This window comes from Granulicella aggregans (assembly GCF_025685565.1).
GTDB lineage: Bacteria > Acidobacteriota > Terriglobia > Terriglobales > Acidobacteriaceae > Edaphobacter > Edaphobacter aggregans_B.
Window position 1 is genome coordinate 1,150,232 of record NZ_JAGSYE010000001.1, and the last position, 57,671, is coordinate 1,207,902.

Genomic DNA, 57,671 nt, shown 5'->3' on the forward strand with positions numbered 1-57,671 from the left:
CAGGCTCATGGGAGGAACGGTATCTACGGTGTAGACGGTGTGCGTGACGCCCCAGGCGCGTGTGACCATCTCCCCGACGAAGGCAGCGACAACGCAGGGCACGATCGCCTCGTAGGAGAGAGCGCCCAGGGCGAGGACTTCGAGCCCGAAGACGGTGCCTGCCAGCGGAGTTCCGAAGACCGAAGCGAAGCCTGCGCTGATGCCCATCATCAGCACGATTCGGCGCTGCTCGCCGTTCAGACGGAGAGGCCGGCATAGCTGGTCGGCAAGCGAAGCTCCAGTCTGGATCGCCGTGCCTTCACGGCCTGCAGAACCGCCGAAGAGGTGCGTGACGAAGGTCCCAAGAAGGATCAGGGGCGTCATGCGGAAGGGGATGACCGCTTCCGGGTTCTGCACCTCCGCGTGGATCTCATCGAGGATCAGGTTGTTCCCCGCCTCGACCGACCTGCCCGTGTACCAGTAGAGAGCCCCAACGGCCAGTCCGGCCAGCGGAAGCAGGGCGACGAGCCAGATGTGGCCCTCACGGATCTCCGTCGCCTTCGTAAGCGAGACGAGCAAGAGCGCGGAGGCGGACCCTGCGAGGATGCCGACCGCCGAGGCAATCGGAAGCCATTGCAGCAGATACAAGAGCAGCTGAAGAGGTTCGAAGAGGGTTCCCGGGGTTCGGGACGTCTCTGGCGTGCGGAACGAGAACTTCGGCATTTTGGGCGAACGTCTCCTACAGGATTGTAGGAGTCATCAGCGCTGCAGCGGGAGCAGGCGGTTTTGGCGGAACCCCATCGCCAAATCTATTGCTGAAAGGTATCAGCTGCGGCGCCGTGGGTCAATGTGTCCAAAGGTTTACGGCCCCATCGAAGAACTGCCCGACCGCGCGGTCCGTTCTGTGACCTTTGGTCGCACTGCAAGATTAAATTCTCGCAAAGCGATTTGGAATCAGTTATTGTCTGATGTGAGCCAGTCATTCAAGAGATCTTCATCCGCCGCCACGCTGCTGCGGAGGGTTTTCTATTCTGCATAGTTGCCGAACATGATCCACGTTCCGAGCTCCCAGACTTGTAAGTGAGTGGTCCCACCGATAACGACACGTATTGATTGTCAGCCTTGTACCTAACTTCAGGAGACACGCCGAATGTCCACGCGTAGCCGCATCTTCCTTTCCCAGTCCTTGCTCTTTCTGCTTCTATTGGCAGGTCCAGCGATCGGCTTCGCCCAGCAGACTCTCGGAGGCATCACGGGAGTTGTGACGGATGCGGCAGGAGCCATCCTTCCAGGGACGACGGTCACAGCCGTGGGTGAACAGACCGGCTTGAAGCGCGAACAGACCGCAGGTGCGAACGGCGTCTATGACCTTTCCAACCTGCCTGTCGGCACGTACACCATCACCTTTACGCACGACGGCTTCCAGACGGCGAAGTTCCCAGGCGTTCAGGTGCAAGGCGACCGTACAGCGACGCTCCCGGCGAGCCTCGCTGTCGGTTCCACCACCGAATCGGTGACGGTTGAGGCGACGCCGCTGCTGAACGCTGTCGATACGACGAACGGCTACGTTCTCGATGCACAGCAAATTGAGTCGATTCCTCTGCCCACTGGCAGTGTTCTCGGTGCGGCTATCCTTTCGCCGGGCGTCAACGCGGAGCTTCCTGGAGGCACGGGCGCGAACGCTGGTCTTGGTAACCCGCCGATCTGGGCAAACGGTCAGCGCGATACTTCCAATAGTTTCTCAATTAACGGCGTCGATGGCAGTACGCTCTTCAACGGCAAGAGCACCAGCAGCGTCGGTTCGGCGCGTGTAGTGAACAGCACCGGTGTTGGCAACAGCGGCGGTGGCGGTGTCATCCAGTCGAGCGCTTCGGTCTATCTCTCGATCGGTAACTCAATTCCGACCCCCGCTCCCGAGACCATCCAGGAACTTCGGGTCAATGCCTCCATGTATGACGCACAGCAGGGTGCGACCTCCGGAGCGCACATCGACATCAGCACGGCATCGGGCACGAACGTTTATCACGGTACGCTCTATGGTCACCGTGGCACGAACGCTCTCAATGCGGCACCGTTCTTCTTCAAAACCGATGACGACATTCCGGCGAATTTGAAGAACCCCATGCTGCACCGCTATATCGCTGGCGGTACCTTCGGCGGTCCGATCATCAAGGATAAGCTCTTTGGGTTTGTGTCGTACCAGCACCTTCATGTGTCCGACTCGGAGATTGGCTACTCGTTTCTCGATGTTCCTGCGGGCTTGACGGATGACCGCAGCGCGACGGCACTGGCGGCAATTACGGCGGCCAACTTCAGTTCCAATGTGACTGCGGACTCCACTGGCGCTGCCCTTATCGATCCGACCGCTCTTGCGCTCTTCAATTCGCCCTCGCTTCCAGGTGAGCCGGGCAAATGGCTAATCCCGAATGCAACGACGACGAATTTGACCTCGACGCATCCGTTCAATTCGTTCCTGCCCGGCACGGGCCGCTTCAACGCCGATATGGCTGTCGCCGACCTCGACTACAACGCGACCTCGAAGGATACGATTGCGCTGAAGTACTACTACCAACACGATCCGACTACCGCACCTTACGCGTACTCGAATGTCCCCGGATTCACACAGCATCTTGATGCGGGCGCCCACGTCTTTGCTATTAACAACACCTATATTGTTCGCTCGAACCTAAGCACGCAGGAAACACTCGGCTACGTGCGCGAGAAGATTTACAGCACAAACGAACAGCCCTTCGCACCGCAGAGCATTCCGAGCGCAACGGGCACCGCTTCGATCAACGCCTTCGGATCAACCTACTTCCCTGGTGTTTCTATCGTCAACGTCCTCGGCAACGCGGGCTATAACGCAGGCGTCTCTACCGGAGTTTTAAGCGTTGGTCCAAACGCGGAGGCGCAAGGTTCGAACACCGGCGTCTTCCAGAACCGGCTCCAACCTTCCGCGAACGCAATTCTTACACTTGGTCGGCACACGATCACATTTGGAAGCAGCTACAGCTATACGCAACTTAATACGATCGACAAGCGCACCGGCACGGGCACCATTGCGACCGATGATTTCAGCGCCTTCGTTCAAGGCTACGTCACGCCGGGTGGTTCCAGCACCGGCTTCTACGTGACCTCATTCCTACAAGGCAATGCGAGCCGCTACTACCGGGCCAACCAGCTTGGGACATATGTCCAGGATAAGTTCCAAGTGACGCCGCATCTTTCGTTGACCGCTGGTCTGCGCTACGACTGGGACGGTGGTCTCACGGAGAAGGAAGGCCGCATCTTCAACTTCGATCCGAGCCTCTACAGCTACAATGTTGCCGCCGACACCATCGACAACCCTGGCTTTATCATTGCAGGGAACAACGCGAATGGAACGAAGGGTGTCAGCAACACGACGCTGACAGGGCGTCAGTGGGGCATCGGGCCGCGACTTGGCGCAGCCTGGCAGCCGTCGATGTTTGAGAGCAAGGTCGTGGTCCGCGCCGGTATGGGGATGTACTACGACCGGGGCGAACTCTTCAGCTACTTCTCGCCCGGCTATGCCATCGGCACGGTCACCGGCGGGCCGTTCGGCGTGAACCAGCAGCTTCCCTTTGTTACGGCCTCGAGCTGCCCCTCAACCTCGCTGTACAGCTATTACATTCCGACCTGCGCAACGAATGCTGCGGGCGACCCATTCTCTCCGCCGGATCAGAAGCCCACCGCTGCTGGCGGCAACCTTGCCAACCCGTACACAACAACTCTGCAAAACCCGGTCTCGGCTAGCCCGAAGTCCTCGGATCTAAGTAAGTATTTGCCGAATGCGGCAAGCATCGTCAATGGCGGCCAACCGATCTCGCTAGGCGTCTACGACCGCGCCAACAAGCTGCCCTACACCTACAACTACACTCTTGATATTCAGTGGCAGCCGCGCAACGATCTGTCAGTCGAACTTGGCTACGTCGGCAACCTGGGACGCCATCAGGTCATCCCGGTACCGTTCAACCAGGCCCAGATCGCCAGCCCGTCCAATCCCACGCTCAAAGGCGGGGCCAACCAGCAGAACTACTCCTATGGCTACACGGTCGGCAATGCCGTGCTCAACGATGGCACGTCTTATATGGCCAACTATGAGGGTGGCAACGTTGACCTGCGCGTACCCTACACGGGGTACGCAGCAGAATCGATCGACTACAAGGCCGCCGGCGTAGACCAGTACAACGCGCTGCAGGCCCATGTGGAGAAGCGTATGACCCACGGTGTGCAAGTGGGCTTCTCCTACACTTACTCGCACGCGCTCGACGAGCAGAGCGGTCTGGGTTTGTTCTACAACGGCAACAATCCGCTGAATCTGCGTGACGGCTACGCCTCGGCAGACTTCGACAGGACTCATGTCTTCAACTTCAACTACGTCTACCGTCTGCCGGACTTCGCGCCCAAGTACACGATCAAAGGTGATGTGGCGAATGGCTGGTCTGTTGTCGGCCTGACTGTACTACAGAGTGGCCAGCCTTACAGCATCATCGACTTCACGGGCGCGGTGGGTGGCATCTACTACAGCACCAACAACGGCATCACCAACCCCATCGTTCCGTTGGCCGCGGGCTGCACCGCAAAGTCGGCACTGACCGGTCACTCGGGAGCGTTTGCGGGTCTCCCGGCGTTGAAGTCAAACTGCTTTACTGTGCCTCTCATCCCTGCGGGAGGGCTCAACGGTGCGGTTCCCAACTCCGACCCCTTTGAGACCAACTTCACCACCGGGCAGCGCAACATCTTCCGTCAGCCATTCCAGAAGCGCGCCGATATGTCCATCGTGAAGCTTACCAACTTCACGGAACGCTATGCCCTCAAGTACACGTTTGACATCTACAACCTGACCAACACCAGCAGCTTCGATGTACCCGGGAATGAGGTGTCGCAAAATCAGAATTACAACAGCTTCCCCTCAGCTCTCAACTCAGGTCCTAACACTCCGACTCAAGTGCTGCCAACATCCTGCGACGCCAGCAACACCGGCTTCTATAACTGTGCAAACGGTCTTGGAGTTGTGACGCACACCATTGGCAGCCCGCGTCAGATTCAGATGTCGCTGGGGCTGACCTTCTAATTGCTAATTGCAAGTCAGATCCTTGCTTTACCTGAAAGGCTCCGGGAAACCGGGGCTTTTCTCTTTTAAATCGTCTTCCTGCCCGCCAAGATGACAGGTTTTTCACCGTTCGTTAACTCCTCGGTTACCGTGCAGACATAGATTCGCCATGTACCCGCCTTATCTCTTGGAGGAATTCTTGCAATCACCAATTTTCTGGGTGCGCCGTCGTGCGCTTGCTCTCTCGCTCGCCCTTTTCGGATCTGCCTGTCTCTTTGTCACGCCGGCTGCCCACGGGCAACAGTCGACGATTACCGGTACGGTGGTCGACCCACGTGGCGGCAATCTTCCCAATGCCGTGGTGGAGATCAAAAACGAAGCGAGCGACGTATCGATTACCGTGAAGGCCGACGGTCTTGGGCACTTCACCACTCCGGTTCTGGCAGCAGGTAAGTACGATGTGCAGGTAACCGTAAGCGGCTTCGCGCCGGCGGTGCAGAAGGCGGTGAGCCTCGACGGCTCGCACTCCCAGGATCTTACGGTCAAGATGAATCTCGCGGACGCGGCGGACCAGGTGACGGTCGAGGCTGCGGCGTCCGGCTCGATTGCAGCGGCCTATGCGCCTGTGGGGGCGCTGCTCGAGGCGCGGTCGGCAAGGTCGGAGATCAACGCGAATTACATCGACGAGTTCACCTCGCCGGTGGCCGACTACGGCGACATCCTGAACATCGCGCCGGGAACCTATACGCTCTCCTCGAATGGCGTGGGCCAGGGCCAGAGCAAGACAACGTTCCGTGGCTTCCCGGACGGCGACTACGACATTACGCTCGACGGCATTCCGTTTGAGGACACCAACACACCGACGCACCACTCGTGGGCCTTTGCGCCGTCGCAGTGGATCGGGAACATCGACTTCGACCGCAGCCCGGGGACAGCCTCGACGATCGGCCCCGCCCCATTCGGCGGATCGATCAACATCATCACCAAGGACATATCACCGGTGCCTTCGTTCCGCGGCTCGGTAAGTTATGGCTCGTTCAACACGCAGTTGTTCGACTTCCAGTTCGATAGCGGTAGCTTGCTTCACAGCAGCAAACTAGCAATGACCGGAGACGTCCATCGCATGCTCTCGGACGGCTTCCAGACCTTCAACTATCAGGAGCGGAACGCGGGCGACCTGAAGGTGCAGTACAAGTTCAGCGACAAGACGATTCTTACCGGCTATAGCGGCGTGATCTGGCTCGACGCGAACACGCCGAACAACACTGCGCCGCTGCGCTCGCAGGCACAACCCGGATACACGCCGACGGGAACGCTCAAGAACGATCCCAGCGCCTACTACCAGGGATACAAGTTCCTGCTGCAGAATACCGACCCGACCAGCAGCTTCTACTTCAAGTACAACACCTATCATGTGCCGACCGACTTCGAGTACGTCGGCATCAAATCGGCGCTCGGCAAAGGCTGGCTGATCGACTTCAAGCCCTATACCTACAGCTATTACAACGCGCAATACTACGCCAACCAGCCGTCCGGAACGGCCACTGGACTAATCGACGCGAGCTGTAATGTCGAGACGCAGAAGAAGGTCACGAACTCTGCCGGCCAGAGCGTCACCATTGGGGTATTTCCGTGCGCCGTGGATAAGCTTAACAGCTACCGAAAGTATGGTGAGGTCTCGACGATCAGCCAGACGAGCAAGTACGGCGTCTTTCGCACCGGGCTCTGGTTCGAATGGGCGACGACGAACCGCTACCAGATTCCGTCCGACCCGCTATCGCTTCACCTGGCTGGCGCCGGGAACCCTGCTTATCAGCCTGGCGGGAAGCTGGACTCGGACCTGCCAAACTTTCATGAGCGCTTCTACACCTACTCCTACCAGCCGTATGCGGAGTTTGAGTGGCACGTTCTGCCGAAGCTCCAGATCACCGGCGGCACCAAGTATGCGTATTACAAGATGGACCTAACGCAGTATGCCGACAACAGCAAGACGATCGGCTACCTGACCGGACCCGGGTCGTTCGTTTCGAACTCGGCCGACTACCGGTCCTGGCTGCCGTCGTTCGATATCAGCTACCGGATCAAACCGAACTGGTCGACCTACTTCGAGTTCGGCAAGGGAAGCATCATTCCTCCCAGCAGCGTCTTTGACATCAACCAGACACCAAACGGCGCGACTCCTGGCGGCTCTGTAAAGACGCTGCCCAAGCCCTCTGGGACTTCGACCTACCAGGCGGGAACGGTGGCGAAGCTGAAGCGTCTGACCATCGATGGAGACTTCTATTACATCAAGTTCCAGAACTCCTATATCTCGATTCCCGACCCGGTGGTTACAACCGCGCAGGACTATTACCTCGGTCCGGATTCGATCACTAAAGGGTTTGAGGCGGAAGCAAACTTCTATATCGGACACGGTTTCAGCTTCTACGGAAACGGTGCCGTCACGAACGCTACCTATACAGGGACAGGAGTACCCTCGGGGCTGTGGGTTGCGGGAACACCGGCTAATATTGAAAGCTTCGGTCTGCTCTACCAAGCGAAGAACATAGACGCCGGCTTCTTTGAGAAGCGTGTTGGACCGCAGTTCGACGACGCTGGTGTTTACCACAACCAGAACTACGATCAGGCATTCAACATCGACAACCTGGACTTTGGTTATACCGTGCGCAACAACTCGGTCTTCGACCGCACTAAGTTCGCGGTAACCTTCAACAACCTGTTGGACACGCGCAACGTCACCAGCATCAAATTTGCGGGCAAGCCGGTTGCGACTAACGGCTCCGCTTACTACGCGACGACAGCGATCGGACCTCTGGACCTGCTGACACAGACGCCGGGCCGCAGCGTGATGTTCTCACTGACCTTCGGGTATGCTCCGAAGCGGTAATTCGTACGCAGCACGGATAGAGAAGCCGCGCGGTGAGAGTGATCTCCCCACGCGGCTTTTTTTTGCGCTAGGCGAGGCGGTTAGAATCGGGTCACGATGATTGCTCACCTGCGCGGCGTCCTTCTCAGCAAGTCACCAAACCTGATCGTTGTGGAATGCTCGGGCGTTGGATACGAGGTGGCGATCTCGGTCGCCACGTTCTCTGCGCTGCCGGATGAGGGTGCGACTGCGGCGCTGCATATCTACACAAATGTTCGTGAAGACCAGATCGCGCTCTTCGGCTTTGCGGAGCTGACGGAGAAGCGCCTCTTCGAGAAGCTGTTGACCATCACCGGCATTGGGCCGAAGCTGGCGATCACGGTGCTCAGCGGCATCTCTGCGGAGCGGCTCGTTGCTGCGATCCGGTCCGGCGATCACGCCACTCTGACGCGCATCCCTGGAATCGGCAAGAAGACCGCCGAGCGAGTCGTGCTGGAGCTGAAGGACAAGCTAGAGGCGCTGGCCGTCCCGGCTTCCTCCGATGAAGTAACGCCCCACGGACCCGCAGGTGACGATGCGATCTCTGCGCTGGTCAACCTGGGCTATCAGCGGCCTGTGGCGCAGAAGGCTGTTGAGGCGGCGTTGAAGCGGGAGCCTGAGTTGTCGAACGACTTTGAGGCGCTCTTCAGGGCGGCCATGTCGGCCATCCGGTAGAAGTTAGCCGCGGCGCTTGTAGCGGATGGCAAACTCATATCCCGAGTTCGGCGGGAAGAGCTTTGCGACCATGCGCAGCCGGTCCGCGAGGGCCTTTGGTGCGAGCAGCGGGTAGTCGCGTTCGCGAAGTTCGGCGTACTCGAAGTCGATCGCCAGAGAGAGCTGATAGATGGCTATGGCGTCAGAGAAGGCGGCCTCGATGTACTCGTTGCGGGCCTTCTCGTCGATCGGTGTGCGCGCATCTGCTTTGACGTTCCTGGCCTTTGAGAGTTCGCGGCTCTCCCAGGCATCACGGCTGGTCTCGCCACGGACATCCGCGACGGCTTGCTCCCACACAAGGTCGGAGAAAGGCTTTGGGATGCCGGCGATGTCGACGAAGGCGTGGCTGACATTGATGAAAAACTCGAAGGCGAGCGCGAAACGGTCGCCCAGCAGACGAGTCGAGATGAAGACTCCGTCGATGCCTGCCTCGTGTGCCGTGCCGGCCCGGCCAGCCAGGCGGACGTCGCGGTGGCAGATGGCGCGATCACTCAGCTCCGCCGTGTAGGTCGTGGCGATCATCGGGTCGTCGCTGTCTTCACTCCGAGGGGAGATGGGCAGAGGCGCGTCCAGGTCGAGAGGCTTGTCCATCAGCGTAAGCGGCACAAAGTAATAGGCTTTCCGTCCCAAGGAGGAGGCGATGCTTGCCGGAACGGCCTGAACGATGCGCGCGAGATCGGCGCTCTCAAGGTTGTTCTCGCCAAATGCCGTGTAGTGCACACCATTCGAGGACTGGCGCAGATCGCTCTGGCGCGCGATCTCTGTTGCCTGCATCAATCCGCTTTTTACCGGTTCAGCCATAAGGCAGTATTCTATCTTGTATGGGCATCCAGACGAACGGCGCGGCGCAAACAACTCACGGTACGGCTGGGGCACACGCGGGTTCGGCGAAGTTGTTTGGCGTTCCGATCGGCGACCTCGGCTGGTTTGCCAGCCTGTTGATGGGGACGGCTACTGCATTCGCGGCCTTCTTCGCGGCGACGTTTGTGGGCATCGTGTTCATCATGATCTGGAACTCGACGGGCCACGGGATGCTCGATTACTCCTTCAGCTACACGAGGCTGGGACTTCCAGTCGGCATCCTTGTGCTGGTGGTGTCGCTGGGCTATCTGGGCAGCTTGTGGGTCCGCAGGATGACTCGGAGCGCGTAGCCTTCAAAGTCAGGTTCGGCGCCTACGCAGGATGACAGGCGAGAACGTCGCCACGCCGGCGACTGCGAGCAGGATGATCAGCGTCGTCACTGTGTGCGCGATCGAAAAGATCGACCAGGACAAGAGAATCCAGAACGCCATGTTGGCCGATGCGGCTAGGTAGACCCAGTCGGAGAACTTGTGCTGGTCCTGAACGAAGTCCATCTCGCCGAGCTTCCGGTAGACGGTGTCGGGTTTGAGAGAGAGTCGCAGCAGGACGACGGGCAATAGATTGACGCAGAGAACGACCGCAATCCATGCGGCCGGTGCGTAGGCCTGCGGATAGCGCGGCACGAGCGCCCAGGTAAGGCAGATCGTCAGCATCACGTTCGCCGTGGCTCCGGCGTTTACAAGAGCGGGGAAGTGGGTCATATCACCCAGCCTGTTCATCTCATTCAACTTTTTATCTGCTGGATGCATGGGTGCAATGGCCTCGCTCGACACGCGCTTCGGTTGCCGTGAGAGAAGTCTACAGTGGAGAAATGAGCGGTTTGAAGCAGGATCAAATTGAGTCGGTCTGGGATTACCCGCGTCCTCCGAGGCTGGAGTCGAGCGCTCGGCGACTCACGATAGTGCATGGCGGTGTGACCATCGCTGAGACATCGCGGTCACAGCGAATTCTCGAGACCAGCCACCCTCCGGTCTACTACATTCCCCGGGAAGATATCGCGATGGAGTTCCTGCAGGTGTCTCCGCGTCGCGGTACGTTTTGCGAGTACAAGGGAGTGGCCACGTATTGGGACTTGCAGGTGCCGGGGGCAAAGTTGGTTGAGGATGTTGCGTGGAGCTACGCGAGGCCGTCGAACAGCTATGCTGCGCTGAAAGATCACCTCGCGTTCTATGCCAGCCGCGTGGATGAGTGCACCGTCGATGGCGAACGCGTGCAGCCTCAGCCGGGCGACTTTTACGGCGGGTGGATCACCTCGCACGTGACGGGGCCGTTCAAAGGCGCGCCCGGAACCATGGGATGGTAGACGGTCTCTCTAAGTCCCCTGCTATTCTTCCTTCATTCACCTTTTCCAAAGCTCAACCTATTCCAGTACGGAGATCCATTCGTTATGACTTTTGCAGCAAAGATGCTTTCCCTTGGCCTTGGCGCAGCAGCGCTCGCATCGCTTACAGGCGTGGCAGTCGCCGCCGACAAGACGCCTTCGTACTACGGGCCGCAGCCGGCGGTTGAGTCGATCGACCTGACGATGTATGCGCGGATTCGCGAGGAGGGATTCAAGCACTCGCATGTAATGCAGTTTGGCGATGCCCTGGCGAATGGCATTGGGCCTCGGCTCACCGGTTCGCCGAACATGGCGAAGGCCAATGCCTGGACGCGGGACACGCTGACGACGATTGGGCTTTCGAACGCGCATCTCGAAGACTGGGGCGAGTTCGGGATGGGATGGCAGCAGATCAACACCTGGGTGAGGATGGTCGGCCCCGATCCGGAGCCGCTATGGGCGCAGGCAGCGCCCTGGTCGCCCGCAACGAAGGGACCGGTAACGGGCGAGATCGTCTACGTCAACATATCCGACGAGAAGGAACTCGATGCTTTCAAGGGCAAGCTGGCCGGAAAGATTGTGCTGTTCGGAGCGATGCGTCCGACGCCCGATATCACCGAGCCGCTGTTCAAGCGCTACACGGACGCAGAGCTGAAGGAGATGGAGACGTATGAAGCGGGCGGCGGAGCCTCTGCTCCGGGGTCGCCTGCACTGATGCGGCGCCTCGCCGAACGGGCGAAGATGAATGCGTTGCGCAAGGCGGCACTGAAGCTGATGTCGGATGAGGGCGTGCTGGCGATTCTGACGCCAAGCCGCGATGGTGGCAGCGGCGGTGGAACCGGCATCATCTTCGACGACAATGGAGCCGATCTCGCTCGCGATGCGCAGAAGAAGGAGAACGCCGTCACCATTCCCAACGCGGTGATGATGATCGAGCACTACAACCGGCTCGCCCGGATGTGCGAGGCGCACGTTCCGGTGACGGTCGAGGTGAACATCGAAGCGAAGTTTACCGGCGACCATGAGCACGGCTTCAATACCGTGGCCGAGATTCCGGGTACCGATCCGAAGCTGAAAAACGAAGTGGTGATGGTGGGCGGACATCTCGATAGCTGGATCTCCGGGACTGGCGCGACGGACAACGGTGCGGGCTCGATCGTGGCGATGGAGGCGGTGCGAATTCTGAAGGCGCTGGACATCAAGCCGAAGCGGACGATCCGGATCGCTTTGTGGTCAGGCGAAGAGCAGGGGCTATTTGGCTCGGCTGGCTATGTGAAGCAGCACTTTGGCACCTTCGCGGAGCCGAAAGAGAAGGAACCGGAAAGCGTGCCGAGCTTCATGCGGCAGAAGGGTGCGTTGACGACGACCAAGGAGTGGGAGACGCTGGATGCCTACTACAACCTGGACAACGGGACGGGTAAGGTTCGCGGTGTTTACACGCAGGAGAACTACGCTATCGGGCCGATCTTCAAGCAGTGGATTGCTCCGCTGGCCGACCTGGGCGTAACGACGATCAGCTATCGCAACACTGGCGGAACAGACCATCTTTCGTATGACGCAGTCGGTCTGCCGGGCTTCCAGTTCATTCAGGACGAGATGGACTACGAGACGCGGACGCACCACTCGGACATGGACACGTATGACCGGCTGCATCCGCTCGATCTCGAGCAGGCAGCGGTGGTGGAGGCGATCTTCCTCTACAACACGAGCGAGCGCGAGGCCATGATGCCGCGGAAGCCGTTCCCGCATCCAGAGCTGGAGAAGGGCGCGAAGGCACCGATTCCGGGGATCTATCCGAACGCTGTCGAGCCGAAGTGATTTTTCTTCGTTGCAGAAGACGGCGAGGCCCCAGGGTCTCGCCGTTTTGCTTTTTTAGAGCCAGGCGGTGAGGAAACGTCCGCCGGAGCCGCGGAGTTGCAGTTGGTCGCGGCGGTTCTGGAAGTAGCGCTCGTTGATTTCGACGGAACCGATGTCTTCGATGGCGCGGAACTCTTCGAGTTCATAGGCCACTTCAGGCGGCGTGAACCAGAGTTGGAACGGTTCGCCGGCAAGTGCGACGCGGGAGGCAAGGGAATCGTGTGCGAGCTGTTCGTGCGGAGGCAATACGCGCCGTGGCTGCGCGTAATCGAAGACTACGCCTGAACCGGCGGGGCTCTGGGCGATAAAGCCGATGGTAGCGCGAAAGGCCTCGAGGGTCAGATACGGGATGACGCCGAGCCAGGCAAAGAAGGTCTTTTGGCGAGGATCGAAGCCGGCGGCCTGCAGCTTCTTAAGCGCGGTCTCGTGTTCGAAGTCGACAGGAATGAAACAAAGGCGTGGAGGCGCAGCAAGGCCGGATTCGGCGAGCAGATTCTGCTTCCATGCCTGGGTTGCGGGATGATCGACCTCGAAGACTTGGAGTTTCGGGTAGGGGTTACGGTGGGCGAAGGTGTCGAGGCCCGCGCCAAGCAGGACGTATTGCGTTGCGCCTGCAGCGACGGCTTGCGCCAGCTGGTCTTCGGCGTACCGGCTGCGAGCAACGAGGTGGGCCCGCAAGGCGATAGAAAAAGGACGCTGTTTCTGGCCCGGTGCCGGGTCTGGTGTGCGGCGGAGTTCGACCTGGCCTTCAGCACCGAGAATTCGAATCGCGAAGGGGTCGTCGAAGACGATGGGCGTGTCGTAGATCTGGTGTGCGGCCCGACGCAAAGCGACGCGCATGGCGGTGCGGGATGGGACGGCTTCCTGCATGAGACAAGACTACTTGAGCGTGATCATGGCTGGGATGCGGGTCGTGTTCAAACCGCTCTGGCAGTCAGCGACTGGTCCTGGGCCCAATCGTCGAGCCGGTTCACGAGGGGTACTAGTTCCGCTGCGGGAACAGGACGGCTGAGGTAGTAACCTTGCGCGGTGTCGCAGCCTTCGAGTCCGAGGAAGTGGAACTCTTCGGCGGTCTCGACGCCCTCCGCGACGACGGCCATGGAGAGGCCGTGGGCCATGGCGACCATGGCGCGGACGACGGCGAGGCTGGTCTCCTCCTGCATGCACTTCATCACGAAGGAGCGGTCGATCTTGATGCGGTCGATGGAGAAGCGGGTGATGTAGGAGAGGCTGGAGAAGCCGACGCCGAAGTCGTCGATGGCAAGCCGGATACCCATTCCGCGCATCTCGATGAGCGAGTTCTGGGTGGATGCGGAGTCATTCATCAGAATGCTTTCGGTGATCTCGAGCTCGATCGTTTCGGGATCGCGACCGGACTCATCGAGGCAGCGGCTCACCATATCGGGCAGGCCGAACTGCTGAATCTGGCGCGGAGAGAGATTAACGGCAAGTAGGAAGCGGCGGCCAAGCTGGGCCTCGAGCAGGCCGATCTCATGGCAGGCCCGGCGGAGGACCCACTCGCCGATGGAGACGATGAGGCCAGACTCCTCGGCGACGGGAATGAAGTCTGTGGGCATGACCAAGCCCAGCTCCTGGCTGCGCCAGCGAAGGAGGGCCTCGAAGCCGGTGAGTTCGCGGGTCTTGAAATCGACCAGGGGCTGATAGTGGATCTCGAACTCGTTCGCGGCGAGGGCGCGCTCAAGACCGCTGCGCAGGCGCTGATAGACCTTCGTCGCCTTGTCCATGTCGTCGCTGTAGACCTGGAAGCAGTTCCGGCCTCTCGCCTTGGCGTGGTACATGGCGGTGTCGGCCATCTTCATCAGGGAGTCGGCTTCGAGGGCGTCGCCGAATGCGATACAGACCCCGACGCTGGCAGAAAGAGGAACCTCGCGGTTGCCGACGCGAAAAGGCGCGGAGAGCGCGGAGACGATCTTGGCGGCGACAAGCTCTACTTCCTTGGGATCGTTGAGGTCCGTGATGAGCACGATGAACTCGTCGCCGCTGATGCGTGCCACCGTGTCGCTGCCGCGGACGGACTGGCAGATGCGGCGCGCGGAGACCTTCAGCGCCTGATCCCCCGAGTGGTGTCCCAGCGAATCGTTGATCTGCTTGAAGCGGTCCAGGTCGAGCATAAGCAGGCCAATGCCTGTCTGGGAGCGTTTGGCGCGCTCGATGGCGATGGACAGCCGGTCGCGGAGGAGGCTGCGGGTGGGCAGGCCGGTGAGAGAGTCGTGCTCTGCCTGGTGGCGGAACTTCTCCTCGCTGTCCTGGATGAGGCCCTTCTGACGCCTCAGCTTGCCGGAAAGGACGATGACCCAGCCAAGAACGATCAGGGTAGCGGTCAGGGCTGCTGTCAGCACAATTACTGTATGGGTCGGCGTCCACCATGACGGAGCCTTCAACAGCAGCACGTCCCTTGGCGATCGCATGAAGATGCGGAATGATTTCCGAGAGGCTGGGCCTCCATAGCGGGCGCTGCGCTGATCGTCGATCTGGATGGAACAGATGCCGGTTACGCGGAGGAGGCTGCCGATTCGCAGTGCTTTGGAGGCAGCGCCGTCCATGCCTTTGGGAAGGATCGCCTCAAAGACGAAGCCGTCGGAGGACAGGATCAGCGTGGTGTCGGATGCGGCGGGATTGCGACCGATCAGCTCCGCCTCGATCTCGACCAACTCCGAGCCGAACGATCCTAGCAGAGCACTTTGCGCATTCACCTTTGACGGCATGGCGAGCTTGGAACTCTCTGCCGGTATCGAGGGTGCCTCACGGTAAGCCGCTTCGGTAAGCGATGGCACACTGCCGGAGGTCTCGACGTACCCGACTACATCCGCAACGTCTCCCAGAGCAATGGATTTTGTATCCGTGATCTGAGCGCAGACTCCATGGGTGGCGTCCTGGAGGCAGAGCAGGCTCCCAGGCCACATCAGAGTCACTCGCCCTCGCACGTGGGCGCGTTTTGGAAGTGAGGAGATTGGAGAGTAGCGCGCGAGATCTTCGATGGAACTCAGAGGGGCGCTGAATGGGTCGGCGGGCCCCGCTTCGAGGACCTCGATTCTTGAAGTATCCGGCGTGAGAAGACGAACGCCAATCATTTGCCGATTGCCATTGAAGATAGGCGCAGCGTTTCCACGGGCCTTAACTTGCGAATCTATCAGCATCCTGTAATCGCGGCCCGGTTCGCGGGGCAGTGTGACTGGGAGCAGGCCATCCCTCATCGCCAACTGGAGCACGATATTGAACTCAGTCTCGAAGACCGAACGGATCACGCCTTCAGCCTCGACCCACTGGCCGTCCTCTTTTCCGCTAAGCAGCCGTGTGTAGCTCACTGCGGGAGCTTCCGAGGGAAGAGGTACCCTGCCAAGTACCTTAACGCCGGGGTTGGCGATGATGGGCGCGTAGTCACCTAGACCGCTCCTCCCCGTTACTTCGACCAACGTTCCCGGAGAGATAGACTTGGTCCCCTTCGGGAGATCGACGAAGATACTTCCGCTGGCGTCATGGAGGAAGAGGAAGGATCGCCGGGGATCGACGTGCTCGTCTGAGTAAGTCACCACTCCGCGCAACCTGATTGGGTGGCCCAGGGCCGCTTCGGTGGTCGTCAGATCGTGGGCCTCCCTTGCCGTAGTGATCGGCCGGAGGGCATAGGAACGGGGTGGGGCCGGAGTTGGCTTCTCGCGGGCCCATGAGGTTTGCGGCAGGAGACTCACCGCGCAAACGAAGGGGGTAAGCAGGATCAGGCTATGGTCGAGCCCTCGGTTTCGTCGCCTGCTCATCTGCTCATCCGCTCCATTTCCATATCTCCCCAGAACGCGAATCGCCCTGGGCATCAGTGAAGCCATCGTTCGAGCGACACGGATCAAGAACCCAGCGAGGCTAAAGCGTCCTATCGGCAAAAAAAACGCTTTGTTCAGCTTGAAGCGTTCTTGCGCCGACGTGCGACTGACAGACCCGATGAAGAATGGGAGAATTTGAGGGGGGAGTGGGATGAAACAGGAGGAGAGCTTACGAGCTGGCGCTCGATCTCTAGGATACGATCCCCAGTAGATCACCGCTCTGACTTGCCGCAAATGTACACCCCGACCCGGGGTTCCACAAGAGGGAATTCCAGCAGATTAGTTCTGGTGCATCTATCGCACGGAGGCCCTGGTGGAATCTCCGGTCAGGGATACCGTAGCCGACGGAGTGATCCAGCTCAACGTCTGCGCCAGATAAGCCTTCATCTCTTTGCGGGTTACGATGGCGTCGAGGAAGCCGTGCTCTAGCAGAAATTCCGAGCGCTGAAAGCCTTCAGGCAGCTTCTGGCGAATTGTCTGTTCAATGACGCGAGGGCCAGCGAATCCGATCAGCGCCCCAGGCTCAGCGATGTTCAGGTCGCCAAGCATGGCAAAGCTAGCGGTGACGCCTCCCGTGGTCGGGTCGGTCATCACCGAGATGTAGGGAATCTTTGCATCGTCTAATCGCGCCAGGGCGGAGGAGATTTTAGCCAGTTGCATCAGGCTGGCAATGCCCTCCATCATGCGGGCTCCGCCGGATGCGGCGACGATGATCAGGGGATGTCCTGTGGCCAGCGAGCGGTCGATCGCCCGGGTGATGGTCTCGCCCACGACAGCGCCCATGCTGCCGCCGATGAAGGCGTACTCCATGACGCTCAGCACGACAGGATGCGGGCCAAGGTTGCCGATGGCGTTGACGATCGCGTCGTTGAGCCCGGTCTTCTTCTGGGCTTCGAGGAGGCGGCGTTTGTAGGGTTTGAGGTCGGTGAACTGGAGAGGGTCCGTTGACTTCAGTTCCAGGTCGACAAGCTGGTAGCCGGGTTCGAGCAGGTTCTCGACGCGGCTGCGGGCGTCGAAGCGGAAGTGGTAACCGCACTTGGTGCAGACCTGCAGATTGTCGGCAAGCTCCTGTTTGAAGAGGATCGCGCCGCAGTTACCGCACTTGGTCCACAGACCTTCGGTGCGGACGGTCTTCTCGGCGTCGTTGACTATCTGGTGATCTTCGCGCTTGAACCAGCTCATCTGCGGTGATGCCCCTTTTGAGTGCCTTGGTTATTGTACTAAGAAGCATGGAGGGGAGGTTGCGGCAGTGTGGTCGCGGAGACGAGCAGAGCTGTAGTGGCCGCTTATTGAGTTCTCAAAAGAGCGTGCATAAAGCCACGTCCTGGGAACATCTGAGCAAGCACTGAGCGCGTCAATCGCGGATTCGAAGGGTGTCGATGAGAGCCGCAAGAGCGGCGGGTTGGTTTCGGCGGCTCGGGTAGTAGAGAAAGTATCCCGGAAACGATGGGCACCAATCCTTCAAGATCGGAACGAGGCGTCGCTTTGCGATCAACTTGGCAAGAGTATCTTCGATCGAAGTTCCAATTCCGACGCCGTCAAGAACAGCTCTTATAACCAGGTCAGGATCATCGAAGGAAGCGGGTCCCTGGGGGCTTACGGTGAGAACCTTCCGGCCCTTTTCGAACTCCCATCGATAGAGGCCGTTGCTGAAGCGAAAACCGATGCAGGCGTGGTCTCTCAGGTCCTGTGGGTGTTTCGGGATGGGGTTCGATTCGAAGTATTCCGGAGAGCCAACGACGGCGAGACGCATCTCTCTGGTTACTCGGACGGCGATCATATCGCGTTGAATGAACTCGCCGAGTTGAACGCCCGCGTCATACCCTCCGGCTACGAGATCGACGGGATCGTTGGAAGAGGTAATCTCAAGAATGATCTCGGGGTAGGTGCGAGCGAACTGCGCGAGCTTCGGGAGAATCACCATCTGAGTCGCTGTGCGGGGGGCGATGATCCGTATCCGGCCGGATGGGGAGTTCTTTTGCTTCAGGGTGTCGGAGAGCGCCCGGTCGATTCTCTCTAACGCGGGAGCGAGTTCCTGAAGAAGGGCGGTGCCCGCGGTTGTGGGAGCGACACTTCGCGTGGTTCGGGCGAGAAGCTGAAGGCCGAGCCGTTTCTCCAGGCCTCGCATGGAGTGACTTAAAGCGGATTGCGAGATGCCGAGGCGAGCGGCGGCGCGGGTGAAATTGCGTTCCTCTGCGACCGTGGCGAAGGCGGAGAGCTCTGCCAAATTATTCCTGATCATCCATGAATATTACTCATGAAGCTTTGCATATTGAAACCCACTCTGCTCATGAATGAGTGACATCCTATATCTCGTGCGGCGATAGCGATCTCCGCGCAGATGAGGAGACTCGATATGAATATTTCGTTTGAGGGGAAGGTCGCTCTGGTAACAGGCGCAGCGTCAGGACTTGGGCTGGCAACCGCAAAAGCATTTGCTGAGGCCGGAGCCTCGGTTGTGCTGGCTGACTGGAACGAGAAGGAAGTGGGGTCGGCAGCGAAGCAGCTTGTCGATGGCGGCTACAAGGCGATTGCCGTGACGTGCGATGTCTCCGACGATGCGCAAGTGGAGGCGATGGTGAAGAAGACGGTCGCGGAGTTTGGGCGGCTGGATGCGGCCTATAACAATGCGGGCATTCAGAATGTGCTGGCTGAGACAGCCGATTCCCCGCGCGACGACTACGACCGGGTGATGAGTATCAATCTTCGCGGCGTGTGGAGCTGCATGAAGTTCGAGCTGCAGGTGATGCGAGAACAAGGCAGTGGAGCGATTGTGAACTGCTCTTCGCTGGGCGGGTTGGTGGGCGGCAATCAGCGAGGTACGTATCACGCAGCGAAGCATGGGGTGATCGGCTTTACCAAGAGTGCGGCGCTTGAGTATGCGACGCGCGGCATTCGCGTGAACGATGTTTGTCCAGGCATGATCCGTACACCGATGAGCGACAAGATGGAAGCCGAAGGCCAGGGCGAGCTCCTGAAGGCGATGCTTGAGAACTACGTTCCGATGAAGCGAGAAGGTCGCCCCGAGGAGATCGCGAATACGGTTCTCTTCTTATGCAGTGATGCGGCAAGCTACATTACGGGACAGTCGATCTCAGTCGATGGCGGATTCGTGATGCGTTAGTGGGAAGTGATTCGCGGATGACCGAGGCGGATGAGCGGTTAGGCGCGGGACTTGACTTCGGGGTAGCGTGCGTAGATGCGATGCTGGTCCTCTGAACTCAACTGCGAGAGGCGAACGGGCTTGTCCTGGCGACGTGTCCCCTTCTGGTTGAGAACGTTCATCAGGCTCCACTCGCGCTGTAGGCCTACGGGCTCCGTGGCAGGAAGGTCGTAGCGGGTGAAGTCGATGGCCAAGGGTTGGCTGTTCGTCGTCCAGTCATGCAGCAGGCCGAGGCGGAAGTCGCGGTTCATGAACCACTCGATCTCTAGGTTCTTCTCGGAGCCGGGAGCGCCGGTGCCCTTCATGTCGAAGCGATAGTTGAGCGCTGCGTTGCTGGCGTTGTGCTTGCGCCAATCCAGGCCAAATGCGCCCTCGGTGATGACCTGCGTGTCGGGCCAGCGGTCGTGCAAGGCCTGCAGCCACCACGTAAGGTCTTCGTCGTGGCCGACCGAGACCTCCCATATTCCTGTGACCCAGCCGAAACCGTTAAGGGCGTGGCCGCGGTCGAAGTGCGCGGCGGTGGTCTCGATCATCTCCCTGCGGCCAACTTCCTTGCCGAGATTGCCGACGGCCTCGATGGGGCCAACGCCGAGACGGCTGTTGAAGCCGCCTTCAAAGCCTTCTCGGCGAGCCGAGAGGAAGTCGCAGGTCCAGCCGTCGAGGCAGACAGAATCGATGAAGTCAGCTTTACCCTGGGCGGGCTTCAGGTAGTGCTCGCGGCTGGGGTAGTAGGGGTAGCATATGCCGCCGTCACCGTCGCCGTGGTCGATGCCATGTTGGCTCCAGATCTGGCCCTGGCAGACGTGGATGCCTTCGTCTTCTGCGAGGTGGCGCTGATTTTCCGCGTCCATGAAGCCGGCGACGAGGCACTCCGGGCGGTACTTGCCGCCAACCATCTCGGAGATCATATTGAGCGACTTGTGGATGGTCTGGCGATTGTTTTCCCGGGTGTCGTACATGGGGGCGAAGTAGCCGCCGGGGATGAAGGTGATCTCGTCGCCGTACTTGTCGTGGTAGGAGGCGAGCAGGCGTCTGCCCTCCTGGTACTCCTTGCGCTGGTCGATGAGGGCAAGCCAGCTTATGGCCCAGGTCATCTTTCCGTTGGGGCAGCCGCGGGCGAAGGCTTCACGGCGGGAGCGGAGGCGGGCTGGGCTGTTGTCGGGCGATTCATCCTGCCCGATAGAACGGGCGGGAGTTACTTCAATCTGGTTTACGCGGAAGACGGAAACGTGGGTGAGGAAGCGTCCTGTTAGAGGCGTATGGGAGGCAGCGAAGAGTTGCGGCTGCAGCACGAGCGAGGTCGCTCCGCCGAGGAATCGTCTTCTTGTCCAGATGTCGCTCATTTGATCTCTCGTGTCTCCGAGGTGTTCGAGGCTTCATGCTAGCAGCCGCTATGAGAAGTGAATAGAGAGTGCGGTTCGTGCTTTGCACGGAAGTCCCACCCTTCACGGGAAGCAAAAACGCGATGGATGGGGCAACCTGCCATAGGCTGTATGGCTGGCGCATCTTCGGCGCCAGGAGTTGATCGCGTTCGAAGGCTGATAGTAGATTTACGATGTCCGGTTGATGCCTCCTTGTGGGTCGGGGGAGATTGAATATGCATCGCGTTACCTTGAACCTGTTGTTGCTGGGGACACTCGTCATAAGCAGTGCATTGCCGAGCCAGACTTCGAAGCATCTTCGCTCCAGTGCCGGGGCGGAGATCGCTTATGACGAGTTCGGCAATCCGCTGTCGGCGAGATGTCTCGTCCTTCTACATGGAGCGAGTGGTCCCGTTCCGTTCTACCGAGATGAGGCGAAGTTCTTTGGAGACGAAGGCTTTCGCGTACTGATGCCGCACTACTTCGAAGCGACGCGAGGGCAGTCGCCTAGTTCTGAGAACTATCAGAAGTGGGCGAGCCTTACGGCCGACTTTGTCTCTGAGTGCCGCAAGCAGGCCGCTACGAAATCCGTGTTCCTCATAGGATTTTCATTGGGCTCGTCGGTCGCCTTGGCGGCCGGATCGCAAATTGTTTCAGTGGATGCTATCGCGGACTGGTATGGGAGCCTGCCGGACGAGTTCTTCTATCAGATGAAGGGTATGCCGCCGCTTCTGATTCTTCATGGCGAGGCGGATTCGAATATCCCGCTTATGAACGCACAACAGCTAGTGAAGCTTTGTGAGTTGAAGCACCTCGAGTGCGAGCATCACTTTTATGCGGACCAGGGACATGGCTTTGGTGGCTCAGCGTTGAAAGATGCGCGCCAGAGGACGCTTGCATTCTTTGTGGGTCATGCCAGGTGAGGATAGTTCGCCCACATCTTAGAAGCGAGATGTGGGCGAAACAGGGTTGTGGCGGCTGGTCAGGCGAGAGTGATGGAGAGGGTAGTCACGTTTGCGGCGGGGAAGGTGTGCATCAGCCTTCCGGATTTAATCTCACCGATCGCGGCTGGGGCGGGTCGGACCACGCATGGCGACCTTCTTCGCATGGCAGGGGAAGATGTTGTGCGTGACGCCGCTGAGCAGAGCGTCGCGCATGGTCGATTGCTGCGAGAGGTTGTAGTGCGTGTTGAGTTCCGTGCCCTTGCCGTAGCGTGCTCCCCGCTCGTTGACGAACCTCCGGTCTAAAAATGACGCTGGGTCGCAGACCGTTCGTGCGGTTGCGCGATGCGGAAGTTGCAGAGGTTAAGTGGTGTGGCGGACCTAGCTTGGCACGCTTTCGTGTCTAAGATGAAACTGCTGGCGACGCGTCCGGACTTCTTTTCTTGCTCTTATCCCATTTTTCCCATAGAGACGAGCTACGACCTGTCACTGCGACCGACAGCGGTCAATTTTACTGCTTGCTCAAATTCCGATTTGGCGCAGACAGAGTCCCGATTCATTTTGCGACGTTAAGGGGAAAGCATGACCATCAGCAAGAAACTTTATGCTTCATTCGCAGCTGTACTCGCCTCCACCATCATCCTGACGGCTGTGGGCATGGTTCAGGTAAACAAGATCAGCGACGCTCTAACCCTCATCAACGACGTCAACGGGGTGAAAGAGCGATATGCGATCAACTTCCGCGGGAGCACTCATGATCGCTCGATCGCAGTGCGTGATGTAACACTGGTGCCCGCCGCTGAGCTGCCGGACATCATTGAACATATCAAGCACCTCGAAGATGCATACAGCAAGTCTGCGCTTCCTATGGATGACCTCTTTGCCGCAGGTACCAACGTGTCCGACGAAGAGCGGAGCCAATTGGGAAAGATCAAGGATGCGGAGCAAAAAGCTACTGCGCTTCTGTATGACGTCATCCAAAAACAGAAGGCCGGAAGCAACGCACTAGCACAAAAAGAAGTCCTGGATGAGGCACGTCCCGCGTTTGTGGCGTGGCTGGCGGCTGAAAATGGCTTCATCGATATGGAAGAGACGTCCAACAAGAAGCAAGCGATCATGGCGCGAGAGATCGGGCTAGAGTTTCAACACCTAATGCTGATGCTCGCGTTTATCGCGACGGCGGTCGGCATTGCACTTGCAATCTACATCGTAAAGGGAATCAACTCCGCTCTCAAGCAAACAGCCGTCGAGCTCCAAGAAGGGGCTGATCAGATCGCATCGGCATCATCCCAGGTCACCGAATCGAGCCAGTCGCTGGCTCAGGGAGCGTCGGAGCAGGCCGCCTCTCTTGAAGAGACCTCTGCTGCCGCGGAGCAGATCAACTCGATGGCCCACAAAAATACAGTAAACGCCACGACCATGTCGCAGTTGGTCATCGATTCCAAGGCGGAGTTCGTCAACACGAATGAACAACTTGGCGAGATGATGGCGGCGATGGATGATATCAACGTCTCCAGCGGAAAGATCTCGAAGATCATCAAGATCATCGATGAAATTGCATTTCAGACGAATATCCTGGCGCTGAATGCGGCGGTAGAAGCAGCTCGCGCCGGCGAAGCCGGAATGGGCTTCGCGGTCGTGGCCGATGAAGTTCGCAGCCTGGCGCAACGGAGCGCACAGGCGGCAAAAGATACTGCCCTCCTGATCGAAGACTCAGTGTCCAAGGCGGTAGCGGGAAAGACGAAGCTCAGCGACGTCGCGACTTCCATCGAGCGGATATCAGGTGAATTTACAAGCATTGGCACCCTTGTCGACGAAGTGAGTCATGGGAGCAAGGAGCAGTCTATTGGCATTGAGCAGATCAGCAGGGCTCTGTCGCAGATGGAAAAGGTGACCCAGAGGACAGCTGCCAGCGCGGAAGAGACTGCGTCTGCGGCTGAGGAATTGACTGCCCAGTCCGTATACATGAAGGAGCGGGTGAATGAGATGGCCGGTGCCTCTGAAGCGTCCAGTTAGTCTTCGAAGCTTTACCACGGCTGACCGCGCTCCCCGCACACACCTGCTCGAGGGATTCCTGCCGTGGATAGAAGATAAGTCGGAGGATCGCCTACCGCGAAGTCAGCGCCGGGAACGTCAACGCCGAACAGCTTCAGCAGCTTCTAGTGGCTTATCGCAAAGACTTCGTTACCGCCCTTGAGCAGCAGAGTCCGCTATTTCTGTGAACGGGCGCAAAGGTTCTCAATTGCGGCATAGACCTAGTGGCCGGAGTGGTACGGGTGGCCCGCGAGGATGGTCAGGGCGCGATACACCTGCTCGGCAAGCACTACGCGGGCGAGCTGATGCGGAAGCGTAATCCTGCCCAAGCCGAGCAGCGAGCCCGCTTGGCTTCTCGCCTTCTCTGACCAGCCATCCGCAGGCCCGATGGCCAGGACCAGGCGTTGCGTCCCTTGATCGCGAAGACCTCCGAGTGTGGTCGCGATCTCTTCCGACAAGAGCTGCTTCCCCCGGCTGTCCAGAAGGATCGTGTATGGGGTGACGCGCCCCGGCTGGGCGGGGAGCCACGCAAGAAACTCAGGCTCCGACTCAAAGAGTTGAGAGTCCGTGGGCGTGTAGCGCGCGGCGCGCTTGGTGTACTCCGCGATCAACGTTTCGAACGCATCGGCCTTGGAACGGCTTCGCCTCGGAACGATGGCCGCGAGAGTGATCTTCATTGCCCGGTTACTTCGACTTCTTCGCAGCCTTCTTCACGACGGCTTTGGTGGCAACTTTCTTCGCAGTCGCCTTCTTTGGAGCAACCTTCTTGGGCGCTGCTTTCACGGCCGCAACCTTCTTAGCAACGGTCTTCTTAGCTGCCGCCTTCTTTGGGAGTGATGCTGGCTCGACTTTGGCTGTGGACTTTTTGGTCCGAGAGGCGGCAATCAGGGTCTTTAGCTCGGAGCTGAGCGTCTCGACGCTGATGGTGACAGCGGACTTGCGAAGCCGCTCCAGACCATAGAACGCACGCTTCTCCGGAGAGAAGACGTGGACGATGAAATCGGTGTAGTCCATCAAGATCCACTCGGCCTGGCGGCGCCCTTCGACCGAGGTGGGATAGACGCCGAACTCGCGCTTCAGACGGATCTCGATCTCGTCAGTGATGGCGACGTTTTGCCGCTCGTTGGTGCCGTTGCAGATCAGGAAGTAGTCGGTGAGGCTGCTCTCGGTGGGGTCGAGGGCGAGGATGCGGATGTCTTCCGCTTTTTTGTCTTCGCAGGCTGCGGCTGCGGCGAGGACGAGTTGATAGCTTTCGATTGATGCCATGGATTAAGTGTATCGCTGTCGTAGAGCTTCGGAGAAAAGGAAAACGCCTGCCGCGATGATATCTGCGGCAGGCGTAGGTTAATCCGGCAAGGGTGTACAGCGGAGGCTAGAACTCCAGACGCAGGGAGAACTGTCCGATGCGGCCGGTTACGGAGTCTCCGGAATGGGAGGGCAGTGTGTTGGTGATCTGGCCGAACTGTGAGGCGTTGGTCACGATGTTTAGAGCGGGGGTCGAGAAGACCGGGTGATTGAGGACGTTGAAGAAGTCAGCCCTGAACCTAAGGTTGAGTTTGTCGTCGGCCAGGATGGGGAAGTTCTTCGCGAGACCGGCGTCGAAGTAGGCTCCGCCGGCGCTTCGAATGATGTTGCGGGAACCGTACTGCAGACCGACGGGACCGCTAAACTTCGCCAGGGCTGCATTGGCCCCTGCCTGACCTCCGGCGAAAGCGTAGACAACACCGTTGCTCTGGTTCACTTTGGTCTTAAGGCTGCCTTTGGTGCCGGTGAAGATCGCCGGATCCTGATTGTCGAACGAAGCGAGGTAGGCGTCGGAATAAGGAGTTACGCCCAAGCCGGTGCGATATTGAGGAATACCCGAGAGACTCCATCCGCCGATCGCCTCGTCCAGCAGACGTGAGGAGCCGCTGGCGAAGGTTTTCCCGCGACCGACGGGAAGGTCGTATTCAAAGTTCGAAACGAACTCCTGAGTAACGTCGAAGTCGGAGGTGCCGCGGCACGCTCGGGGCTTCAGGACGTCGCAGATGAAGCCACTATTGCTGAACAATGAGTTATTGTTGGCGCTGAGCGAGGCGTTGTCGATGGAGTGCTGCCAGGTATAGTTGAAGTCGAACTTGAGGCCGTGCGACCTGTTCTTGTTCAATGTGAGGAGTAGGGCGTTATAGCTCGAGCTTCCCTGATTGGTAAGGTAGGCGTTCGAACCGAACTGCGACGGGATACCCACGTTCTGCGGTAGGAAATTGGTGAAGCCGTAGAACTCGGTGTAGGCCGCCATTGTGTAGAGCATGTCCGAGATGTCGCCACGGTTGCCGAGCTGCCCGACCATTGCCGCTACTAGGTTGGTGTTATTGCCGAGCCCCGCAGAGGCTCCGAGAGGCGCAAGAACATTTTCGAACCAGGGCTGGGGAGTGAGTGGGACGCCGGCGCGCAACTGGGTGGTCAATTGCGCGAAGGCCTGGACCATTGTCTGAGTGGACTTGCCGGTGGTATCGGGTACATCAATCACCTGGCCGGCGTCCGCATCGGCCAGAAGCCGACGACCGAGACGTCCGACGTAGTTGAGACGCATGATGGTGTGGAAGCCGAGATCCTGTTGGATGCCGGCGTTGAACGCGATGGAGTAGGGGTCTTTGAGGTTCGGGCTGATGACAAAGTTGGTCTCACCGGCGCCTAGGCCGTATAGGTTACCGCCGGCGTCGTAAGGCGTGTAGGGGACCGAGAGCGGTGCGGGAGGAGGAATGAGGCTCGAAGGATAGGAAAGATTGGTCCCAACCCGAGCGGTATTCGCGGTAGAGAGTGAAGCGGCAGCAGTTGCCCCGCCGAAGTTGTTGGTTTGGGTGTTGGAAAACAGATAGGAGATCTGATCCTGGAGGAAGTTGATCGCATTGATGACGGTGCGGTCGTAGACGATGCCGACGCCGCCATTCACAACGGTCTTTTCGTTTGCGAAGGGGCTGTAGGAAAAGGCGAAGCGCGGGGCGAAGTCCTTGTAGGAGGGAGCGTAGAGGCTGGGTCCGTTGTTGGCCTTTCCACCCAGCTTCACGCTATAGATGGGGAGAACCGGATTGGTACTGGAGGCGGCCTGCAAGCGCGCCTTGACGTAGGAGTCGAGCGTAGATTGCTGCTGGGTCGTCTGGTCGGTGAACTCGACCGACTCCGAACCGTGGGTCTCGTAGGGCACGGTGTAGAACTGGTAGCGGACGCCGTAGGCGAGCGTCAGATTCTTCGTGATCTTCCAGTTGTCGCCCGCATACGCTTCTGTCTGATAGTAGCGATAGGCGCGCGGACCGCCGCTGCCGGCGGGCACGGCCGCGCCGGTGTTTGTGTAGTTGTAGTTGGTGTTGATGGATCCAATGACGCCGAGCGCAGTCGTAAACAGCTGGTCGTAATCGTTCAAAGCGGTGGAGCTGCTATTGATGTCGCTAGGACGAACAGTTGGGTCAAGACCGCCTGATAGTGCAGCGCCGGAGAGTCCGACCCCGACGAAGTTGTAATCGTTGATCAGATTACTGTTAGTTTTGATGAACTTGAATGTGCCACCGAAGGAGACACTGTGCGAGCCGATCTGCCAGTTGAAGTCGTCGCGAACCACCGGGATGGGTACACGCCGTTTCTGGCCGTCATTGCCAGAGTAGGGATTGCTCAGGCCGGTAAACGAGTATTGGTTGGCTCCGGTCGGGTTGTAGGCGTTGGGAAAGCTGTACTTCGAGACGACATCGCCATAGTAAAACTGGTTGACCTTGTTATTGCCGATGGTCCAAACGTCGCTCACGACATAGGCGTAGCTGCGGTCGATGAAGGGGTGGCTGACCGGGTCGGTAGGGAATTGAGGCAGACTGGAGGTCGCATTCTGCCGGTTGATCGTGAAGCGGCCGAAGAGCTTGTGATTAGTGGAGAGGTTATAGTCGATGCGGGTGACGTAAGTGGTGTCGATATTTGGTGTCGGCACGTTGAAAGGAAGTCCGCCGGTGTTGACGCCGTCGCCGTAGGCAAGGTCGGTTGCGGCAGGATAGCGGGATTTCAAGAACGTAAGTTCATCCTGGTCGAAGCCTATGCCTGAGGGATCGAGCGATGTTATCGACTGACCGGTCGTCGCGGTGTTGGGAAGCGTGGAGATGCAGTTTGGGGTCGTGGTGATACGGCTGCTTCCAGTGCAGCCTGGGTTGCTGTTGATGTAGTTCACGTTTCCGGCAAGATAGCTTGCAAGAGGCACGGTCCGCTCAGCGAAGGAAGACTGGATGATGCGCGAGTCCGCGAAGTCGAAGAAGAAGAAGAGCTTGTCCTTCTTGATTGGGCCGCCGATGTTGCCGCCAAACTGGTTCTGAATAAGCGGCGTGCGGGGAAGAGCGTTCAGGTTGTTGAAGTAGGTGTTCGCGCTGGTGACCGTGTCGCGATGGTATTCGTTGATGTTGCCGTGAAACTGGTTGGTTCCGCTTTTCGTGACCAACTGGAACTGCGCACCGCTGCCGGTTCCGATGTTCGAGACCAGGCCGGCGATGGTTCCTTTGAACTCCTCGACGGAGTCAACCGGCGCGGTTGCGACGACTGCGAAGGTGGTTCCGGCGGCGATATCGTTGACGTCAAGGCCGTCAAGGGTCACCGACGTCTGGTCGATGCGGGCCCCAGCCACCGCGCCGCTATAGGAATCGACTCCGGGCTGCAGATAAAAGAGGGCCGAGATGCCATTGGTGCGGTCCTGCACCGGCAGTTCGTTTAGTTCGCGCAGACTGAGGTTGTTGCCGATCGAGGCGTCCGTGGTATTCAGCGTGGCTTCATCGCTAGCTGCGGAGACGGCCACCTTTTCGCTTGCACCCACTGTCAATTGGATGTTCTGGGTGCGGGTGGTTCCCACCTCGAGCGCCAGCTTTTCGATCTTTACCGAGGAAAAACCGTCGTGGGTAAAGACCGCCGTGTATCCGGGCGCGGCCGGAATTGAGTTGAACCGATAAACGCCTTTGGAATCGGTAACCTGGGTGAAGGTCGATCCGTTGTTACTGTTCGACAAAATGACTGTTGTCTTGGGAATCACCGCGCCTGAGGCATCGGTAACAAGACCGGTCATCGAGGAGGAGTCCTGAGCCTTTGCAAAGATCGCAAATGCGAAGACGACGAGCAGGAGAGCAGAACGGAAAAACCACTTCAACATGGGGCTCCTTTGATAATAACTACCGGTCAAGAAAAGTAGAAAGGGTGTCCCAAAGGCGGTTGCCCTCATGGGCAACTACAAGCGTCATATGGGCGGTTGCTTACCTGCTAAGCAATTTGATCGCCATACGTCACTTGCGGCTAGAAGTTTTCACGGAGCGTAAACGTCAGTCAAGAATGTTTCTCGGCCAAAAAAATCGCGACCGCGACGCGTCACTAAATCAAGGAACAGTCTCCGGAAATCTGTAGAAAACTAGAGATAATCGGATATTTGCTGTCTGGGTCGACGGCCCTGTCCTGGCGATCTTGGCTCAGCGGTAGAGGCTGTGGCGCTGGGTATACTCTGCAACCTTTTCTGGCAGGAGGTCGAGACAGGGGTCGCCTTGGTGGAGACGTGCGCGCAGCACGGTGGCGGAGATGTCTTCCTCGACTCCGCCGAGCAGGTGGACTTGATCGCGTTGCCACTTGCTCAGCCTCAGCGGGGCGAGATCTCCATCGTTCAACGCATATCCGGGGCGGGAGGCGACGATCCACTCGGCGAGTTCGAGGAGGCGATCGGGCTCGCGCCAGTTACGCAGGTTGAGGAAGGAGTCTGCCCCGACAAGGTTGAAGAGCGTATCAGCGGGGTAGAGCCTGGCGAGTTCGGTGAGCGTGTCCACAGTATAGTTCGGCAAGCCGTCCGGATGAGGAGCGTCGATATCGGTCACCTCAAAGCGAGGATCTTCTTCGCATGCCGCTTCAGCCAGCGCCAGACGGGTTGCGAACGGTAACGGAGCTGTCTCAAGCTTCAAGGGCTGCAGCGCGGTAGGCGCGAAAAGCACCCGGTCGAGTGCGAAGGCATCGGCCGCAGCCTTCGCTATCGCAATGTGGCCGCGATGGGGAGGGTCGAAGGTGCCGCCAAAGAGGGCTATGCGCATGGGCTATGAAACGCAGACTCCCTTCGAGAACGGCAAACAGAACGAAAAACTATGCGCGGCCTTTGGCGGAGTTCGGTGGAGGCGGGTAGCTGGGCCGTAGCTTGATGTCCGGGAGTGGCTCGACGTCGACGGGGATGGGGCGATGCGTCGCTACCATGTCGGCGAGGGCGAACTTCAGCTTGTCGATGCCTTCGCCGCTGACGGCGGATATCAAGAAGAAGGGCAACTTGCGGCGCTTCGCCATTGCGGTCAGCTTCTTGAGCTTGTCGGGATTGGCGACGTCAGCTTTGGCTGCAACCAGGATCGTCGGTTTGGCGGCGAGTGCAGGGTCGAAGGACTTCAGCTCTGCCGTAATCACCTTGAAGTCTTCGACAGGGTCGAGGCGGCCGCTGCCGTCGGAGACATCGACCAGGTGCACAATGACCGAGGTGCGCTCGATGTGCTTCAGGAACTGGATGCCGAGGCCGTGACCGAGGTGTGCGCCTTCGATGAGGCCAGGAAGGTCGGCGACGGTGAAGGAGAGCTCGTGGGGCCAGTCTCCGACGGAGACGACGCCGAGGTTGGGCTCGAGCGTGGTGAAGGCGTAGTTGGCGACCTTGGGCTTGGCGGCGGAGATGCGCGAGATCAGCGTGGATTTGCCGACGTTCGGGTAGCCGACCAGGCCGGCATCGGCGAGCAGGCGGAGTTCGAGGCGGTAGTTGCGGGCCTCACCGGCGCGGCCGAGTTCGTGCTCGCGCGGGGCCTGGTGGGTGCTGGTGGCGAAGTGCTGATTGCCGCGTCCGCCGCGTCCGCCGCGGGCGATGACGATGGTCTCGTTGGGGCGGGCGAAGTCGTGGACCAGCTCGCCGGTCTCGTCGTCGTAGAGCAGCGTGCCGACGGGAACTTTGAGGGTGGTGGACTCGCCCTGGGAGCCGGAGCAGTTGGAGCCGAGGCCGTGGCCGCCGCGCTGCGCCTTATGCTCGGGGTTGAAACGGAAGTGGACGAGGGTGTTGTGGCTCAGCGAGGAGGACATAAGGATGTCGCCGCCGTGGCCGCCATCGCCACCCGACGGGCCGCCCTTGGGGACGAACTTTTCCCGGCGGAAGGCCATACAGCCGTTGCCGCCGTCGCCGGCCTTGATACGAATTCTTGCTTCATCGATAAACATTGCAATCTTCAGTGTAAATGGAAGCGGGGCAAGTAGAGTCCATGACCCCCAGCTTCACCTGGTGCCCGAGTGGACACTCTGTCCATGGGAAGTCCTAATGACCAGTTGGCGTAACCGTCTATTAACAAAATTATGCGAGCGTTAAGCCTACAAACTGATCAGCGAAGAAGAGTCCACCGAAAGCCTCGAGAGTGCGTCTCGCAACGAGGCTTTGGAGTGCCACCGACTTTCAGAACCAACCTCTCAGGAGATCCAATGATGCAGAAGAAGATTGCCATGAACCTGGTCCTGTCCGCGGCGCTCGCGCTGGCGGTCACGGGCGCGGGACGGTCCCAGACCTCTACGCAGGGAGCGATCGGCGGGACCGTGTTCGATACCACGGGCGCGATTGTCAGCAACGCCAGCGTGACGATCCACAATGATGGCACCAACGCAGAGATCCACCTGACCTCGGACGACAGCGGCTACTTCAAGGCTCCGCTGCTTGAGCCGGGCTCGTACACCGTCACCGTTTCGGCCCCCAGTTTTGGCGAAGTGCGCGTCTCGAAGGTGACTGTGCAGGTTGGACAACTGACCGAGGTCGCCCCTAAATTGGCCAGTGGCTCGACGACCTCCGTGGTGGATGTAACGGCGGAGGCACCCGTGCTGAACTTCGAATCGCCGGACTTTGCCGCCAACCTGAACAAGCGCGCGCTGGAGGACATTCCGGTCAACAATCTTCGTTGGTCGAGCCTCGCGTTGACCACGCCCGGCGTGGTGTCGGACTCGAACGGTTTCGGTCTGGTCAGCATCCGCGGTATCAGCCCGATCCTGAACAACGTTCTCATCGACGGCGCGGACGACAATCAGGCGTACTACTCCGAGGAGCGTGGCCGTACCCGTGAGGCCTACTCCACACCCCCGACGGCGATCCGCGAGTTCCAGGTGAATGCTGGCGTTTACTCCGCGCAGTATGGGCGTGCGGCCGGCGGTGTCATCAACTCGGTCACCGAGAGCGGCACCAACAAGATTCATGGCCAGGCTTACTTCTCCGACCGCGAGAGCAACTGGGGCACCTTCAACCCCTTTACGACCAACACGACCGGTGTGCAGAATCCCTCGACCGGCGCGTACACCTTTACCAGCTCGCCGTACAAGCCAAAGGACTCCCGTAAAATTTGGGGCTTCTCTGCTGGCGGTCCGCTCATCAAGGACAAGCTCTTCTGGTACTACACCTACGACCAACATCACCGCGTCTTCCCCGGCACCGCCAAGGCGAACGTACCGGGCACGTTCTTCTCACAGCCCGACGCAGCGTTGGCCAGCATCGCCGGCGCGCCTACCTGCAGCCTGACGACCGGTTACCTCTCGGGCAGCACGACGACGAATAAGAACTACGCGCTGGACAGCCAGGCCTGCACGCTGGCCGCGCGCGAGGGTCTGATCAGCTACGACGCAGGTGCCGCTGCGTACGGTGCTGGTCTCGCCAGCCTGTTGCCGGACCTCGGCTCGGTACCGCGCACCGGTGACCAGGTCGTGAACATGCCGAAGCTAGACTACACGATCAACAGCAAGAACACGCTCAGTGCGGTGTATAACCGCCTGCGCTGGGACTCGCCGGGCGGCGTTCAAACCCAGGCGACGAATAACTATGCCATCGACACCTTCGGCACCGACTTTGTGAAGCTGGACTACGGCGTGGCGAAGCTGACGACCGCGGTGACGTCGAGCATCAGCAACGAACTGCTTTATCAGTATGGTCGCGAGTTGAACGACGAGGGACAGCAGCCCTTCAGCGCTTACACCAAGCAGTACCTGGTGGGCGCGGGCGGCAATGTCCCCGAGGTGGCGCTTGCGACCTCGACCGGCTTCTATCTTGGTTCGCCTTACTACTCCTATCGCAAGGCGCTGCCGGATGAGCACAAGTGGCAAGTCGGCGACACGCTCTTCTACTCGCATGGAAACCACAGCCTGAAGTTCGGCGTGGACACCGTCCACAACGACGATCTGATCAACAACACCTACGAGAGCAACGGCGTCTTCACCTACAGCTATCTCAGCACCTACCTGGCGGACATCAACTCCGAGACGACCGGCAAGAAGACCTGCAACAGCACGGCCCTTTCGGCGGCGACGATCAAGAATGGAGTCGTCACGAGCGCTGTCGGAACCAGCCCGTGCTACTCCTCGCTGGCCCAGGGCTTCGGGCCGCCGGTCTTCGACGTAGGCACGCTGGACTACGGCTTCTTCGGCCAGGACAACTGGAAGTTCAACCCGCGCTTGACCCTACAGCTTGGCCTGCGCTGGGACTATGAGGCGCTGCCTTCTCCTTCGGCGACCCTCACGGCTGCTGCGACCAACTTCACCCCCTATGCGGATCTGCAGAACAAGCCGAGCGACAAGAACAACTTCGGACCCCGTCTCGGCTTCTCTTACGACGTGTACGGCGGCGGCAAGACGGTCCTGCGCGGTGGATACGGCATGTTCTATGGCCGCATCACCAACGGCGTTCTGCTCAACGTTCTGCTGAATACGGGTAGCCCGCTAGGGCAGTACGTAGCGACGATCAAGCCCAGCGCAGCCGCTGCTCCCACCTTCCCGAATATCGTCACGGCAGCGAACGCGCCGACACCGAGTTCCTACTACCTGGACAAGAACCTCCAGAACCCGATGGTGCATGAGTTCGACCTCTCGGTGCAGCAGGAGCTTGGCCGTGGAACAGTCTTCTCAGTCAGCTATCTCGGCGGACTGGGTCGCGAGCTGACGAACTTCCTGAACGTCAACCTGAACCCGGTGACGACCCCCACCGTGATCAACATTGCAGACTCCACCGGAAAAGGACCACTGGCCAACGGCACGACGATCACCGTTCCTGTCTACACCGGCTATCTGAATCCCGCCTTCCAGGGGATCACCAAGGTCACCAGCAACATCAACTCCAGCTACCAGGCGTTGGCTGCTGAGATCCAAAACCGCAGCTTGAAGAGCTTGCAGTTCGATGTGAACTACACCTGGTCGCATGCGCTCGATTTCAATCAGAACGCGACGACGACCACTACGACCAACAACTGGTACGACCCCTACGGTAACCAGCGGGCAAACTACGGAAACTCAAACTACAACGTTCCCGATCGCATCGCTGGGTACGTTCTGTACAACCTGCCCAACACAAACTCGGGAGACTGGTACAAGTGGGCGGTCAACGACTGGAGCGTGAACACAGCGTTCCAGGCGCAGAGCGGTCTTCCGTATTCCCTCTCGATCAGCGGCTATCCCTCGGCAGCTGCACTGAACAGCAGCTGGAACGGGGCTGGCGGAACCAGCTACATTCCGCAGCTCGGTCGCAATACCTTGAAGTACCCGCGCGACGTTGTGCAGGACCTGCGGGTGCAGAAGGAGATTCCGCTCCACGAGCGCTACAACCTGGAGTTGCGGGCAGACCTTTACAACCTCTACAACCACCAGAACGTCACTGGAATCAATAGCACAGGCTATCTGTTGAGTTCGGCAAGCGGTACCAACACAGCCACCTACCAGAGCAGCTTTGGTGCGGTGACCAACTCGAACTCGAGCGGCTTCCTTTACACACCGCGGCAGGTTGCGATCAGTTTCAAGCTTGCTTTCTAAGCGATCTCTGGCTGTGCTTGTGGAGGGCGGTGGCTTCGGCTGCCGCCCTCTTCTTTTGCCCCTTTTCTATTTTGGGAAAAGAGATTACGCTTCCGGTACTCCCGCGAAGTTGTGTGCTGGGAAGCGATGCTTTGCCCGGATTGTGATGGCGCAGGCAGCTCCCGCAAAGTTCTCTCTTAAATCACAGAGAAGTCGCCCCTTGAGGCGAGGAGAACGCATGGGGAATCGGGGACGGACGCGGTTGTGCGCGGCGGTTATGGTGCTGGGATGTCTTGCCGCCAGTGGGCAGAGCTCGGTCGATGGGGCGATCGGCGGGAGGGTTACGGACCCTCGAGGAGATTCTGTGGCTGCGGCCAGAGTGTTGGTCGTCAGCCGTGCGACGGGCTTCGAACAGGTGCTTAAAACCGGAGCCGAGGGAAGTTTTCTGCTGACGCACGTTGCGCCCGGAACGTACCGGGTCACAATCTCAGCCCCCGGGTTTGCGGCCGCTGTTGAAGAAGTTGCGGTTGGGCTGGGCGCAATCGCTACCGTGGACTCGAAGCTTGGGCTGGCGACGGTGGAGACGCTGATCTCAGTCGATTCCGCTCCGGTGCCTGTCATCGCTGGCTCATCGGATGGCTCGTCCGAGGACGCGCCGTCCGCGATGGTTCCTGGTCTGCTGACGACCGCGTCGCAGATCGATCTGTTACCTATGGATGGGAGGCGGTGGCAGAGTTTCGCGCTGCTGCTGCCTGAGACCGCCGGCGGCTCTGCATCAGACGGCGAGGCGGCTGTGAGCTTTCGCGGGTTGGCGACGACCCAGAACTCCAGCGAGATCGACGGATCTTCCAACGATCAGCACTTCGGAGGCGTCGCACAGGGCGCGGGCGGCGGAGCGGAGCGCGAGGCAGAAGAAGAAGGTGACAGCGGGACGGCGACGGGCGTCGGCGGAGATGGATCGCGCTCCCTGTATGGACGCCACGCGGGGGCGGCGTACACGTTCTCGCAGGGGGCGGTGCAGGAGTTTCGGGTGAACTCGGGCAGCTACTCAGCGCTGGACGGCCATGCGGTTGGCGGCGTGGTCACGACAGTCTCGAAGAGTGGAACGAATGCACTGCACGGAAGCGGGTTCTACCTTGCGCGGGACAGCTCCTGGGGCGCGACGAATCCGTTCTCAGTGGCAAGCAGCTACGCGGGCGGCGTGGTCACGAATACGCTGGTGAAGCCGCACGATCTCCGCCAGCAGTTTGGGGGAACGGTAGGCGGCCCGGTCGCATGGCCGGTTCCCTGGGCGGCAAGAGTCACGCGCGGCGGAGCGGCGTCACAGCCCAGAGTCTTCTACTTTGCCGCGGTTGATGTGCAGCGGAGGGCCAATGACGCTGTCTCCTCGCCCGGATACGGCGACTTCTTCGCGTTGACGGCGACGCAGCGCGCGCTGCTGGGAAATCGAGGCGTCTCCGCTAAGGCGACGGATGCTGCGTTGACGTATCTCGACAGCCTGACCGGGACGGTGCCGCGACGTGAAGCCCAGCAGATTGCCTTCGGAAAAATAGACTGGCAGATCTCGCCGAGCCATAAGCTGAGCGTGCAGGAGAACCGCGTGCGCTGGAGTTCGCCCGGCGGCGTGCGCTCTGAGCCGGTGGTGGATCGCGGGTTGGCAAGCCTCGGCAATGCCTACGGCAAGGTGGACGCGGGCGTGGCGCGGCTAGTGAGTCTGTGGACGAGCCGCCTGAGCAACGAGGTGCGCGTCGCCTTCGGGCGCGACTTTGAGTACGAGACCGCGCAGCCGCCGCTGCCGCAGGAGCCGGCGATCGGACCGGGAGGATTCGCGCCAGAGATCTCGATCGGGTTGAATGGGTTTGTGTTTGGAACGCCAGCGTCGCTGGGGCGCAAGGCGTATCCGGATGAAAGGCGGTTACAGGTCGCGGAGCTGGTGGAGTGGTCGCACCGGCGGCACCTGGTGCAGGTGGGCTTCGACTTCAGTCAGATTCACGATCGTATCGACGCGCTGAGCAATCAGGAAGGAACCTTTCGCTACGACAGCGGCATAGGGGCGGGCAAGGCTGGAGGATTGGTGGACTGGATCACGGACTATACCTTCAGCGCAAACGCCTATCCCAACGGGGCTTGTCCGTCGATTGTGGCGGCGATCCACCGGTTCTGCTTCCGCACCTTCACGCAGAGCTTCGGAGAACAGAGCGTAAGCTTCCCCACGCAGGAGTGGGCGGGATTCGCGCAGGACCAGTGGAAGGCGACGCCGACGCTGCAGGTAACGGTTGGCGTTCGCTACGAATATGAGCGCGAGCCATCGCCGCAGACGCCAAATCCAGCGATCGACGCTCTGTTCGGGGACCGCGGCACTACGAGCGCGTTTCCCGAAGACAGGAACAATGTCGGGCCAAGGGTGGGGATCGCGTGGCAGCCGCATGGTGTCGGGAAGGGAACGGTCCGCGCCGGGTACGGCGTGTACTACGGCAGGCTGCCTGGAGGGACGGTCCGGGCCGCGCTCCTCGATACGGCCATGCCGGCCACGGCGACGCACGTGAGGATTACGCCGACGACCGTCACCAACTGCCCGCAGGTGGCGAACCAGGGGTTCGGCTACGGGTGCACCTATCTGGCTGAGCCGGGTGCGGCAGTCAGCACGACGACCTCGGCGATGCTCTTCGATAAGCGATTCCGGCTGCCGATGGTGCAGCAGGGGACATTCGCGATCGAGCGCGGCGTGGGCTGCGGCATCACGGCATCGGCCTCGTACGTGTTCAATCTGGACCGCCAGTTGCCGGATTCGGTCGACATCAACATCGCTCCTTCAACTGCGACACGGACGTTTCAGTTGCAGGGCGGTCCCGTGGGTGGAAGTGGACCGCGTGGGGTGACGAACGGCGAGATCTTCGAACTGCCGTACTACACGGACCGGGTGAGCCCACTGTACGGGCCGGTGACGGACATCGTCTCCAATACAAACGCGACGTATAACGCGATGGTGCTTTCGGCGGAACGGCGGAGCCGCAAGGGGCTGGAGTTTCGCGCAACGTGGACGTGGGCCAAGGCGATCGACTACGGCCAGAACAATAGCGCTACTCCAAGGACGAACGGCCAGCTCGACCCGTTTGAGCTGGGATACGACCGTGGTCTCTCGACGCTGAACTATCCGCATAAGATCACGGCAAGCGCCATCTGGGAGCCGTCTCTGGCGACGCCGAAACACTTGCTGAAGCTGGCCTCGAATGGATGGCAGGTCAGCCCTCTGTTTATCGAGACGAGCGGCCGGCCCTACAGCTACGAGATCTTCGGAGGCACCCGCCTGTCCGGCGGTCACACCAGCATCAATGGCTCGGGCGGAGCGGTCTACCTGCCGACCGTGGGCCGAAATACGTTGCGGCTGCCGGAGACGGTCCACATGGATCTGCGCGTCAACCGGGGCATCCGGGTCACAGAGCGGCTGAGACTGCGAGCATCGGCGGAGGTGTTCAATCTGCCCAATCACGTGAACTATACGAGCACGACGACGCGTGCCTATCAGGAAGGTGTAGCGGTCAATGGAGTGACACCGCTGATCTTCCAGGACGCGCCGACGGTTGCAGCGGAGGGGCTGAACGAGCAGCCGTTCGGCGCGTTCACGGCTTCGAGCACCGCCAACTCACGGGAACGGCAGCTTCAATTCGGCCTGCGGCTCCAGTTCTGAAATCCTTCTTCTCGTTCCCGAAGGAAATCTGCGTTCCTCTCGAACTCGGACTAACACTTATGTGTGATCAAATGCCCACCGCATCGCTTGGCGTTGCCTTCACCGAATGCATCTATCCTGATATCACGTGATTTGAGGGGCAGGGACACGCGCGGATGGCTGTAGTGGGCTTCATCATGCACCACGGATACGCCGTCACCGGGCTTGTCCTATTTCTTGCGGCGTTGGGGCTGCCGCTGCCTGCCTCGACCGTGTTGCTGGCGGCAGGCGCAGCTTCGCATGCAGGAGCCCTGAATCCGTGGGTAGTCCTCGCAATGGCGTCGGCCGGAGCTGTTGCCGGCGATACGCTCCTCTTTTACGGTGGGCGATACAGCGGTTGGTGGCTGCTCAGTATTCTTTGCCGCGCGTCCGTCAATCCCGAGGCCTGCATCTTCTCTTCGGCTGGCTACTTCTACCGGCGTGGGCCGAAGACGCTGCTCTTTGCGAAGTTCATCCCCGGGCTGGGCGCGATGGCGGCACCGATTGCCGGCAGCCTGAACATGCGGCTCAGCCAGTTTCTACGGATGGATGCCCTGGGTGTGCTGGGATACTGTTCGGCGTGGCTCGCCTCAGGCTATATCTTCAGCAAATTCATCGTGCAGATCATCCAGCAAATCGAAAGTGCCGGACATGCCGTTCTTCTGGTCATCCTTCTGGCGGTGTTTGCCTATGGCGGCGTGCTGCTGGCGTTTACCTTGCGCGCACGCAGGTCTGGCGCGATCGAGAAGATCACAGCGGCGGGTCTTTATGAGCGCTTGCAGGCACTCACGCCCGATAAGCTGGTCGTCATCGCCGATGTTCGCAGCCATGGCTACTACGATCCCGGAATGCAGCGCATCAAGAACTCGATCCGCGTAGAGCCGCACCGGCTGCAGGAAGAACTGGTCGCACTGCGGGAGTTCATGGCTCCTGAGTGCGAGATCTACATCTATTGCAGTTGTATCCGCGACGTAACCAGCATCCGCGTCGCACGCGAGCTGGCCAAGGAGAACTGCAGGACGCAGGTGATCGAAGGCGGGATCAAGGCTTGGATCAAGGCTGGTGGTCCGATGGAGATGGTGCCGGAGGCGGACTTGCAGAAGCTGCCGCGATTTGAGTAGGCATCCTGTTACGGACCTAGTTGTGATGCTGCGAGAGCGACAGCGTGTTCCCATCCGGGTCCTGGAACCAGGCCACCTTGTCCCCCGTCGGCGTCGACCATATGCCCAATTCGTCGACCTGATCTGGCGGCAGGAACGGGTAGCGGGCGAACGCAATGCCTTTCGCCGTTAGAGCCGTCACTTCTGCCACGATGTCCGCAACCTCCCATCCGAGAATGGTGTAAGGCGCAGGCGTGAACTCCCCGGCGCGGGCGATGCGGATCATATTGCTTCCGGAGCGGAAGACGAGGGCGAAGCCATCGTCGGTGACGAAGTCCAGGCCAAGGGTCTCGGCGTAGAAGGCGCGGGCACGTTCTCCATCCCGCGTGGGGACAAAACCGATGATGGGGCTGGTCGAGAGCATTCGAGCGCGCCTTTCCGGGTCGGGCAGTGGGCCGGGCGCTGGGGCCAGGCGATTTTGCTACGCGGAAAGAATAGCTCACGGGTAGGATGAGCGCATCATCATTTCAAGAATCTATCTCTAGGGGCTCTGCGTGGTCTTACCCGGCGTGAACGATTCGGCGGAGCTGCATCTTTCCAGCGAGGCGGCGCTGGGCCAAAGGACGCTGCGCAAGGCGGCGTGGCGGCTGATTCCGCTGTTGTCGGTCTGTTACATGGTGGCGTTTATGGACCGCGCGAACATCAGCTTCGCAGCGCTGCAGATGAATCGCGATCTGCACTTCAACGCCGGCATCTACGGGTTCGGAGCGGGCGTCTTCTTCCTGAGCTACGCGATCTGCGAGCTGCCATCGAATCTTCTCCTGCTGAAGTTTGGCGCGAGGAGATGGATCGCACGCATCATGCTGACGTGGGGCATCCTGGCTGCGGCGATGATGTTTGTGCGCTCGCCCCTCAGCTTCTACGTGCTGCGGTTTCTGCTGGGCATGGCGGAGGCGGGCTTCTTTCCCGGAGTTCTCTACTACCTGTCGCTGTGGTTTCCGCAGGAGATGCGGTCGCGGGCGGTTGGCCGGTTCTACATCGCGTTTCCGCTAAGCAACGTACTGATGGGACTTATTGCCGGGTCGCTGCTGAGCCTGAACGGAAGGCTGGGACTCAAAGGCTGGCAGTGGCTGTTTCTGGTGGAAGCGATTCCGGCGATCTTGCTGAGCGTCGTGGTCTGGAACGCGTTGCCAGACGGTCCCGCCGATGCCAGGTGGATGGAGCCGGAGGAGCGTGCGTGGCTGCTCGCTCGTCTCCGCGAAGACGCGGCGGCAATTGAGCGCGCCGGCGGAAAGTCCGGTCATCATGCGGATGTGTTGACTGTCCTTCTGTCTGTGTTGATGGAGCCGAGGGTCGCGCTGATCGGCGTGTATATGTTCCTGTCGCTGGGGTCGTACTATGCCTTTTCGTTCTCGGCACCGGCGATCTATCAGGCGGCGACGGGATGGGGCACGAACCGCGTCGGTGCGCTGATCGCCGGCATTGCACTGGGAGGCGCGGCGGGGATGCTGATCGTATGCTGGCATTCGGACCGGATTCGGGCGAAGGTGCCGTATGTCGTCGGGCTGTCCCTGCTGACGGCGACGGCGTTCGCGGTCAGTGGGCTGGTGCGGCAGCCGTGGGTGATGATCGCCGCGCTGGGTCTGGCGTCGGTGAGTTACTACGCAAGCCAGGGGCCGGCACTGAGCCTGAGCACGACGTTTCTCGATGGGCCGGCAGCGGCGGTGGGCATTGCGGCGATCAATATGCTGTCGATCATCGGCGGCTTTGTGGGGCCGAACTGGATGGGATGGGCGATCCAGCATGGCGGCGGAACGCGAGTCGGTACCGGGATGCTTTCGATCGCGTATTTGCTCGCGGCTGTCGTGATCCTGGTGGTAAGTCTCAAGACCGGGCGCGGACAAGTATCGATCCCACCCATCGCGTAAAGCAAAGGCGCGATGGATGGGGCACCCTGAAGTTGGTGGCTTAAGGTCTGTCTCCGGGTTGAGCCGCGGCAGCCATGGCCTGTGGCAGAGCGGAGAAGCGCGTCTGCGGGAAGGCGTCTGGGTAGTTTTCGCGGATGAAAGCGGTCATCTGCTCGCGCACATCGCAGCGGAGGTCGAAGTTGCGGCTGGAGTTGTGGCTGCTCATCAGGCAGCGCAGTTCCATCGTCCTCTCTGAAAGGTTCGTGACCTGCAGGCCGCAGACCTTGCCGTCCCAGAGCGGGTGGGGGTGGACGATGGCATCGAGTTGGGCGCGAAGAATCTCCACGGGAATCGAGTAGTCGACGTAGAGAAACGCTGTGCCCATGATGTCGGTCGCCTCTCGCGACCAGTTCTGGAAGCTGTTCTCGATGAAGTAGCTGAGAGGGACGATGAGGCGGCGGAGATCCCAGATCTTGATGACGACGTAGGCGGAGTTGATCTCTTCGATACGTCCCCACTCGCCCTGTACGACGACGACGTCATCGATGCGTATCGGTTCGGTAAAGGCGATCTGCAGGCCGGCGAGGATATTTGCGGCGGTTGACTTGGCGGCAGTGGCGAGGATGAGCGAAGCGACTCCCGCCGAGGCGAGCAGGCCGGAGCCGTAGTGCCAGATGCGTGGGTCGTCGAAGCTCCACAGCAGAGCACCGGCGGTGAGGATGACGATGAAGCCGATCACCAGGCGGCGGATGAGCTGGAGCTGGGTATGGACTCGGCGCGCCTGGATGTTGTCTTCGGCGGTGATGTCGTAGCGGCGCAGCGTGGCCTGTTGCAGCACGTAGACGAAGCCGATTGCGAACCAGCCCATGGCGGCGACGATCGCCATGATGAAGCCCTGGCGCAGGACCGCGTTGAGATTGAAGGGAAGCTCCGGGAGAGAGGGGAGCACCGCCATCAGGCAGGTCAGCAGGAAGATGACGCGCGCCGGGCGACCGAGGTATTGTTGCAAACCCCATCCCAGGGTGGCGGTCTGCGCTTCTTTGCGGCGAATGAGACGAAAAACAATGTAATGGACGACATTTGAAAGCACGATGGCCGCGCAGACAAGGAAGACGGCGAGGAACCAGCGGTGGCGGAGATGCACGACGGCGTCGGCGGGGACCGCCTGGGCGAGGCTGGCGAGCGCGAGATGGGGCAGTGCGGAGTTCAGAGGCAGGGGAGTCTCCTGAGAGCGTGGTGGAGGCTTTTCGGGTCGCTGAGGAGTTAGAGGCTTGTCAGCCAGTTCAGGATGGATGCCTGGAGCGCGATCCGCTGATCAGAGTAGGAGTGGTCGGTTGCGAAGTGTTGTGTCGTGACATGGGTCGATCCGGCTTTCTTGAGCGCGGCGACAAATGCGTCGTTCGATGGGGCGAGGCCGTCATCGGAGGTGAGATCAAGGACTGGGCGGCTGGCCAGCTCTGGGGCTAGTTTGGGGATGTTCCAGGTGTCTGCGTGAGCGACCGCCTCTTCGGCTAGGCTCTTGGGCGTGCATCCGGCGAGAGGGGCGAGGCCTTCTTCGGCGAAGGCTTTGGCGATTGGATCGACGGCGCGATTTCGGTAGGCGGAGGGGATGGTCTCGATCTTGTCGACGGCCATGTCAGCGGCGGAGATAAGGCCGACGGCTTTGATGGAGGGATCCTGCGCACCGGCGTAGCGGGCCATGAAGCCGCCCATGCTGTGGCCGATGAGGATGATCTGTTTCGAATCAACGCGCAGGCGAGTGGCGTTTGCGGGATCGCGAAGGTAGGCGATGGCGGAGTGCACATCTTCTATGGCGCGCGTAAAGGAGAAGTTACCTGGGGAGCCCCAGCTTCCGCGGTAGTTGAAGAAGAGGACGTCGTATCCGGCGCGGCGGAGGGTTTGGGCTATATCAAGATTCTTCTCGTTGCCCGGAAAGCCATGCAGCAGAATGACAGTGGGATGCGGTCCTGCTCCGGCGGCGATGTAGACGAAGGCGTTTAGGAGCGCACCGTGGCTGGGGAGCTGGAAGGTGTCGAAGGCGGCGGGATGGGCCTTGTCGGGTGCGGGGTCGGTGGTGATGGCGGCGGGAATTGCAGTCGGGGTCTGAGCTTGGAGCTGGACGGGAAGGCATAGGCAGCCAAGAAGGGCCGCGGGCAGAAGAGCGGTCGAGAGCGTGCGCATGGAGTGATTATGTCATTCGAGCGGGCTCGGGAGTTGAAGGCGAGCGGGCAGACATCCCAAGCCAGTTGAGTAATCCCGTTGGGTTAGGATGCTTGCATGTTGCCCCACAAAACGTTTCGAGCTGTTCATTTGCTGTTGCTTTCTCTCTCGCTCATGGCTTTTACTTGCACGGGACTGGCGCAGTTTGCAGGTTTTCAGGAGCCACAGGGCGAGCGAGTCGATGCGGACGCTGCACTCGACCGTGCGCTGAAAAGTTCGTCCCTCACCTTCGCAGGCAAGCCGTTCCACGCCGTGATGGAGATCGCTTCGGATGCGAAGGAATATTCCGGCCGAGTTGAGGTCTGGTGGGTCAACGAGACGAAGTATCGGCTGGTGGTAAGTTCTCCGAAGTTCAATCAGGAAAAGATTGTCAACGGAGTACGCGTCTTTGAGAAGGACGGCGACTACTATCCGCGATGGCTGGAGAACTTCGTAGATGCGGTTCTCGATCCTGTGCCGGTGGCGAAGAACTTCCGTGGTCGTGGCGGCGTCGTGATGCTGGGGCCGAACATGAGTAGCTGCCTGCGGCGTGATGATCGGCCAGGAAACATCACGGACGAGTTGACTTGGGGAATGGTCTGCTTCAAGGGCAACGATCCGGAGATTTCTTCGATACTCACGATGAACGTCTCGATCGAGTACTCCGACTGGAAAGGGTTTGGGAAGAAGAAGATCGCGCGAACCTACAAGACGGATGTGCTGGCCTTCGAGCCGGTAACCGGGCACCTGACGACGCTTGAGGAGTGGAAGCAGCCAGACGATCCCATGTTCTCGATTGCGGCAGAGACGCCGCTCGGAGATCGAATTTCGACCGAATTCGTTTCGACGCTGAAGGAGGAGAGCATGGTGGAGCATGCTCCTGTTATCGAATGGCCGTCGGTGCGCGAAGGGAAGACAGAGGGGTACATGATCGTCTACGCGCGGACGGACAGGACCGGGCAGGTACGGGAGACGGCGAAGCACAACTCCGACCAGCCGGGGCTTGAGAGCTTCGGCATGGAGCAGGCGCTGAAGTTCAAGTTCAAGCCGCTGGTGGTAAATGGCGTGGCGGAGCAGATGGAGATGCCGCTGGTGCTGCACTTTACGTCCCATCTGGATAATCCGATTCCGATCCTGACGGTGGAGCAGATGAAGAAGCAGATCGTCAATTGCAACGTGAACTACAAGCCGGGAACGAAGGTCGGTTTGATGAGGATCTCGGTAAATGAGCAGGGTGTCAGGGTCGGAATAGGCTCAACTCCTGGTAGTCCGACTCAAAAGGGATGGACCGCTGGGCCGCAAGCGTTTATGGCGGCGATGAAGTCACTCGAGCCCTGTCATTTCCTGCCCTATCTCGTCGATGGAAAGGCCACATTCTACAAGGGTGATGTCGAAGTTGCGGTGCCGTAGATGTCCTTCGCCGTAAGATAAGGGCTGATGGTCTTTACCGAGCAGTTCGATGTGGTGGTCGTCGGCGCTGGCCATGCTGGATGCGAGGCTGCGATGGCAGCCGCGCGCATGGGCCTGCGCACCGCCATCTTCACACTGAATCTTGACTTGATCGCCCAGATGTCCTGCAACCCGGCCATCGGTGGAGTCGCGAAGGGCCATCTCGTGCGCGAGGTCGATGCGCTCGGTGGTGTCATGGGCGAGGTCGCCGACGCGACCGGCATCCAGTTCCGCCTGCTCAACACCTCGCGCGGTCCGGCGGTCTGGTCGCCGCGTGCGCAGTGCGACAAGCAGCTTTATCGCGTGAAGATGCGCGAAGTGCTCGAAGGACAAGCGAACCTGTTTATCAAGCAGGCGGAGGTTGTTGACCTCGTCTTCGGCGACGAGGGTAGCGAGTTAGCGAGTCCGCAATCCAGCGAAGAACCGCGCCGGGTGAGCGGTCTCAAGCTGCGCGATGGCCGCACCATCCTTGCGAAAGCGACCATCATCACCACCGGAACCTTTCTCAACGGCCTGATCCACTGCGGCGAGCAGCAGTACACCGCCGGACGCAGCGGTGAGCCGGCAAGCGTCCTCCTCGGAGAAGCTCTCAAGCGTCTCGGCCTCCGCGAGTGCCGGCTGAAAACCGGAACGCCGCCCCGCCTCGATGGACGCACCATCCGCTGGGAGACCTTCCAGGAGCAGCCCGGCGACGACGACCCAACGCCCTTCAGCTTTCGCAGTAGCTTCACGAAGTCCGGCGTGCCCCCGCTGCGCCAGATCAAGTGCCACATCGCCCGTACGACGGACGAGACCCTGCGGCTCATCCGCGAGAACGTCCACCGGTCGCCGATGTATTCGGGGCAGATCGAGGCCATCGGGCCGCGCTATTGCCCTTCGATTGAGGACAAGGTCGTGCGATTTCCGGAGAAGTCCGGCCACCAGTTCTTTCTTGAGCCCGAAGGGCTCAACACGCACGAGGTCTACATCAACGGCATGAGCACCAGCCTGCCGATGGACGTTCAGGCGGCGATGGTGCGATCGATTCCGGGGCTTGAAGACGCGGAGATGCTGCGGCCCGGTTACGCTATCGAGTACGACGCGATCGACCCGACCGAACTTGACCGGACGCTGAAGGTAAAGAAGTTCGAAGGCCTCTACCTCGCCGGTCAGATCAACGGGACAAGCGGCTACGAAGAGGCCGCATGCCAGGGGATCATGGCGGGGATCAACGCGGCGCTGGCCGTGAAGGGTGAGCCGGCATTCACGCTCGACCGGACCGAGGCGTATACCGGCATTCTGATCGACGATCTCATCTCGAAGGGGACCGACGAGCCCTACCGCATGTTTACCTCGCGTGCGGAGTTTCGGCTGCATTTGAGGATCGACAACGCCGACCGGAGGCTGACGCCTCATGGGAGGTGCCTCGGATTGATCGCGGACGATGACTGGGCGGAGTTCGAAGCCAAGCAGGCGCGTGCGGAGGCGCTTCGACGGGTGCTGGAATCGGAACAGGTGCAGATGGCGGAACTCCCGGCATCGCTGATCGAAAAGCTCGATGGCGAGACCGCGAGTGTCTCAGGGCAAAGCTTTGCGCAGCTGCTGAAGCGTCCTGAGGTGGAGATCTCGGAGCTTGCGCCGATGCTGCTCATCCGGCTCGAGCACGCAGGCGCGATCTTCGCCGAGTGGGTTGCGGCGATGCACTCCGCGGAGCGGCTGCCCGCATGGGTGCGAAACGAGATGAAGTCGGTCGAAACGGAGATCAAGTACGCCGGCTATCTCGACAAGCAGCGCCGCTCGATCGAGAAGATGAAGAAGGCCGAAGACCGCCGCATTCCCGAGTGGTTCGACTACAAGGTGGTCAGCGGGCTGTCCCGCGAGATGCAGCAGACGCTCGAGCGCGTGCGTCCGATGACGCTTGGACAGGCGAGCCGCATCGCTGGAGTGACCCCGGCTGCGGTGACGCTGGTCAACATCTACATCGAGATTCAGGGTCGCGGAAGGCAGGCCATTCAGCGTCAGAATGCCTGACGCGAATCTGCGATGTAACCTCGCGCGTCTTATAAGAGTCAGAGTTGGGCGAGGTTGGTATGAGCGATATGGTTTCAACGGGATTCAAGCTGGCGATTGGAGCGCTGATCTTGGGCGCGGTTTTCATAGGAGTAAGACAGATGGCAATTGGACAGGCAACACGCAAAGAGCCGATTCCGGCACCCTTACTTGACGAACCGCATACTGGAGCGAAGCAGGAGACGGCGGTCTTCGCAGGTGGATGTTTCTGGGGTGTGCAGTCGGTCTACAACAGGGTAAAGGGCGTGGAACATACGACGGCGGGCTACTCCGGCGGTTCTGCAAACACCGCGACCTACGATCAGGTGACGACCGAGACGACCGGCCACGCCGAGTCGCTGAAGATCGTCTACGATCCGTCGAAGATCAGCTACGGAACGCTGCTGCGCATCTTCTTCAGCGTCGTGCATGACCCGACGCAGCTAAACCGGCAGGGCCCGGACGTAGGAACCTCCTACCGCTCAGCGATCTTCTACACCAGCGAAGAGCAGAAAAAGATCGCGGAGGCGTACATCGCGCAGCTCGATTCGGAGAAGATCTATCCCGCGAAGATCGTCACCCAGGTCGTCCCACTGAAGGGCTTCTACGACGGCGAGGCGTATCACCAGGACTACGCCGACCATAACCCCAACAATCCGTACATACAGGTCTGCGACGTTCCGAAGATGGCCGCGTTGAAGGTGCAGTTTCCGGACCTCTTCAAGGAATACAACGGACACTAAGGCTTACTGCTGGGCAGGCGTCGGAGGCGGAATCGTCGCCTGCCCCAGCAGAGTCTGGATGTCCGTGACCAGGAGCTTTACGGAGTCCGTGAAAGCCAGATCGCGATTCTTCTTGCGGAACTTGAAGTCGACCTGTTCGACGAAGCCCCACAGAGCGACATGCGTCTTCGCATCCATGATGCCGACGCGAATCTGGGGTACGACACCTACCGGGTCGACAAAACGGACGGCGAAGATAACATCCGCGTCGTTTGGGTCGGCGACGAGGTCGTAGCGCCCCCAGGTCTTCATGGCTGAATAGAACTCTCCGTAAGCCCGCTCCGGTCCGCCGCTATAGGCATCCGGGAAGGCGGTGACATCCCCCAGTTCATAGGAGATGAAGGCCTTCTTTCCTGCGAGTAAAGGCGTCGGAACCGGTGCGTTGACGGAGTTGACGCCAACGTCGGCGGAGCTCTTCTTGGGCGCGCCGATCCGTATCTGAGCTTGTGCGGCGACGGCGGCGAAGAGGATGAAGCTGGCGGAAAGCTTGGTAAGCAGGTGAGGCATCGTGTCTCCAAAGCCGGCAAAACGAGGCGCTGGCTGGCTTAGAGACGGAGTCCCTGTTGCTCAAGCCGCATCAATCGGCAACGCCCCCGGTTACTGCGTGATCTCGCCTTCGGGTTCGTCGGTTGGGTTGTCGATCTCCGCCTGAAAGCCTTCGAGCAGCCGCTCCAGAAACGCCTCCGGATCAACCTTTGCGCTCTGCATCTGGTGCGCGAGCGCGATGTGGCGTGCAAGGTCCGCGAGCACGATGCCCCAGGCAAAGGGGTCGTCCCAGGCGCCGCTCTGGATCGAGACGTGCTGGCCCTGCTCGGCGATCCACACGCGCATCACCTCGAAGGAGGCCTTATCGCGCTGCGCCGCGGGAGGGATGTCTAGGATTTTTTGCGATGCCATGGGGTCTCCTGTAAGAAAAGCTCGGCTTGGATTTGTCGATTATGGCATTTGGAGGTCTGGTGGCGCGAACCCACTCATCGCGAAAGACAGGAGCGCGATGAATAGGACGCGGTTTTCAGGTTTTCCGCAGACTTGGAGTCATCTCCACAAGAGGCCGCCTGGCAGCGACGGATAGACTTGAGGAAGACCTATGGCTTCCTTCGCGCAAATCTCCGCAAACGACGATCTTCCCGCATCACTGCAAGCGGAGACGGCAATCCTGGGCGCGATGATGCTCGATTCGGTCGCGATCTCGGACGCTACCGAGAAGCTCCGCGCCGATGACTTCTCGCTGGACTCGCACCGGCGCGTCTTCAACGCGATTCTCGAACTTACTCAGACCGGCCACGGCGTGGATTACATCACTGTGCGGGAGGTGCTTTCCCGTCGCAAGGAACTCGATTCCATCGGCGGCCCGGCGTATCTTGCGTTCCTGAGCGAGGGGATTCCGCGCAACTTCAACATCGAGAGCTACGTCCGCATCGTCAAGGACAAGAGCCTGCTGCGGCAGTTGATGACCATCTTCCACGACGGCGCAACGCGGGCTTCGGACCAGGGCGAGGAGGCGATCAACGTCCTCGGCGATGTGGAGGCCAAACTCGCCGAAGTCGCCGACAGCGCCATCCAGCGCGGCTTTTCAGGCATCGCGGAGATTGTCGCTTCGAGCTTTGGTTCGATCGACAAGCTCTACGAGCAGGGCCGCGAGATCACCGGCCTGAAGACGCACTACATGGAGTTCGACCGCATGACCAGCGGGCTGCAGGACTCCGAACTCATCATCATCGCGGCCCGTCCTTCGATGGGAAAGACGGCATGGGCGATCAACATCGCGCAGAACGCGTCCGTACACGACGGCAAGGTGGTGGCGGTCTTCTCGCTCGAAATGTCGAAGGAGAGCCTGCTGCGGCGTATGCTTGCGAGCGAGGCGCTGGTGAACTCGCGCAAGATTCAGACCGGCTTCTTGCCGAAGGAAGACAAGGGCAAGCTTTTGGCGGCACTGGAACGGCTGATGGAGTCGAAGATGTTCATCGACGATACGCCCGGCATCAGCCTCGCCGAGATGCGCGCCAAGTGCCGCCGCCTGAAGCAGCAGGAGGGTCGGCTCGATCTGATCGTCATCGACTACCTGCAACTGATGACCGGCTCGGTCGGCGCGAACCAGAAGAAGTTCGAGAACCGGACGCAGGAGGTCTCAGCGGTCTCGCGTGGTCTGAAGGCTCTGGCCAAGGAGATGAAGGTTCCGGTGGTCGCGCTGTCGCAGCTCTCGCGTGGATCGGAACAGCGTACCGGCGACAAGAAGCCGCTGCTCAGCGACCTTCGCGAGTCGGGATCGATCGAGCAGGATGCCGACGTGGTGGCGTTCATCCACCGCGAAGAGTACTACGACCGCGAGAATGAAGACCTGAAGGGCAAGGCGGAGATCATCATCGCCAAGCAGCGTAACGGCCCGACCGGAAGCGTTCAGATGGCGTATCTGGCGGACTACACACGGTTCGAAAACCTCGCCGAAGGTGGCGGTGGTGGCGGAGACTACTGATCACTCGCGCTAGTCTGGTTCGATGACGTACGCAAACGACACGATCGCCGCCGTCTCCACCCCGCCTGGGCGCGGCGGTATCGGGATCGTTCGGCTCGCCGGGCCGGAAGCGAAGACGATTGTGGAAGGAATGGTGCGTCTGCGGCGACCGCTGGCTCCGGGAGGCGCACGGTTCGCCGAAGTCCTCGAAGCAGGCACCGAAGCTGTCCTCGATCAGGCAGTCATAACCTGGTTCGCCGCGCCCAACTCCTACACCTCGGAAGACGTGGTGGAGATCGCGGCGCACGGCTCGCCGGTTCTGCTGGATGCTGTGCTTCGCCAGTGTCTCGAAGCCGGCGCTCGTCTCGCCGAGCCCGGTGAGTTTACCGAGCGTGCCTTCCTCTCCGGTCGCCTCGACCTGACCCAGGCCGAAGCCGTGCAGGGACTAATTGAGGCGACCACCTTGCAGCAGGCCAGGACGGCCGCTCAACAGATGGGCGGCGGACTTTCGCGACAGATTGCGCCGGTGAAGCGCTCGCTTATCGAGCTGATCGCCGCGCTCGAAGCAGGAATCGACTTCGCCGAGGACGATCTCGATCTGATGCCGGATGACGAGATCTGCCGCCGGATCAACGCGGTTGCGTCACCGCTGGCCTTGTTGGCCGAGAGCTTCGCTTACGGCCGCTTGCTGCGGGAAGGTTTCCGGCTGGCCATTGTTGGCAGGCCCAATGCGGGGAAATCTTCGCTCTTCAATCGGCTGATCGGGCGGGAACGCTCCATCGTGACGGCGCAGGCGGGCACCACGCGCGACACCGTCGCGGAGCGGCTCGAACTCAGCGGAATTCCCGTTGAAATGGTGGATACGGCGGGACTGCGCGATGTGGCCGCCTCCGGCGCGGCGCTCGACGAGGCTGAGTCGCTTGGCGTGACGCGTTCGCGCGAGGCGATGGCCGAAGCCGACGTGCTTCTGCTGATTGTGGCTGCGGACGAGATCAGCGGCGGTACGCTACACCCGGAGGACCGCGAGGTGATCGCCGGAGCAGCGGGGCGGCGGCTCATCGTCGCGTTGAATAAAGTTGACCTGGTTCAAGATCGTCCGCTCGCTCTGTTGCCGGCCAGCTCTGTGCCGACCTCAGCGATTCAGAGCATAGGAATCGCCGAGCTTCGGCTAGCAATCCTCGGAGCTCTACAGGCCGCGCCGGGGGTTGCGGAGTCGGTGCCGGTAACGAATCTTCGCCAGCAGACAGCGATCACGAATGCGCTGATCGCTCTGCGCTCTGCCGAGCAAGGGTTGACGGAGGCGACGCCGCACGAGATGCTGCTGCTCGATCTGCATGAGGCGCTGGCGGCGCTCGATCTGCTCACCGGGACCACGCACACAGAAGACATTCTCGAAGTGATCTTCGGAAGCTTCTGCATCGGCAAGTAGAACAGTACCTTGAACTAATCGACGAAGAAGCCAATGCCTCGCAGGGTTTCGTCGCTAAGCTCCACACCAAGCAGGCGAGCCTTTGCTTTGGCGCACGCCTCTCCGAGGAAGCGCCACACCACTGCGTCGGGCAGATCGGTTCCGCTTTTCAGCAGCCGGAGCAGGCTGCTGCTATCGGTCGGGAACGTGTACTCTCCCGGCAGGCCGCAGGAGGAACGAAGGGTAAGAGAGAGCGGGAATGCTCCGGCGTTTCCAGGCGTCTGAACTGCGGGCTGAGTGACGAGGTTGAATCGCATGAGGCATCGTCACACTCGATGTTGGGGCGGACAATGACCTTTGCCGCCGCTGCGGAGGACGAGTAGGTCACCCTGACCGGCTGACAGTGTCAACTCCGCATCACCCATCCGGGCCAGCATGGCTGGCCAAGGTGAAAACTCTGTCGCATTCGGCATGAGCGGCGGGGCTCAGCGCAGTTTTCATCACGCTGTCCCTGGCGCGCCACGGCATCCTATTGAATTGATGTAAAGTTCGGTTGCAGTCTCAGGAGAGAAGATGAAGTCTAGTTTCTGGTGCCGTTCCGTCGCAAAGGGTGCAGTTTCGATCGCAATCGCAAGCGTGTTGGCTCTTCCTTCACCCGGCTTCGCCCAGGATTCTCCGGTCCGGGTACCCATCGACGCGCAAGGACCTTCAACACCCTTTCCCCACTTCTGGGAGCAGACGTTTGGCTCGGGTCGGGCGATCCTCTCGCTGCGCGATGAGTACCGGCAGGATATCGATGCCGTACACGGGGCCACGGACTTCAAGTCGGTCCGCTTCCATGGCATCTTCAACGACGAGGTTGGCCTCTACGACCCGGCGCGGAAGTACACCAATCCCGGACAGGCAACGCAAGCGGTCGCGACCGATGGCATCTACAACTTTTCCTATGTCGATCAGATCTATGATGGCCTGCTGGAGCATCATGTCCGGCCGTTCGTCGAGCTGAGCTTTATGCCGAAGGGCCTTGCGGCTGATCCAAACGACCTGCACGTCTTCTGGTACCACCCCAACGTGTCGCCGCCAGCGGACTACGCGAAGTGGGACGACATGATGGCGGCCTTCGCCCGGCATCTGATTGCGCGCTACGGCATCGAAGAAGTTTCCACCTGGAGCTTCGAGGTATGGAATGAGCCGAACCTCGACTTCTGGGGCGGCAAGCCCAAGCAGGCGACCTACTGGGAGCTCTACGACCACACTGCAAAGGCCCTGAAGGCGGTCAACGCAAGGATTCGTGTGGGAGGTCCTTCGACGGCGCAGGCTGCGTGGGTGGGTGAGTTTCTTCAGCACTGCCACGACAACAACGTTCCCGTGGACTTCGCTTCGACCCACGTCTACGGCAACGATGACAACGTGAACGTGCTGCATACGGATGCGAAGATCCCGCGCGACAAGATGGTGCCGCTCGCTGTGGCCAAAGTCCACAAGGAGATCCTCGCGTCGCCTTACCCCAACATGCCACTCTACTTCTCCGAGTACAACGCGAGCTACGCCAACGAGCCGAACGTGACCGACAGCTACTTCATGGGGCCATGGCTGGCGTCGACGATCAGCCAGGTCGATGGGCTGGTGCAGTCGATGAGCTACTGGGACTTCGCAGACGTCTTTGAGGAGCAAGGCGTGCCGCGAACGCCGTTTTACGGAGGCTTCGGTCTGATCGCCGAAGACCGTATCCAGAAGCCCGCGTTCCATGCCTTCGCGATGCTGCACAAACTGGGCGATCAGCGGATCGCTGTGGCGAATGACTCCATTCTTGCCACGAAGACGAAGGAGGGCGGAGTTGCCTTGGCGCTATGGAACTACCTGCCGCCCATTGGCGAGGGGGATAAGTACACGTCCGAGCCAGCCACGGTTGGAGCGGCGAAGACCTTCGAACTCTCGCTGAAGGGAGTTCCCGCCGGCGCAAAAGTAACACTCTATCGCGTCGACGGGACCCACGGCAACGCGATTCCCGCGTTTGACGCCATGGGCCGCCCGCAGACTCCGAGCCGCGAGCAGATTGCCGAACTTCGCAAGGCCGGTGCGGCAAGTCCTCCGGAGAGCCTGAAGCTGAAGGATGGCAAGATCACCGTCACGGTGCCGGCGCGTGGCCTTGTAGTCCTGGTCACCAGCCGTTAAGCTGTGCGCGGGATGAAGGTTTGCCCCGATTCATCCCGCGTAAACATGGTCTTCACCTTGCTTTGATGAAGCTGCCAAGGCAACCGCCTATCGTCGATAGCATGAGAAAAATTTGGGTGTCTCGCGTATGCAGCTATCTGCTTGCTGCGCTCTTTTTGGTGGCTGGTATTGAAGCAAAGGCGCAGTTCGATAACGGCAGCCTTGTAGGTACGATTCATGATGCAACCGGCGCTGTGATTCCTGGCGCGGCGGTCGTCGTGACGAACAACGCCACAGGCATCATTGCCAAGGCAACCTCCAACGACAGCGGCGACTACGAGCTCCCGTCGCTTCGCGTTGGTATCTACACCATCAAGGCTTCAGCCTCCGGCTATGCGGAGGCCGTCGCCAACGACATTGCCATCTCGGTCGGCGGCCGCCAGCGCATCGACCTTTCATTGAGCGTCGGATCGACTTCGACAACGGTTGAGGTCAGCGGCACCGCGCTCCAGCTTGAGACCGAGACCAGCGAGCGCGGCCAGGAGATCTCTGGGTACCAGAGCGCGGCCCTGCCCTTGGTTACCCGCAACTATGCCGACCTGCTCGGCCTGGTCACCGGCGTTCGCCAGGCGCCTACCGCCGCGACCACCAGCTCCATCAATAGCCTTACCCGCGCCGGCGCCTATAACGTGAACGGCCAGCGCAGCATGTTCAACAACTTCCTGCTCGATGGTATGGACAACAACGCCTACGGAGAGAGCAACCAGGGCTTCGACAACCAGATCGTCGCGGTTCCGCCGGACTCGGTCGCTCAGTTCCAGGTCGTCACCAACAACGAGAGCGCGCAGTTCGGCCGCAGCTCCGGAGCCACGGTCAACGTCGCCACCGCCAGCGGATCCAACCGCATCCACGCCACCGCGTACGAGTTCATCCGCAACACGGATCTGAACGCTACCGGCTACTTCAAGCCGACGCTCGGAAACGTGGCCTTCAAGAAGCCCACCTTCAACCGCAATCAGTTCGGCGGTAACTTTGGCGGTCCGATCATCAAGGACAAGCTCTTCTACTTCGTCGATTACGAAGGATTCCGCCAGACGTTGAAGCCGCTCAGCGTTCTCACGCTGCCCACGCAGAACGAGATCAACGGCATCCTCGTCGTCCCGGTCAAGAACGCTGCCACCGGCACCACCTACGCCGCCGGCACGGCGATCCCGACAGCGGCGATCAACCCGCTCTCCGCGCAAGTCCTTAGCTACTTCAAGCAGATTGAGAGCGACCTGCCGGTCTCCGGTTCCGCTACGACCGGTCTGGCTTCTAACGACTACTCTGTCCAGGTTCCGTTTACCGACAAGTCCGACAAGGGCGACCTCCGCCTGGATTTCCAGCAGAATCCCACCACTTCCTGGTTCCTCCGCATCAGTGACCGCAAGGAGACCGGCGTGAACTACCCGGCCATCCTTGCTCCGCTCGACGGTCAGACCAACGGAACCATCCGCGTTCTCGACCAGCAGGTCGCCGCCGGATTCACCAAGCTGATCGGTGCCAACCAGGTCATCGAAGCCCGCCTGGGTATCTCCCGCACCAAGGCTGGCAAGTACTCGCTCTCGATCGGCAACGATGCCCTCAGCATACCCGGCCTGCCGACCAACCCAATCGTCGCCGGCGGTCTGCCGACGACCTCCGTCTCCGGCGGCTTCACCGGCTTCGGCCGTCAGAGCACCAACCCGCAGTGGCAGGACCCCGCCCTGCTCGATCCCAAGATCAACTACACCCTCATCAAGGGCAAGCACTCGCTCAAGTTCGGCTACGAATACGAGCACATCTGGATGGCGGTCAACGACAACAACCCTCTCTATGGTGCCTTCAGCTACGGCGGAGCCTACAGCGCCGTGGGCACGGCGGTTGCGGACTCCTATTGGGCTGACTTCCTCTTCGGAACCACCAACTCTTATCAGCTAGCGAACTACTTCGTCGCTCACGTGCGCCAGACCATGCACAGCGCCTATGTCCAGGACGACTGGAAGCCCACCCCCAAGCTGACCCTGAACCTCGGCGTCCGCTGGGAGTACGGCTCGCCCTACTCCGAGCAGAACAACTACATCTCGAACTTCGACCCCATCACCCAGACCGTGCTGACGACGACACCCGGAGCGACCGCGGGCAATGGCATTACGCCTTACTCGGGCGGCGGTGTCTATGGCAAGACGCTGGTCAATCCTGACCTGAACGACTTCGCTCCGCGCGTCGGATTTGCCTACGCCTTGACCGGCAAGACGGCGCTCCGCGGTGGCTTCGGCACCAGCTACGTCCACTACACCCGTGCCGGATCGGGCGACATCCTCGCCATCAACGCTCCGCAGGCGCAGTTTGCCGCAGTGACGCAGATCACCCCGACGACGGCCAACCAGTGCGGCACCGTTCCGGCGCAGATCATCGCTGTCGGCAGCACGACCGAGAGCTGCTACGTTACCGCCGACAAGGGCTTCCCGTCCGCCTTGACCTCCACCTTCAACTCCGCGACCGACAACGTTACCTGGGTACCCAAGAACACCCGCGACAGCTACGTTGAGAACTACTTCCTCAGCGTGCAGCAGCAGCTCTTCAAGAACTCCGTGCTCGACGTCGCCTACGTCGGCAACCACGGCCTGAAGCTACAGGGCTTCGTCAACGGCAACCAGAAGAATCCGTCAAACGGGTTTGCTCGGCCGTTTGCTAACTGGCCTAGCGACATCACCGAGGCGAGCAACGAGTTCTACTCCAACTACAACGCATTGCAGGTCCGTTACGAGCAGCGCATGGCCGCCGGCCTCACGCTGCTGAACTCCTTCAGCTGGGAGCACGCCCTCGACAACGCCAGCGCGTCGCTCGAAGGCAACACCCCGTCGCTCCAGGACGGCAACAACCCGCGTGCCGACTACGGTCAGTCGGACTACAACCTGCCCATCGCCAACGTCACCAGCCTCGTCTACGAACTCCCTATCGGCCATGGCCGCCGCTTCCTCAGCGGCAGCAACGGCGTCGTCGACAGTCTCCTCGGCGGCTGGCAACTGAGCGGCATCAACACCATGCAGGCTGGAACCCCGTTCAACCTCACCTACACCCCCAAGAGCGGAAACGCCGGCAACCAGGTCTCGCAGCAGATCTCGGCCACCTACCGCGGAGCTAACGAATACCGACCCAACCGCGTACCCGGTCAGCCGATTACGGAGCATGTAAAGATCGCCGGCACCGGCTACATCCAGTACGTGAACCTGGCCGCGTTTGCGCTTCCGGCGACCACCGTCGGCGGCGTCATCCAGAGCCCCTTCGGCAACGCCGCACGCAACCCTGGCCGCACCCCGGCCTTCTACCAGACTGACCTCTCGCTTAATAAGAAGTTCTCGACGCCGATCGAGAGCCTGAAGGTCGAGTTCCGCACGGAGGCTTACAACATCTTCAATCACACCAACCTGTATCTGCCGGGTGGAGCTCTGAGCGGAACCCTCGGCGGTTCGGCGACGAGCGGCGGCGTGATCAACAGCACCTTCGAGCCACGCATCTTCCAGTTCGGCCTGAAGATCATCTACTAGACCGCATTGGAAGCTAGCTGGACCTGCTTGTATGGCCCGTGTCTCTCGGAGACACGGGCCTTTCTTCTTTCTTGCGC

39 protein-coding genes and 1 riboswitch (1 of these 40 cut by a window edge) are annotated in these 57,671 nt (G+C 60.2%); of the genes, 20 read left to right on the plus strand and 19 right to left on the minus strand.

The genetic code is table 11. From position 1 onward, the window contains the following. A protein-coding gene (locus OHL18_RS04670; protein WP_263373661.1) for a voltage-gated chloride channel family protein crosses the window boundary here: on the minus strand, positions 1 to 702 show its 5' portion. 648 nt of this gene lie to the left of the window's left edge; only the first 702 of its 1,350 coding nucleotides appear in the window; the start codon lies at positions 700 to 702; its stop codon lies off the left edge, out of view. A 20-nt stretch (positions 703 to 722) separates the two neighbouring features. Beyond that, a riboswitch (Fluoride riboswitch) is annotated at positions 723 to 793 on the minus strand. A 336-nt stretch (positions 794 to 1,129) separates the two neighbouring features. Here OHL18_RS04670 and OHL18_RS04675 point away from each other — a divergent pair. The 3 genes from OHL18_RS04675 to ruvA all read left to right on the plus strand — a co-directional run bounded on the left by OHL18_RS04675 (position 1,130) and on the right by ruvA (position 8,633). Further along, positions 1,130 to 5,074 carry a TonB-dependent receptor domain-containing protein gene (locus tag OHL18_RS04675; protein WP_263373662.1) on the plus strand — a complete coding sequence of 1,315 codons (3,945 nt, stop codon included), beginning with the start codon at positions 1,130 to 1,132 and terminating at the stop codon, positions 5,072 to 5,074. A 178-nt stretch (positions 5,075 to 5,252) separates the two neighbouring features. Then, complete coding sequence (locus OHL18_RS04680) at positions 5,253 to 7,940, plus strand: TonB-dependent receptor (protein ID WP_263373663.1); 2,688 nt, start codon at positions 5,253 to 5,255, stop codon at positions 7,938 to 7,940. A gap of 96 nt (positions 7,941 to 8,036) precedes the next feature. Beyond that, complete coding sequence (gene ruvA, locus OHL18_RS04685) at positions 8,037 to 8,633, plus strand: Holliday junction branch migration protein RuvA (RefSeq protein WP_263373664.1); 597 nt, start codon at positions 8,037 to 8,039, stop codon at positions 8,631 to 8,633. Positions 8,634 to 8,636: 3 nt separating this feature from the next. Here the strand turns inward: ruvA and OHL18_RS04690 are convergent, their stop codons facing one another. Further along, positions 8,637 to 9,473 carry a hypothetical protein gene (locus OHL18_RS04690; RefSeq protein WP_263373665.1) on the minus strand — a complete coding sequence of 279 codons (837 nt, stop codon included), beginning with the start codon at positions 9,471 to 9,473 and terminating at the stop codon, positions 8,637 to 8,639. 20 nt (positions 9,474 to 9,493) lie between these two features. Between OHL18_RS04690 and OHL18_RS04695 the strand changes: the two genes are divergently transcribed. Next, positions 9,494 to 9,823: a hypothetical protein gene (locus tag OHL18_RS04695; protein ID WP_263373666.1), complete on the plus strand. Its 330-nt coding sequence runs from the start codon at positions 9,494 to 9,496 to the stop codon at positions 9,821 to 9,823. A 9-nt stretch (positions 9,824 to 9,832) separates the two neighbouring features. Here the strand turns inward: OHL18_RS04695 and OHL18_RS04700 are convergent, their stop codons facing one another. Further along, positions 9,833 to 10,252 (minus strand): hypothetical protein, encoded by a 420-nt coding sequence (locus OHL18_RS04700; protein ID WP_263374592.1) that lies wholly within the window; start codon positions 10,250 to 10,252, stop codon positions 9,833 to 9,835. A gap of 92 nt (positions 10,253 to 10,344) precedes the next feature. On the opposite strand from OHL18_RS04700, the gene OHL18_RS04705 reads away from it, so the two are divergent. Further along, a complete protein-coding gene (locus OHL18_RS04705) occupies positions 10,345 to 10,836 on the plus strand; it encodes a DUF427 domain-containing protein (RefSeq protein WP_263373667.1) in 492 nt (163 codons plus the stop codon). Between the two features lie 84 nt (positions 10,837 to 10,920). Then, on the plus strand, positions 10,921 to 12,672 hold the full coding sequence (locus OHL18_RS04710) for a M20/M25/M40 family metallo-hydrolase (RefSeq protein WP_263373668.1): 1,752 nt from the start codon (positions 10,921 to 10,923) through the stop codon (positions 12,670 to 12,672). A gap of 54 nt (positions 12,673 to 12,726) precedes the next feature. On the opposite strand, the gene OHL18_RS04715 is transcribed toward OHL18_RS04710, so the two are convergent. The 4 genes from OHL18_RS04715 to OHL18_RS04730 all read right to left on the minus strand — a co-directional run bounded on the left by OHL18_RS04715 (position 12,727) and on the right by OHL18_RS04730 (position 18,771). Further along, on the minus strand, positions 12,727 to 13,581 hold the full coding sequence (locus tag OHL18_RS04715; protein ID WP_263373669.1) for a class I SAM-dependent methyltransferase: 855 nt from the start codon (positions 13,579 to 13,581) through the stop codon (positions 12,727 to 12,729). A gap of 47 nt (positions 13,582 to 13,628) precedes the next feature. After that, the gene (locus OHL18_RS04720) at positions 13,629 to 16,484 is read right to left on the minus strand and encodes a putative bifunctional diguanylate cyclase/phosphodiesterase (protein WP_263373670.1); all 2,856 of its coding nucleotides are present in this window, start codon (positions 16,482 to 16,484) and stop codon (positions 13,629 to 13,631) included. 354 nt (positions 16,485 to 16,838) lie between these two features. Continuing rightward, positions 16,839 to 17,726, minus strand: a complete 888-nt coding sequence (gene accD, locus OHL18_RS04725) for an acetyl-CoA carboxylase, carboxyltransferase subunit beta (protein WP_263373671.1) — start codon at positions 17,724 to 17,726, stop codon at positions 16,839 to 16,841. A 172-nt stretch (positions 17,727 to 17,898) separates the two neighbouring features. After that, entirely contained in the window at positions 17,899 to 18,771 is an 873-nt protein-coding gene (locus OHL18_RS04730; RefSeq protein ID WP_263373672.1) for a LysR family transcriptional regulator, read from the minus strand. 129 nt (positions 18,772 to 18,900) lie between these two features. On the opposite strand from OHL18_RS04730, the gene OHL18_RS04735 reads away from it, so the two are divergent. Next, positions 18,901 to 19,668: an SDR family NAD(P)-dependent oxidoreductase gene (locus tag OHL18_RS04735; protein WP_263373673.1), complete on the plus strand. Its 768-nt coding sequence runs from the start codon at positions 18,901 to 18,903 to the stop codon at positions 19,666 to 19,668. A gap of 38 nt (positions 19,669 to 19,706) precedes the next feature. Here the strand turns inward: OHL18_RS04735 and OHL18_RS04740 are convergent, their stop codons facing one another. Then, entirely contained in the window at positions 19,707 to 21,050 is a 1,344-nt protein-coding gene (locus tag OHL18_RS04740) for a DUF3863 domain-containing protein (protein WP_263373674.1), read from the minus strand. Positions 21,051 to 21,304: 254 nt separating this feature from the next. Here OHL18_RS04740 and OHL18_RS04745 point away from each other — a divergent pair, with 254 nt between their 5' ends. Beyond that, positions 21,305 to 21,991 (plus strand): dienelactone hydrolase family protein, encoded by a 687-nt coding sequence (locus OHL18_RS04745; protein ID WP_263373675.1) that lies wholly within the window; start codon positions 21,305 to 21,307, stop codon positions 21,989 to 21,991. Between the two features lie 600 nt (positions 21,992 to 22,591). Beyond that, positions 22,592 to 24,025: a methyl-accepting chemotaxis protein gene (locus tag OHL18_RS04750; protein ID WP_263373676.1), complete on the plus strand. Its 1,434-nt coding sequence runs from the start codon at positions 22,592 to 22,594 to the stop codon at positions 24,023 to 24,025. A 239-nt stretch (positions 24,026 to 24,264) separates the two neighbouring features. On the opposite strand, the gene OHL18_RS04755 is transcribed toward OHL18_RS04750, so the two are convergent. The 5 genes from OHL18_RS04755 to obgE all read right to left on the minus strand — a co-directional run bounded on the left by OHL18_RS04755 (position 24,265) and on the right by obgE (position 31,255). Then, the gene (locus tag OHL18_RS04755) at positions 24,265 to 24,720 is read right to left on the minus strand and encodes a 23S rRNA (pseudouridine(1915)-N(3))-methyltransferase RlmH (RefSeq protein ID WP_263373677.1); all 456 of its coding nucleotides are present in this window, start codon (positions 24,718 to 24,720) and stop codon (positions 24,265 to 24,267) included. Positions 24,721 to 24,727: 7 nt separating this feature from the next. Continuing rightward, the gene (gene rsfS / locus OHL18_RS04760) at positions 24,728 to 25,309 is read right to left on the minus strand and encodes a ribosome silencing factor (protein ID WP_263373678.1); all 582 of its coding nucleotides are present in this window, start codon (positions 25,307 to 25,309) and stop codon (positions 24,728 to 24,730) included. 106 nt (positions 25,310 to 25,415) lie between these two features. Then, positions 25,416 to 29,192, minus strand: coding sequence for a TonB-dependent receptor (locus OHL18_RS04765; protein WP_263373679.1), 3,777 nt, complete (start codon positions 29,190 to 29,192; stop codon positions 25,416 to 25,418). Positions 29,193 to 29,502: 310 nt separating this feature from the next. Further along, positions 29,503 to 30,108: a nicotinate (nicotinamide) nucleotide adenylyltransferase gene (nadD, locus tag OHL18_RS04770; protein ID WP_263373680.1), complete on the minus strand. Its 606-nt coding sequence runs from the start codon at positions 30,106 to 30,108 to the stop codon at positions 29,503 to 29,505. A 49-nt stretch (positions 30,109 to 30,157) separates the two neighbouring features. Continuing rightward, positions 30,158 to 31,255 (minus strand): GTPase ObgE, encoded by a 1,098-nt coding sequence (obgE, locus tag OHL18_RS04775; RefSeq protein ID WP_263373681.1) that lies wholly within the window; start codon positions 31,253 to 31,255, stop codon positions 30,158 to 30,160. Between the two features lie 255 nt (positions 31,256 to 31,510). Between obgE and OHL18_RS04780 the strand changes: the two genes are divergently transcribed. The 3 genes from OHL18_RS04780 (at position 31,511) to OHL18_RS04790 (ending at position 39,667) form a co-directional block, all read left to right on the plus strand. Then, positions 31,511 to 34,861 carry a TonB-dependent receptor gene (locus OHL18_RS04780; protein WP_263373682.1) on the plus strand — a complete coding sequence of 1,117 codons (3,351 nt, stop codon included), beginning with the start codon at positions 31,511 to 31,513 and terminating at the stop codon, positions 34,859 to 34,861. Between the two features lie 256 nt (positions 34,862 to 35,117). Then, on the plus strand, positions 35,118 to 38,528 hold the full coding sequence (locus tag OHL18_RS04785) for a carboxypeptidase-like regulatory domain-containing protein (RefSeq protein WP_263374593.1): 3,411 nt from the start codon (positions 35,118 to 35,120) through the stop codon (positions 38,526 to 38,528). Between the two features lie 155 nt (positions 38,529 to 38,683). Next, positions 38,684 to 39,667 carry a VTT domain-containing protein gene (locus OHL18_RS04790; protein ID WP_263373683.1) on the plus strand — a complete coding sequence of 328 codons (984 nt, stop codon included), beginning with the start codon at positions 38,684 to 38,686 and terminating at the stop codon, positions 39,665 to 39,667. Between the two features lie 16 nt (positions 39,668 to 39,683). On the opposite strand, the gene OHL18_RS04795 is transcribed toward OHL18_RS04790, so the two are convergent. Continuing rightward, positions 39,684 to 40,070 carry a VOC family protein gene (locus OHL18_RS04795; protein WP_263373684.1) on the minus strand — a complete coding sequence of 129 codons (387 nt, stop codon included), beginning with the start codon at positions 40,068 to 40,070 and terminating at the stop codon, positions 39,684 to 39,686. A gap of 130 nt (positions 40,071 to 40,200) precedes the next feature. Here OHL18_RS04795 and OHL18_RS04800 point away from each other — a divergent pair, with 130 nt between their 5' ends. Next, the gene (locus tag OHL18_RS04800; protein ID WP_263373685.1) at positions 40,201 to 41,574 is read left to right on the plus strand and encodes an MFS transporter; all 1,374 of its coding nucleotides are present in this window, start codon (positions 40,201 to 40,203) and stop codon (positions 41,572 to 41,574) included. Positions 41,575 to 41,614: 40 nt separating this feature from the next. On the opposite strand, the gene OHL18_RS04805 is transcribed toward OHL18_RS04800, so the two are convergent. Both OHL18_RS04805 and OHL18_RS04810 read right to left on the minus strand, forming a co-directional pair. After that, on the minus strand, positions 41,615 to 42,697 hold the full coding sequence (locus tag OHL18_RS04805) for a mechanosensitive ion channel family protein (protein ID WP_263373686.1): 1,083 nt from the start codon (positions 42,695 to 42,697) through the stop codon (positions 41,615 to 41,617). A gap of 119 nt (positions 42,698 to 42,816) precedes the next feature. Next, positions 42,817 to 43,734: an alpha/beta hydrolase family protein gene (locus OHL18_RS04810; RefSeq protein ID WP_263373687.1), complete on the minus strand. Its 918-nt coding sequence runs from the start codon at positions 43,732 to 43,734 to the stop codon at positions 42,817 to 42,819. 129 nt (positions 43,735 to 43,863) lie between these two features. Between OHL18_RS04810 and OHL18_RS04815 the strand changes: the two genes are divergently transcribed. From OHL18_RS04815 to msrA, 3 genes are all read left to right on the plus strand, one after another. Then, the gene (locus tag OHL18_RS04815; RefSeq protein WP_263373688.1) at positions 43,864 to 45,162 is read left to right on the plus strand and encodes a protein kinase family protein; all 1,299 of its coding nucleotides are present in this window, start codon (positions 43,864 to 43,866) and stop codon (positions 45,160 to 45,162) included. Positions 45,163 to 45,189: 27 nt separating this feature from the next. Further along, entirely contained in the window at positions 45,190 to 47,211 is a 2,022-nt protein-coding gene (gene mnmG / locus OHL18_RS04820) for a tRNA uridine-5-carboxymethylaminomethyl(34) synthesis enzyme MnmG (protein WP_263373689.1), read from the plus strand. 140 nt (positions 47,212 to 47,351) lie between these two features. Further along, on the plus strand, positions 47,352 to 47,972 hold the full coding sequence (gene msrA / locus OHL18_RS04825) for a peptide-methionine (S)-S-oxide reductase MsrA (RefSeq protein ID WP_263373690.1): 621 nt from the start codon (positions 47,352 to 47,354) through the stop codon (positions 47,970 to 47,972). 3 nt (positions 47,973 to 47,975) lie between these two features. Here msrA and OHL18_RS04830 read toward each other — a convergent pair whose 3' ends face one another. Both OHL18_RS04830 and OHL18_RS04835 read right to left on the minus strand, forming a co-directional pair. Further along, positions 47,976 to 48,518 (minus strand): hypothetical protein, encoded by a 543-nt coding sequence (locus OHL18_RS04830; RefSeq protein ID WP_263373691.1) that lies wholly within the window; start codon positions 48,516 to 48,518, stop codon positions 47,976 to 47,978. Positions 48,519 to 48,608: 90 nt separating this feature from the next. Then, positions 48,609 to 48,908 (minus strand): DUF5076 domain-containing protein, encoded by a 300-nt coding sequence (locus OHL18_RS04835; protein ID WP_263373692.1) that lies wholly within the window; start codon positions 48,906 to 48,908, stop codon positions 48,609 to 48,611. 190 nt (positions 48,909 to 49,098) lie between these two features. Here OHL18_RS04835 and dnaB point away from each other — a divergent pair, with 190 nt between their 5' ends. Further along, a complete protein-coding gene (gene dnaB, locus OHL18_RS04840) occupies positions 49,099 to 50,484 on the plus strand; it encodes a replicative DNA helicase (RefSeq protein WP_263373693.1) in 1,386 nt (461 codons plus the stop codon). A gap of 22 nt (positions 50,485 to 50,506) precedes the next feature. Further along, complete coding sequence (gene mnmE, locus OHL18_RS04845) at positions 50,507 to 51,892, plus strand: tRNA uridine-5-carboxymethylaminomethyl(34) synthesis GTPase MnmE (RefSeq protein WP_263373694.1); 1,386 nt, start codon at positions 50,507 to 50,509, stop codon at positions 51,890 to 51,892. A 14-nt stretch (positions 51,893 to 51,906) separates the two neighbouring features. On the opposite strand, the gene OHL18_RS04850 is transcribed toward mnmE, so the two are convergent. Further along, positions 51,907 to 52,188 carry a hypothetical protein gene (locus OHL18_RS04850; protein ID WP_263373695.1) on the minus strand — a complete coding sequence of 94 codons (282 nt, stop codon included), beginning with the start codon at positions 52,186 to 52,188 and terminating at the stop codon, positions 51,907 to 51,909. A gap of 256 nt (positions 52,189 to 52,444) precedes the next feature. On the opposite strand from OHL18_RS04850, the gene OHL18_RS04855 reads away from it, so the two are divergent. Then, complete coding sequence (locus tag OHL18_RS04855; RefSeq protein ID WP_263373696.1) at positions 52,445 to 54,046, plus strand: GH39 family glycosyl hydrolase; 1,602 nt, start codon at positions 52,445 to 52,447, stop codon at positions 54,044 to 54,046. A gap of 116 nt (positions 54,047 to 54,162) precedes the next feature. Further along, a complete protein-coding gene (locus OHL18_RS04860) occupies positions 54,163 to 57,594 on the plus strand; it encodes a TonB-dependent receptor domain-containing protein (RefSeq protein WP_263373697.1) in 3,432 nt (1,143 codons plus the stop codon). The last annotated feature ends 77 nt before the right edge of the window (positions 57,595 to 57,671 follow it).

Bases quoted from the DNA above. Each gene is read 5' to 3' on its own strand.
- OHL18_RS04740 (WP_263373674.1), bottom strand. From the start codon at position 21,050: ATGAGCGACATCTGGACAAGAAGACGATTCCTCGGCGGAGCGACCTCG.
- OHL18_RS04830 (WP_263373691.1), bottom strand. From the start codon at position 48,518: ATGCCTCACCTGCTTACCAAGCTTTCCGCCAGCTTCATCCTCTTCGCC.
- OHL18_RS04785 (WP_263374593.1), top strand. From the start codon at position 35,118: ATGGTGCTGGGATGTCTTGCCGCCAGTGGGCAGAGCTCGGTCGATGGG.
- mnmE (WP_263373694.1), top strand. From the start codon at position 50,507: ATGACGTACGCAAACGACACGATCGCCGCCGTCTCCACCCCGCCTGGG.
- OHL18_RS04795 (WP_263373684.1), bottom strand. From the start codon at position 40,070: ATGCTCTCGACCAGCCCCATCATCGGTTTTGTCCCCACGCGGGATGGA.
- nadD (WP_263373680.1), bottom strand. From the start codon at position 30,108: ATGCGCATAGCCCTCTTTGGCGGCACCTTCGACCCTCCCCATCGCGGC.
- OHL18_RS04710 (WP_263373668.1), top strand. From the start codon at position 10,921: ATGACTTTTGCAGCAAAGATGCTTTCCCTTGGCCTTGGCGCAGCAGCG.
- OHL18_RS04735 (WP_263373673.1), top strand. From the start codon at position 18,901: ATGAATATTTCGTTTGAGGGGAAGGTCGCTCTGGTAACAGGCGCAGCG.
- OHL18_RS04835 (WP_263373692.1), bottom strand. From the start codon at position 48,908: ATGGCATCGCAAAAAATCCTAGACATCCCTCCCGCGGCGCAGCGCGAT.
- OHL18_RS04750 (WP_263373676.1), top strand. From the start codon at position 22,592: ATGACCATCAGCAAGAAACTTTATGCTTCATTCGCAGCTGTACTCGCC.
- OHL18_RS04715 (WP_263373669.1), bottom strand. From the start codon at position 13,581: ATGCAGGAAGCCGTCCCATCCCGCACCGCCATGCGCGTCGCTTTGCGT.
- OHL18_RS04705 (WP_263373667.1), top strand. From the start codon at position 10,345: ATGAGCGGTTTGAAGCAGGATCAAATTGAGTCGGTCTGGGATTACCCG.
- ruvA (WP_263373664.1), top strand. From the start codon at position 8,037: ATGATTGCTCACCTGCGCGGCGTCCTTCTCAGCAAGTCACCAAACCTG.
- OHL18_RS04755 (WP_263373677.1), bottom strand. From the start codon at position 24,720: ATGAAGATCACTCTCGCGGCCATCGTTCCGAGGCGAAGCCGTTCCAAG.
- OHL18_RS04695 (WP_263373666.1), top strand. From the start codon at position 9,494: ATGGGCATCCAGACGAACGGCGCGGCGCAAACAACTCACGGTACGGCT.
- OHL18_RS04855 (WP_263373696.1), top strand. From the start codon at position 52,445: ATGAAGTCTAGTTTCTGGTGCCGTTCCGTCGCAAAGGGTGCAGTTTCG.
- OHL18_RS04850 (WP_263373695.1), bottom strand. From the start codon at position 52,188: ATGCGATTCAACCTCGTCACTCAGCCCGCAGTTCAGACGCCTGGAAAC.
- OHL18_RS04810 (WP_263373687.1), bottom strand. From the start codon at position 43,734: ATGCGCACGCTCTCGACCGCTCTTCTGCCCGCGGCCCTTCTTGGCTGC.
- obgE (WP_263373681.1), bottom strand. From the start codon at position 31,255: ATGTTTATCGATGAAGCAAGAATTCGTATCAAGGCCGGCGACGGCGGC.
- OHL18_RS04765 (WP_263373679.1), bottom strand. From the start codon at position 29,192: ATGTTGAAGTGGTTTTTCCGTTCTGCTCTCCTGCTCGTCGTCTTCGCA.
- rsfS (WP_263373678.1), bottom strand. From the start codon at position 25,309: ATGGCATCAATCGAAAGCTATCAACTCGTCCTCGCCGCAGCCGCAGCC.
- OHL18_RS04690 (WP_263373665.1), bottom strand. From the start codon at position 9,473: ATGGCTGAACCGGTAAAAAGCGGATTGATGCAGGCAACAGAGATCGCG.
- OHL18_RS04675 (WP_263373662.1), top strand. From the start codon at position 1,130: ATGTCCACGCGTAGCCGCATCTTCCTTTCCCAGTCCTTGCTCTTTCTG.
- dnaB (WP_263373693.1), top strand. From the start codon at position 49,099: ATGGCTTCCTTCGCGCAAATCTCCGCAAACGACGATCTTCCCGCATCA.
- OHL18_RS04720 (WP_263373670.1), bottom strand. From the start codon at position 16,484: ATGAGCAGGCGACGAAACCGAGGGCTCGACCATAGCCTGATCCTGCTT.
- OHL18_RS04700 (WP_263374592.1), bottom strand. From the start codon at position 10,252: ATGAACAGGCTGGGTGATATGACCCACTTCCCCGCTCTTGTAAACGCC.
- mnmG (WP_263373689.1), top strand. From the start codon at position 45,190: ATGGTCTTTACCGAGCAGTTCGATGTGGTGGTCGTCGGCGCTGGCCAT.
- OHL18_RS04745 (WP_263373675.1), top strand. From the start codon at position 21,305: ATGCATCGCGTTACCTTGAACCTGTTGTTGCTGGGGACACTCGTCATA.
- OHL18_RS04790 (WP_263373683.1), top strand. From the start codon at position 38,684: ATGGCTGTAGTGGGCTTCATCATGCACCACGGATACGCCGTCACCGGG.
- accD (WP_263373671.1), bottom strand. From the start codon at position 17,726: ATGAGCTGGTTCAAGCGCGAAGATCACCAGATAGTCAACGACGCCGAG.
- msrA (WP_263373690.1), top strand. From the start codon at position 47,352: ATGGCAATTGGACAGGCAACACGCAAAGAGCCGATTCCGGCACCCTTA.
- OHL18_RS04780 (WP_263373682.1), top strand. From the start codon at position 31,511: ATGATGCAGAAGAAGATTGCCATGAACCTGGTCCTGTCCGCGGCGCTC.